The following is a 57,671-nucleotide window of genomic DNA, read 5'->3' on the forward strand; positions in this document are numbered from 1 at the left end:
TCCGGGGATTTTCCCGCCCGCAAATTCTCCGTTATAGATCCTGGAGCTGCCGCAGGAAGGGCTGTTCTCCTTAAGGACAACAAGCGTGGCAGCTAAGCTGCGTGCCTGCTCCAGCGCGGCATACGCGCCTTCTATATACATTGCGGTTACATCATTCCCTGTTCTGTCAACCACCCGGGCCTGCCCCTTCAGCACATCTCTGCCGCTGCCGCCTATAATCTCTGCCGGTTCTCTCGGGGTAGAGAAGCCGCCCAGCAGTTCGGGACATACAGCAACCGCCTGCCGGCTGTCCAGCAACTGCCGGATGCCCTGCTCCAGACAATCGGTTCCATTATATCTGACCTTCATTCCTGCCAGGCAGGAGCTTACGATAATCATGTGCTGCCGTCCCCCTTCGCAATCCTAAGTCTCATCTTATATAATGCTAAGACAAGCTGTTCGGTCTGTAAACCATTAACTATCCAGGGAGGCATAGACAACATGTGCGGAAGATATACGATCACGGTAACACTGGAGGAGCTGATCGCCAAGTATTTCATCCGGGAGCATCCGCTCATCCAATATGCACCGAGATATAACGCGGCTCCGATGCAGCATATTGCGGCGGTCATTCATGACGGCACACAGAATAAGCTCGGAGAACTCCGCTGGGGGCTGCTTCCTTCCTGGTCCAAGGAGGACAAGAACGCTGCCAAACTAATCAATGCCCGCAGTGAGACCCTGCTGGAGAAGGCTTCATTCAAAGGGCTGGTGGCCTCCCGCCGCTGTGTGATTCCCGCAGACGGCTTCTATGAGTGGAAGGCCCTGGAAGGCGGCAAGCAGCCGATGCGGATCACGATGCGGGACGGGAAGCTGTTCTCCATGGCTGCACTGTATGATATCTGGACCAGTCCGGACGGCGGCAGAATCTCTACCTGCACGATCATCACCACCGCCCCGAACACTCTCATGAGAGACATCCATGACCGGATGCCGGTCATTCTGGATGCAGACGGAGAAGCGCAGTGGCTGGAGCGCAGCAACCGGAATATTCCCGACCTGATGAAGCTGCTGCGGCCTTACGATGCGGAGCAGATGCTGGCTTATCCCGTCTCCGCAGCCGTGGGCAATGCCCGGAGTGACTCCCCGGAGCTGATCCGCAGAGCCGGGCCGGGGCCGGTGCAGGGCACCCTATTTTGACTGCTGCCTGGAGAAATATCTGCTGTTTGAAACCTCCGGTCCCAGGGTATTAACTAAAGCTCAACTCTCATAATATCCATCCACAATACGTATCCCAGGAGGAATTCCATATGGCTCCCAGCAGACAAGCAGTGTCCTTAAGCTCATCCGGCTCCTCCATCGAGCTGGAATGTCTCTACCATTCAACGCAGGGGCGATGGGCGTATGCCTACAACAAGGACACCTTCCATTTAAGAATCCGCAGCAAAAAAAACAACGTAGATCGGGTATTTGCCCTGATCGGCGACAAATACGACTGGGAGCAGCATTATCAGGAGCTGGGTATGCGCAAGGTGGCTACCGACAGCTTCTTCGATTACTGGGAAGCAGAGATCTTCCCCGAATTCAAACGCTTCTCCTATGGCTTCCGGCTGGAAACCGATCAGGAAACCGTATGGATGCTAGAATCCGGCTTCTTTACAGACGGGCTGCCCGAGCCTGCCGGAGGCTACTACGAAATGCCTTACCTTCATGAGGCCGACCTGCTTCAGGTTCCCGAATGGGCGAAATCTGCGGTCTTCTATCAGATCATGCCGGACCGGTTCGCTAACGGAGATCCGGCGAATGACCCCGAAGGGACACTCGAATGGGGGGCACCGCCCACCCACGACAGTTATTTTGGCGGAGACCTGCAGGGGATGATTGACCATCTGGATTATATTACCGAGCTTGGCGTAACAGCGCTGTATCTGACCCCGGTCTTCCAGGCTCCCAGTAATCATAAATATGACACCGTTGACTACGGAACGGTCGATGCAAACTTCGGGGATCTCAATAAGCTTAAGCAGCTGGTGGACCTGGCTCATTCCAAAGGACTTAAGGTGGTCCTCGATGCCGTCTTCAATCATACCAGCTCCGAGTTCGCACCGTTCAAGGATGTGCTGGAGCATGGAGCGGATTCCAAATACGCAGGCTGGTTCCATATCCATGACTATCCCGTTCAGGTAGTGGACGGCAAGGCCAACTATGATACCTTCGGCTTCTTCAGCGGGATGCCCAAGCTGAACACTGCCCATCCGGAAGCCAGAGATTATCTGCTGGATATCACCAAATTCTGGCTCAAGGAGGTACACATCGACGGCTGGCGGCTTGATGTAGCCAATGAGGTGGACCATGTGTTCTGGCGGGATTTCCGCAAGGCGGTCAAGGAGATTAACCCGGAAGCGTTCATCATCGGCGAGGTGTGGAGCGACTCCCTCAGCTGGCTGCAGGGCGACCAGTTCGATTCGGTAATGAACTATCCCTTCTCTGACCGGCTGCTGAAGTTCTTCGGCGCGGACAACGACATCGACGCGGATACCTTCGCCGCGCAGATCTACGGGCTGCTTATGCGGTACCCCCGGCAGGCGAATGAGGTGCTGTTCAATCTCCTGGCGAGCCATGATACCCCGCGGGTGCTGAACCGTCTTGGCGGGGACAAGCAGCGGCTGAAGCTGGCGCTCACCTTCCTGTTCACCTTCACCGGTACGCCATGCATCTTCTATGGGGATGAAATCGGGCTTGACGGAGAGGACGACCCGGATTGCCGCAAATGCATGATCTGGGAAGAGGACCGGCAGGACCGGGAGCTGCTGCGCTTTTATCAGAGCCTCATTGCCCTGCGCAAGGAGCACGAGGTGCTGCGCACCGGCCAGTTCCGCTTCCTGCAGAGTGATCCGGGCAGCCGGGGCATTGTGTATGAACGCTGGAATGAGCGCGCCCGCTTCACGGTCTGGATGAATAACTCTACTGAACCGCTGACGCTTACGCAATCACTGAGCGGCGGAGCCTGGCAGGATGCCTTGAGCGGCGAGCCTGTAGAGGGCGAGGGTGACCAGATCCGCCTGACGCTGGAGCCGCTGGCATACCGGATTTTGTATAGCGGACAAGCTGGTGGCGAAGCGTGAGCACTTTATAGTATAGACAAAGACAAGCCCCCGGAAGGGGCTTGTTTGCTTATAGCTGTTTGTTACACCGGACCAGGCAACCAGAGGTGGTATACTTTTGTAAGGACAACCGTTCTTCACACACTATACAATGACAGGAGAATCGCCCTATGAACATCAGAACCGCAACCGAAACGGATTATGCATACCTCGCAAGCCGTGACCATCACGTCCTGAATTCACTACTTCTCTCCAAAATAAACCAGCAGGAAATCTATATTCTGAACGAGGGCGGATCGGCGATCGGCTGGCTGCGGTTCGGGTATTTCTGGGACCAGATCCCCTTCATGAATCTGCTGTGGCTCGATGAGCCTTACCGCAGAGCGGGCTTCGGCAGACAGGCGGTGCAGCACTGGGAGCAAGCGATGCAAGCCCTGAGCCACAAGCAGGTTATGACCTCCTCGATGGCGAGTGAAGAGGCCCAGCATTTCTACCGGAAACTGGGCTACCGGGACTCCGGCTGCCTGCTGCCGGACAATGAGCCGCTGGAGATTTTCTTCACCAAAGCGCTGTAGCTGATACTAACTGCTCAAATGCTGGTTTTTCAGACCGGCTCCAAGCTCCGCTGTGTACCTGGTCAGCCGCAGGCTGATCTCCGTGCGCATAACATCCCGGGTGAGTCCGAAGCGTTCCTGATAGCCCCGGCAAAAGATTTTGTAATACACCAGGAACTCCTCCTGCTCATCCGCCAGCACCCGGATATTATGCTGCTTCAGCTCCTTCTGGAGCTGGTAGGTATCCTGCATAATACGCTGCTGAATCGCCTGGCCGGCGAGCATGAAAGCCCGCTTCAGAATGCTATTGGACAGCTCAAGCTCCTTCAGGCTTTTGCTGACCATCGTATCGAGGTAAGGAAGCAGAATAAGGTCACGCACCATCGTCCGCTCCTCTACCGTAATCATTTTCCTGCCCTCTGTCCCCTGCTTCTGTTCATACTGCTGGACATGCTCTGTCATTAACATTTTGGATTTCCACCGCTCATTTCCGTCTAGCTTGCTCATTTATAGTGCCCTCCAATCTGCTGCGCCCGTTCCAGGGCGACCCCAGATTCCAGCAATGAAGACGCGCGGATCAGCGCCCCGCTTCCGTACCGGTTCTTGATCTGATCGATAGCCCGTTCTCTGTTACTGCTGCGCATCCGGTCGTCGAACAAGGTCAGCTGCATCACGCTGTCATCCGTGAGCTGGGATATAGAGATAGTCAACCGGCTTATCGGCAGACCGCTCCAATGATCCACGAATAGTCGGTAGGCTGCCGCTGCCACCTCATGGGTTAACGACGAAGGCTCCGGCAGTGTCGTCCGCCGGCTGTAGCCATTCGAGGTGTTGCCGTCTGTCTCTACTACCGCAACAGACACCACCGATCCCATGTACTGGTACTTCCGAGCCCGCTGGCAGACCTCAATCACCAGCTCCAGCAGCACCACCTCAATCTCCGGCAGCCGGGTATAGAGATTCCAGCGCAGCGCCTTCCCGTGGCCGACAGACTTCATCTCATGGCGTATTCCGGTAACGACCGGGCTGGGATCGATACCGCGGGCGGTCTGCCAATAATATTCCGCCTGGATATCGCTCTGCTTGCCCATGGTCCTGCGCATCCGCTGCTTGAACTCCCCCAGCTCCATCCGGGCAATATCTCCAATTGTTGTAATCCCCATACGGTAAAAGTTCCGGGTCATCCGCCCGGCCACCATAAACATCTCGTGTACCGGACGCGGCCACAGCTCTGTGTCCAGATTATCGTAATCCAGCTGGAACGTGCCGCCCGGCTGCTTTTTGGCGAAGTTGTTAGCCATTTTGGCGAGGATTTTGGACGGGCCGATGCCCACCCGGGTCCACACCCCCGTGGATAACAGGACATGCTGCTGGATGGAGTGAATCAGCTCCGGCAGATCCCCTCCGAACGCGCGCAAGGAGCCAGTCACATCCAGGAACTGCTCATCGATACTGAAGGCCTCCACCAGATCGGTATATACTTGGTAGATCTCGGAAATGAGGAGGGAGACCGTAATGTAGGTCCCCATCCGCGGCCGGATGACTACGAGCTCCGGGCATTTCGTCAGGGCTTCCCCCACGCGCGAGGCAGTGGTCACCCCGCGGGATTTGGCAAGAGGGCAAGCGGCCAGCACAATCCCGTTCATCCGCGTGGGATCGCCGACCGCCACAGGCTGATCCGCGTATTCGGGATGGGCCGCCTTCTCGACGCTGGCATAGAAGGACTGGCAGTCGGAGAGCAGAATAATCCGCTCTCTAGGCATACCGTTGCCCCCGTAACGGGCGCCAGGACAGAATATTGGCGGCCAGGAACACACGGGGCTGGCCGGTGCTCAGACAGGTGGCCCGAATCCGGCCGTCCCGAATCCCCCTCACCTCAATTTTCCGCTGCGTAATCCGGCCCGCCTTGTCGAGATATATCATTTCTATAGTTTGGCCGATGCTCATCTTCATGATTGATCGCCTCCGCGTAAAGTGAGAACATCTGTTTGTATTATATCCAAACAGATGTTCCCTAATCAATCATGAGTATATTCCTTGAATCCCATAATTATGTATCTGTGCTGCTGAAGGTGATATAATCAACGATTGTACAAGAAAGGGGCTGGGGCAAAGTGAGAAAAATCGTCGTTGGCGGACATACCTACTGGTGGAGTTATCAAACTGTGAGAGACGTGTATTACCGTTCAACGCTGACGCTGATCACAGAGGACAGAAAGAACAAATGGATTGTTAAGTTCACCACTATAGATACCATTACTGCCGGAAGTCCTCTAAATGAAGGATTACGGGTCATCAAAGAGGGGCAAAACTACGCAATCAACCTAAACCAGCCCAAGTATGTCGCCGAAGTGTTGCAGTATGTACTGGATATGGGGCTGGATACATCCGCCAAGAACGTGCATGAGTTAAACGGCAATGATCTGCTGGCCGGCATGGGGTACCGGGACACTACGGGGATGTTGATACCCGCAGCAGTTATTCGGATGCTGTAGGCGCTGGGACGATAGTAACTGCATTTTGTACAATGGAATACTGTAAAAAGGCTTCGAAATAGAATCTGTTGTATTCGGTACAATTGAATATTGAAAAAAGGTCCTTTTTCACCCAAAACACAGCATCCCATTGTATGAAATACAATAGAATCTTATTTTACGGTCAGCTATGCGTTTTCTATTGCAGGAAATACAATCAGCTACTTGAATGTCTGGTACTGATACTAAAAAAGGATATACATTTCATGTCAAAGCTCTGGAAGAGTGCACTGTAAAGTTCAGTATCTGCACAAGAAAGAGCCCCGCTTAATTTCAGCAGGGCTCGGTAAGAAATACTATTAGTTTGTTTTAAACCAGACTCCGCCTGTTCCATCATAATTTCGGGAGAATGCAATCAGCGGGGAGACATCACTTGTCTTCACCTTATAGCCAACCCAACCCTCATGAGAAGATCCGGCATAGACTTTTGTACTTATAGATGGATCTGGCGCTAGAATAATCTGGGCACCATATTCAGTGCCTGATGTTGATATGAGCTTATAATCAAACTGGTTTAAGTCCGCAGTAGCTCCAACCTTATCTACTTTGGATATACTTACTTTAATTTTAGCAAATAAGTATTCGTAGCCCGCTTCCGGTTCGCTTGCAAAAGCATCATACTGTTCTTTTGCAGCTTCCCAAGCTGCCGCACCTCTAAGAACCTGTGTAACAGCAACTGTTCCGGAATAGCCGCCTGTTTTATAATTGAAATTAACGGATTTCCCAATCTCGGTAGGTGTAGTACGACTAGAAGCTGTGACACTGTTAGTGGCTAGAGCAGCGGGGCTGCCTAACGTAACTTTTTTATTCTTTATGGTCACGGTGGTTCCAGTTGCCTTTGCTAATTCCTGTACCGGCGCATATATGGAGCCATTAATGACAGCACCCTCAGCAATTTTGACTCCACTCTTTTCAATAGTTACCACGCTCTGAACCTTCTGTCCCAGTAGTCCTGATGCTGCAAGTACAGTTACGCTACTAAATAGCATGGCCCCTGAAACAAACCCTATTACAAATTTCTTCATCTTATCCTCCAATGGTAGTTTTATCCTATCCTACCATTGAACTATATGGTCAGTAAATAATCTAAATCACTCGCCATAATGGAAATGCTGTTTATTCATATATTGGTCATGTGATGAACGCTTTATCCGCGCAACCACGGTTAAACTAATGTCTTAATCCTTCAAAGGAGAAGGTCCATGCTGCTAAAAACCAGTACTATCTCTAAAAAGGCACTTATTTTTATTTTCTTGTTATTAGTCACTGCCTGCAGTAAGGATGACACCCTTTTTAAGGGAACTGTACACACAGTAGATGCAGACAATAACAGGATTCTAGTCATTGCTCAATTAAAGGAAGAAGACTTGGATAAGAATTACAAGGAAGTTCTGGGAACTAATACGTACTCTCAAGCCATTTGGGTAAATGAAGTTTCGCCTTCTAAATATAAAAAGGGTGAAGAGATTGAAGTGTTCTATACAACAAGTGATGATTCATTTCCGGCACAAGTTACAGCCAACAAAATTGTAAAATCAAAAATTGAGCAATGAAACCTGCAAGCAAGGGTCCAAAACTGCTATATTCGAGCCTTTGGCCATGCCGACAGAAGGTCTGAATCTACTCCAGCATAAAGAGCTATCCCAAGCAGCCGTTTCATGGCTTCTGGGACAGCTCCGTTCTGTTTTTTGCTTTTTTACCCAGTCGAAACGCCGGAGAAGGTCACGGGTCCGGTAACACTGGCAGTATTGAGCAGAACATTGGTGCTGTTATTGGCCACACCCAAAGAATAGGCATGATAACCTGCCGGAACATTTAAATCCAGATAAGAAATGGTAATTGGCTGTATTGCGAGTATAGAAAGCCCGCTTGCTCCTACATTAAAAATCGGCTGGTTATCCCGGTATATAGTGAACACTACATTCGGAATGCCAAGCGTAGTCTGAAACCCAATGGTTGCACCAAGCAGAACATCACCGTTTGCTACAGTAGCTAATCCAAACTCAGCCAATATTAAATTTTGCGCCGGCGTAAGAATTGGAATGGACAGGGTCTGCGTGCCGGTAGAGGCTGTGCTCCGTCCTACATCGATTATTTGTGCCACGATCAGGCCACCTCCCTTCCTGTAATCTATGAATATAGTATGTTAGGAGGACCCTTCCAGATTGGATGGATTCCAAGTACGATTAACACATTAATGTGTGTGGATAGAGGAAGCTCGGTTACTGAGGGGCTGGACTGCAACTGTCCGCCTTGCTTGGGCTAACGAAGATAGCTTATACTTCCTTTGTCCTCTGCAAGGGACATAAACTAGCGGTAAAGAGAGGTTAACCATCATGCTTCAAGGCAAAACGAGGACGGCCGTTTGGACCGGTTTGGTTCTGTACACGGGTCTCACTCTGTTTTTCTTATTTGTCGGCTTCAACCGCTCATCGGCTCTACCGGAGACGGGTTTGCGGTATCACCTGTCTTTTGACGGGATTCCGTTGATATTTCCGGGCTATGGTTATTCGGAGCTTTGGGTCTTCAGCCTGGGTAACTATCTGGCCTTCGTACCGTTCGGACTATTCATTCCGCTACTGGTCCGCTCCCGGTTCCTGCCGTTCCTCTTGGTCTTCATAGCAGCCATCACCGGGGTAGAGCTGATTCAGATGGTGACCCATTTGGGTGCGTTCGACATTAACGACATCGTCGTTAATACGCTCGGTGCAGCTGTCGGCTACGGCGCCCAGCGGCTGATCCGCCGCGACCGGTGGGCGCCAATAGGTATGCTCAAGCTCCTGTCCTCAGGCGCGGTCTTGACACTACTCGTCTACTCCGCCGTGAGCGGTATCAATTATTATCTGGAGCATGGCCGCGGGGAGATCAGGGCGCTGGATCAGCTCCCTGTTGAACGTGGTAAAATACAGTGGGAACAAAGGCTCAACAGCTTCACTATGGCCCAAGAACAGATCGAACCAGCTATCAATCTGTACAGCCCTGATCATCCGGGACTCCACGAGTTCTCACTGCGCCTGGATGGACAGTATAAGGAGTTAACCGGGAATTTCGGCGTCCCTGACGATGCTGTCCCTGCTAAGGGCAGCGGCACCGGCAGCGTCATCATCAGCGCCGACGGAGAAGAGATTTATTCCCTGGATGTGAATATCGCACCGGGAGAGAATCAGCCGCTGTCTTTTCAGGTTAGAGTTGAAGGCAGACAAGAGCTGATCATCACAATCAATACCGAGGCTGCCGACCCCCGAACCCATGCGGTGTTGTGGGACCTTACGCTTACAGAAGCCAATGCCGGGCAAAAGCTGGCAGCGAGGCTTCACCGGTTGCTCGGCGGGGGATAAAATAAACTGCCCCTGGCAGAAGCCCGGCGCTTTTGCAGATCAAATCATTGCACTCCAAATAGCTCCTGCAGATACTGATCCAGAATACGAAGAGGCTCTTGCAAGGCCTGATTGGGAAACTTATGCGTGACCTTATAGCATATTCTTGGGGGCACGGATTCCGATAGCTTCTGAAGCACAAACTCCCCCATCCCCGCCATATGTGCGCCAATCGAAGCGGGAACGATCGTCCATTGTCTGGAATCCGTCAAAAAAGTCGTAATCAGTCCCGCTGTGTCCAAATGAACACGGGACGGGCAAAGGGGGTCCCACCACTGGTCATGCCGGAATTGAAACTCCCTGTTCCAATTGATGAAGACCTCATGCTGCGCCTCCAATTCTTCCATGTCCACCGGATCTCCAGCCTGCCGCCCCGGGGCGGCCACACGCAGCACCACCATTTCTTCCGCAAAAAACGGGGTAACCGTGACACTCGGCGACACGATCTCCCGCACCACAAACGCCACATCCAGCTCGCGCCGCTCAATACTGTCAAAAGCCTCCTGCGTATGCTGCGTACGAATCTGCAGCCGGATGGGCGGGGTATGCTGACTAAGCTTGCGGTAGACGGGAGGCAGCACAAAGTGACTGATACTCTCAGCCGCGCTGATGGCCAGACTTAACTGCGAGCCGCTGGCCTGTAAGATTTGGGTCTCCCTCCACAGAGCATCCCATCGTTCCGCAATACTAAAAAAGTCCTCCCCTTTCGGGGTTAGACTGATTTTGGGCGCCCCCTTTCTCCGCTCCACCAAAAGGCCGCCCATTTCCTTCTCCAGGGTCTTTAAACGGTAGCTTACCGTAGCCTGTGACAGGTGCAATAATTCAGCTGCTTTACTTATGCTTCCGGTCTGTACGATCGCCAGGAACGCTTCAATCCCGGGGAAATACATACAATCCCTCCTCGAAATATAGAAAAAGTTAATATAGTTCACAAAATATTTGCGTTTTACATCATTATTCTTCATGTTTAAAATATCATTAACAATGACAAAGGGCCAGCCTATCCGGTTTGCTTCAAAGTGAAAGGTGGTACAGCCATGAAGATTCTTATCGTCGGTCATTTCAGTGAGAGCGCGCAATCCAAGATTACAGGGCATTTTCCGCAAGATTGGAACGTTGTTATTGTCCCGCCCGGCGAGGAAATGCTGCAGCATATTGCAGATTGCCAGGTCCTCATCCCTGAACATATTCAAGTGGATCACAGCCTGCTGGCTAAAGCCAAGCAATTAAAGCTGGTCCAGACGGGTGCAGGCTATGATAATGTCGATATCTCTGCCTGTACACAGCTTGGGATCTGGGTAGCCAACGCCTCAGGGGTCAATGCACAGGCGGTGGCCGAGCACGTAATGGCCCTGATCTTGTCTTACTATAAGAACATCCCGTTTCTGGATCGCTTCATGAAGAACAGACTGGATGAGAATCAATTGGAGTATACAGGAAGTGAATTAGAGGACAAAACCATTGGGATTATCGGTCTGGGCGCTATCGGAAAAAAGGTGGCTGCGTTCTGCAGTGCTCTGGGGATGAATGTGCAGGCTTATGCGAGGAATACCGCTGTGTCCTCTGACGGTGTCGTGAAAATAACGGATTTCGATACGCTGATCAGCACATCGGATATCATCAGTGTGCATGTTTCCTTGAATGAGCAGACCAAACAGCTGATCAACAAGGCGGTTTTGGCGAAAATGAAGAATAGCGCTCTGTTCATCAACACGGCCCGCGGCGGGATTGTGAACCAGACTGACTTGATTGAGGCGTTACAAAACGGGGAACTCTCCGGCGCCTGCCTGGATGTATACGAATCCGAGCCGCTTCCCCTTGACAGTGAGCTGCGCAATTTGGGTAACGTGATCCTCACTCCCCATACCGCAGGCATGCCGGACGGCCGGAAATTCCACAAGAAAAGATATGATTTTTTCATCGCTAATATAAAACGTGTAGCAAACGGTGAAGTGCCTGAGAGCAAGCTTAATCAGCTGCTATAATTCCAGACAAAGACCCCTTCTAAGCCGCAGATGGCCCAAGGGGTCTTTGTCATATAGTGTAAGGGATTATTTAAGAGCTTCGTTAAAGGCATTTTCGATTTGCTCAGCATCCTTGGAGACCGTGAACAAAATATAGCGGCCTTTGATCTTTAATATATGCTTTTCGACGAGGTAAAATTGCTCGGGGCGGTAGTCTTTCAGCTTGACTTTTTGAGCCTCAATTCTTTCCATGATTTTTTGCTTAACGCTGTCCGCTTGAGACTCTTGCTTCACTCTGATCACGGCCAGTTCATTCGCTTCCACGTTCGATTCTGCCGTATACAGCACAAAATCCTCAACTTCATCTGCATTAAGCTGATAGAGCTTCTTAAGCCTGTTCTTATCCCCCTTTTCCATACCTTCCATAGAAGCCGCTTGCTTGATGCGCTCCTCAATGGTATGGACAGGAACGTCTTTGGCGTCTTCCTTCTTACTGGAGCATCCGAGCAGAATGCCGCATACGATCATGACGGCAGACAGGACAACCAGGTACTTTATTTTCTTTCCAGTCAGCATCGTTACTGGCCTCCTCTTTGCATTATTCCACAGAATCCGCTAATACTTTAATGGATGGATCTTCAGAAAATGTAGCAATATTATACAAAATCAACATGTCACCGATTTGCCGTTCTTCCATAAGTTTCAGTACATCCCCCTCATAATATCTGAGATCTATCACATCAATTTCGCTAAAATGCAGGGTTAAAAAGGGGATCAGGCTGTTAGCATACGAATCTTTAACAATAAGCAGTCTTCGCCCTTCCGCACTGCCGGTTGTTATGCGGAGCAAGCCGTGATTCCCGTTGAAAAAAACAGTGTATTTATCCTTCTTGGTGAGGTTGCCCATAACGTACATCGAATCCGCACTTTGCTGTTCGTCGACATAATCCACGGAAATGTTCCCCGGTGTTTTTGGATAATAAAGCTCAATAGAATCCGGCTGTAAGTGCCTAAACCCGCTTTTCGAATACAAAGATCCATAGAACTGGCTGGTGACTTGGCGGATGTTGAAATCAGCTTCGTTCATGGGTGTAAAACCCATGGGTACGCCCAGCTCCCGGTAGGCTAGAAAAGCGCCTTGGGTCGTCCAGTGATGATCTGTTTTGTAATAGAGCGGTTGCTCCTTATCCGCCTCTAGCGCGGGGAAAACATCGATATATCGAATGCTCCCGAGATCAGAATCCTTGATCTTGTCCCAATAGCCCTTCTCATCCCCACCGGAAGCATAAGGCGGCAGTTTATCCTCAAGTATGGAAGCTGCCGTCGGCACGAGCATCATATATTTGCGCAGACCAGGCGTCGCCTTATCAAATACCTGAATGGCTTTCAGCTTGTCTGCCAGATCTTCTTGTCCGGGAGGAGTGAATTTTTGAATTAAGTACCCATCCTTGCCGAGGTAGACCCCGTTGCTCTCTTTCCTCCCCAATCCCTGGTCCGCATCGGATTTCAGTCCAATCCAAAAGTCTCTCTCCATAAACTGATCCGATATATATGATTCAAATTCGGAAGTAAACTTGCCTGATCCTAAGGTTTGAAGCGAGAATGCCGGGAGCTGCTGCAGCATCCGGTTCTCTGATTCGGAAAATACTTTCCCCGGGGTCAGACAATTGACAACCAATACCGCCCCGGTAAACATCAGCAGTACAATGGCGAGTCCGCGATAATAGACCTGGTCGTACTTCTTCAAAGATAATCACCTCTATTAAAAACGAAAGTATAAGAATGGATTGTACGTTGCATTGACCAGATAGGCTGTTGAGGCCACGATAAAGATGAAATAGATGGCGGAAGCGGCAAGCGTGCCGAAACGGGCAAACCTGGTTCTGATGTATGTCAGTGCTCTACGGGGAAACGGCGTGGCACAAACCGCCAAGATAAGCAGCAGCAGGGCATTCGTCGACACATCGTAAAGCGCCCGGTTGTCCGCGAATCCACTGGCCCCGGCGCCAAACATCGTTCCGATGAAGGTCATGGCCGCAGGCAAATATTCAAATTCGAAAAATACCCAGCCGATGATCACCACAATCAGGGTGTAGACATGGCTTATAAAGACCGGCAAGCGCTGAAGCTGCTTCAGGAGCATTAGCTTTTCAAGCGTGACAAAGAGACCGAAATATAAGCCCCAAATGATGAAATTCCAGCTCGCTCCATGCCATAATCCGGTTATAAACCATACCACCGCCAAGTTTCTGAGCTGTTTCAGCTTACCTGCCCGGTTCCCGCCAAGCGGAATGTAGATATACTCACGGAACCAGGCACCGAGCGAAATATGCCACCTCCGCCAGAATTCCGTAATACTCTTGGAGATATAAGGATAGTTGAAGTTCTCCATAAATTCGAACCCGATCATTTTACCTAAACCGCGCGCCATATCCGAATATCCGCTAAAATCGAAATAGATTTGAAACGTAAAGGCGATAATGCCAAGCCATGCGGAGAGAACCGACAGCTCCGCCGCAGGCACCGTTTTGACACTTGTCCACAGCAAACCGATATTGTTGGCAAGCAATACTTTTTTAGCAAGTCCCCTAATAAATAGTTCCGCCCCTTCGCCAAAACGCTCCAACGTCACCGTGCGGTTAGCAAGCTGCCCCGCAATATCTCCGTATTTAACGATCGGTCCCGCTACAAGCTGCGGAAACATCGTCACGTAGGCGCCGAAGGAGATCAGGTTCCTCTGAACAGGCACCTTCCTGCGGTAAACATCAATGATGTAAGACATCGTCTGGAACGTGTAGAAGGATATGCCCACCGGAAGCGGAAGATCTGCTGCCTGCAGGTGCAGGTTGAACAACGAATTGATATTATCGAAGACGAAACCCGCGTATTTAAAGAAGCTAAGAATCCCCAGGCTCCCCATCATGGACAGGATCAATACTCCCTGTGCAATCACCTTACGATGCCGGTATCTATCGATCAGAATCCCGTTCACATAGTCGAATACCGTCGAGAAGATCATGAGGAAGATGTATACGGGCTCGCCCCACGCATAGAAGATCAGGCTTGCGGCGAGCAGAATAGTATTCCTAATCCTCATGGGCGAGATATAGTAGATCAGCAGGGTGACCGGCAGAAAGAGGAATAGAAAGATAAGGCTGCTAAAGACCAATCCCCGCCACCTCCAGCTCTTCACCTGGCTGCATGTTATTTCACCTGAGCTTTCAGCAAATCGAGCATACGTGTATAGAATTCCGGTTTAAAATGAATGCCGTCCGAACTATAGAAATGGGTGCTGTCCGCGAAAATGGAGGATAAATCGGCAAACCCGATCTGCTTCTTGCCTGCCAGCTCTTGTAATCCCTGGTTGTAATCATCGATATTTTTGTAGCGTGGTTCCACTTTCTCCGCTTCTGCCGTAACCGGCGTAACCGGTAACACCGTTATGGATGCCTTCGGAAGCTTCTCCTTGATGCTGTCGATCAATTGGGCGTAGAACTTCAGTGAATACTGCTTGGGGTTATCGGTAATTTGCGGCGGCAATAGAATATCGTCGGACCCCAGCATGATAAATACATGTTGCGGATTCCGCTCTGCCAGCTTATCGACATCTCCGCTTATCAGAGACAACTCGGTAGTCTTTCCGGCACCTGCCACTACATTGACATCGTCCAGAATGTCATGATAAGACAGTGCCTCAGTAATCGAATCTCCCAGAAATACGCTGTTCTTAAATATCGTTTTATAGGAAGTAGAATTGGGTTGCTCCGGGGGAGCTGTTTCATTGACCTGTTGCTGAGATGTCACGTTTTGCGGATTTTGCCCGCCCCCGCATGCTGCCAGGGTGAGTGCGGTGCTGCCTATAACTAGCGTTAAGATGATTTTTTTAAACATGAATAATGTCCTCTTTTCATTTAAAATTAGGTTTGCCGTATAAAAAGATTAACAGGGAGAGATGCAGAACAAGTGCAGAGCAAATCAATGCTGTATCAAAAAAGAACAAAAAAAAGCGCAGAACCAAGGTCTGCACTTTCTTCCGTATTCCTACGCTTTTTTATTCAATTGAAAATAAAACATTACTCCATCGGAGGTATTGTTCACACCGTAAGGCACTCCGTGCATCTCCAATATTTTCTTGGATATGGCAAGACCCAGCCCCGTCCCACCGGTCGACCGGTGGCGGGAGGTGTCACCGCGGTAGAAACGGTCCCATATTTTCTCCAGCTGCTCATCGGGGATATGGGCACCTTTATTTTCGATGCAAATGCGAATGGTGTCCTTCTCTTCCGAAGTAGTTATGAAGATAGATTCATGCTCCGGCGTATAGAAAAGCGCGTTGGTAAGGAAATTGACGATGACCTGCTCTATACGGCGCTCATTCCCCTCGACTTCGGCAGGGATCAGCGAAGTGTGGAGAAGCAGCTGCCTGGCTGCAAAATCCGGCGTTAATTTAGCGCATACCCGGTTGATGACAACATCGATATAGAACGAACCGGAGTCCATTTTATACGTACCGGATTCATATTTTGCCAATTCCAGCATATCCGTGATCAGCAGATTCATCCGGCCGACCTCGTCTTCCATAGCCGCAAAATAATGCTCCCGCTTATGGCTGGCCACCCCGTCCTGCAAAATGGCCAGGCAGCTCTGAATAACGCTGAGTGGAGTCTTCAGCTCATGGGATACGCCGGATATAAATTCTTTTCGCGTATGCTCCAGCTGCTTTTCCTTCTCAATGTCCTGCTCAAGCTGAAGGATATGGGAATGCAGGCGCTCGGATAGCTCATTAATGCTGCCCGACAAGTCTCCGATTTCATCCTTCGTTGTGACGGGAATGGTCTCCGAAAAATCGAGGTCGGCCATTTGCCGGGTAGTGCGGTTGATACGCAGCAACGGCCGGGCAATCTGACGGGAGTAGTAGAACGATGCCAGCAGTGCGAGCAGCAAGGTCACAATAATGATGTACACGTAGTAGTTTTTGATGATGCCTACGGCTTCATTCACAGGCTGCAGCGATGTCATTGCGAACAGGTATGCCGGATTTCCGTCGCGGTCCTGGGTGCGGTCCACGAAAATTTTGTAGTTTACGTGATTTTCTTCAACATCTATGATTTGTTTTGCGTTCGCAGCATTCTTAAAGTCTCCGTACAGCAGATCGGCTTGGAAGGCCTTGATGCGGTCCAGGAACAGGTGATTGGTGTAACGCGAGACTCCGGCCCCTTCCGGCACCCGGACTTTCGTAATGGTTCCTTTGACCAGAAAGGTGGAATATTGCTCACGATATTGGACCGCGTTCGTTTGTTCGAGGACCTCGTACTCTTTGCTCACCATCTGATGATTCTCCAGCCGGCTCTCGTCTCTCAGATTGGAACTGTTCCTTCCCATCCGCTGGAATACTGGCTGGTTGTTCATGATCAAGCCTTCTATTGCGATCGTCCCCTCTTCTTCAATCCAGGGGGTGACGAACGTTTTATTGCTGCTGAAGTCTTCCACGTTGATAAAGCTGTATAGAGGTACGATTATCGTTTTACCGGAAAGCGCCGGTTCTTCCGAAGGCTCCAGCTTAATTTCCATGAAGAAATCGCCGGCATACTTTATATTTCCGCGGGTGTCCAAAGCCGTGATCCAGGTGTTATGCTTTTGAAAAAAGTCCTGCTCCAGCCTGGCCATCTCCTGCGTGTTCGAGGCACCATTCAGGTAGCCCTGTTCATACGCCTGAACCGCCTCGTTAACGTCCTTCATTTTTTGATGAACATAAAACTGTTTGAAAAATACGGTTTGCAGGATAAAAATAACGGCAATCAGGAACAGGCACAACCCCGCTGTCAACAGGAACAGTTTTAGAACAATCCCCTTCTTCATAGCTCGTCCTCGAATTTATATCCTGAACGCACCACCGTAACAATCTGCTTCGCATGTGTCCCCAGCTTGGAACGCAGATTGCGGATATGGCTGTTGACCGTACGATCATCGCCCGCGAAATCATATCCCCAAATTTTCGTAATCAGTTGCCCTCTGCTGATAATGATCCCTTTATTTTGCAACAGATAGGCTAATATTTCGAATTCCGTATGCGTTAGATCAGAGCTGGTGCCGTCAATCGAAACGGTCCGGGAGGGAAAATGAACCGAAATGCCTCCGCCGGACAACGTGTCGCTTTCATGCCCGCCGGTATGTCTGCTCTCGAGCAGCCGCTTAACTCGTGCCAACAAAATGAGAGGGCGGTAAGGCTTGGTCACGTAGTCGTCGGCGCCAAGCTCGAACCCAAGCAACGTATCGTCCTCATCCGAACGGGCCGTCAATATGATGATCGGCACATTCGATGTCTTGCGGATTCGCCTGCACACAGACCATCCATCCAGTTCAGGCAACATGATGTCCAGCAAAATCAGGTCCACCTCATGCTCCTGAAATAACGAGACCGCCTGTTTCCCGTCAATGGCTTCAATCACGCTATACCCCTCTTCCAGCAGATAATCCTTCATGATTTCACGTAAAATATCTTCATCTTCCACAATCAATATTGTTTTGGACATGTCATAACCTCACCTTTGTTGTAAAACCAGGAACGCAAAACTCATACAACTACCAAAGTACACCATATAGGTTACCCCATACAGATAAAGATCATATGCAGATGAACTGCAGATCAAATAAAAAACGGTGAGAGAAAAAAAGGTCCTCCCCAAGTTTCTTGAGAAGGACGAGTTAAAGGCATTTTTATATATAAAACATATAATTATCCGCCTGGCTCTCTTCCTTGAAGTTAATCAGGTCGGATAAGGTGGTGGAGTCGAGCACATCGGCGATGCTGTCGCGGATGCGCAGCCAGAGGTCGCGCTTGGCCGGGTCGTCTTCTTCAGTGAAGTCTACCGGGGAGATCGGGCCTTCCAGGACGCGGATGATATCTCCCGCGGTAATGGTGTTGGTCTCGCGGGACAGAATATAACCGCCGTAGGCTCCGCGGATGCTCTTCACCAGGCCTGCATTGCGCAGCGGAGCGATGAGCTGCTCAAGGTAATGCTCGGAGAGTCCGTTTTTCTCGGCGATGCTCTTAAGTGATGTAGGGCCCTCGCCGAATTTCAGGGCAAGCTCCATCATAATGGTTAATCCGTAACGTCCTTTGGTTGAGATTTTCAAAGGGGCACCTCTTTCGGTTTAGTTGCATATCAATGTATTCCGATGTCTGCTCTCAGCTTATGTTATCATATCTATGGACACATTTGAAACAGCAAACGGCAATAATTCACGATTTTGTTCTCCACTGGTGGACAAATTGTCAATTTCGGACCGTTTTTCGCTATATTTCATAGCAGCAGTGTCCTCGTTTGGGGTAGACAGGTATGGTATAATACACAATGAGCCGGGTGTTCAGTGAGAACGCCGGTATTTTGTGTACAGAAAATGGTGATCACGATGACAAAAGCTAATCAGGATATCCGGGTCGTCGTCGGGATGTCAGGCGGAGTGGATTCCTCTGTTACAGCGCTGCTGCTGAAGCAGCAGGGGTACGACGTCATAGGCATCTTCATGAAGAATTGGGATGATACCGACGAGTTCGGCGTATGTACGGCCGAGACCGATGCCGAGGATGTGCGCCGCGTCTGCGAGCAGATCGATATTCCTTACTATACCGTTAATTTCGAGAAGGAATACTTTGATAAAGTCTTTTCCTATTTCCTTGAAGAATATAAGGCTGGCCGGACCCCGAATCCGGATGTGATGTGCAACCGCGAGATCAAGTTCGGCGAATTCCTGAACAAGGCGCTGCAGCTTGGCGCGGATTATGTCGCTACAGGGCATTACGCCCGGGTCGTGGAAGAAGACGGCCTGTTCAAGCTGCTGCGCGGCGTGGACAACAACAAGGACCAGACGTATTTCCTCAATGCGCTGAACCAGTACCAGCTCTCGAAGGCCATGTTCCCGATCGGACATCTGCCGAAGCCGGAGGTGCGGAGAATTGCCGAGGAAGCCGGACTCTATACCGCGAAGAAAAAAGACAGCACCGGCGTCTGCTTCATCGGAGAACGCAATTTCCGTGAATTCCTCAGCCAATACCTGCCTGCACAGTCAGGCAATATGATCGATATCGCTACGGGCGAAGTGAAGGGCCGCCATGACGGCCTCATGTACTACACGCTGGGCCAGCGTCAGGGGCTTGGTATCGGGGGCTCCGGCACAGGCGAGCCGTGGTTCGTGGCCGAGAAGGATCTGACCAGCAATACCCTGTATGTGGTGCAAGGTGAGAAGCACATCAGCCTGTACTCGACTAGTCTTATAGCTTCAGGGGTGAACTGGATTGATCCGGACACGCTGGGCGATACGCCGCTGAAGTGCACCGCCAAGTTCCGCTACCGCCAGCCGGATCAGGGCGTTACCCTGACGAAGCAGGCAGACGGAACGGTACATGTGGCCTTTGATGTTCAGCAGAAGGCGATTACGCCCGGACAAGCCGTCGTGTTCTATCTGGGCGACACCTGCCTTGGCGGCGGAACGATTGAGACGGCCGACAAGGTCGTGCCGCTGGCGCAGGTCTGACTGCACCCCAGCCAAGGGGCTACCCTTATAAAGAAAACACCCTGAACAGTGTTGGTGCCTACCCCATTGTGTTCGGTTTTTCGCATACAGTTTCTTATTTCGCTTAAAAAAGAACCTTCAACACCACAGTGTGTGGAGTTGAAGGTTCTTTGTTTTTGATTAATCAGAATACAGAGTCACACCGGGACTGGCTTACCGGACGGCAGCCTTATTGCGGCTGAACGCCCCAGACCAGCACACCGTTCAGATACAGCGGCACACGGTTCCAGTCCGTGAAAGACGTTTTGGTTGCATCATAGGAGTAATCGTCCGCCTCATTGTAATTGCTCCAGTCGGTCTTGTTAATGCGCAGTTGAATCTCGCCGGTATTCGCACCCGGAGCAAGACTGCCCGCGCCCGCACTAAAGGAAATCTCCACATAGTAGTCCGCTCCTGTAACTGCAGGCTCAAGCTTCACGAAGCTGCCCAGCACATTGCTGCCGCCGAGAGCCGCATAATCGACATTGAACTGCTGTGCCCGCTCGCCGTCAATCGTGTAGTAATACCGGACCTTAACCTTGCTGAGGTCTACCGCTGTGGTCCCGTTATTGACAATCCGCAGCTGCGGACGGAACTGCGGGTCTGTGGCGTTCGTATCCGTTGTACGGTATTGAACGACCAGATTCCCTACGGCAGGCGTAGCGGTTGGTGCAACTGTCGGTGTAGCCGTTGGCACTGTTGTCGGCGTAGCGGTTGGCACTGTTGTCGGTGTAGCTGTCGGTGCGACTGTCGGTGTGGCTGTTGGCACTGTTGTCGGTGTAGCTGTTGGCGCAACTGTCGGTGTGGCTGTTGGTGTTGCCGACGGTGTTGCCGTCGGTGTAGTCGTCGGCGTTGGCGTTGGGCCGCTGCCGTTATTGATCAAGCGGTCATATTCGGCATAGGCTGTAGCCATGTCCACTTGTGACCAGAAGCGGTGGTAGGTGAACTCAGGTGCACCGTTGTCCCAGGTCTTGGTTGTTTTGTTGTACGAGCTATTGTACTTACCTTCCAGATAACTCCACTTGGGATCATTTTTGATATCTGGATACACATCGGTGTAGCTCGCATACACTCCATTACCGCCCTTGGCCGGATCGGAAGGTACGGTGGCGTTGCCCGGTATGGTATTTCCTTGGCCGAAGGTACCGCTCCAGCCTGCTGGGAAGTATACCTCTTTGGTGAAGAACCGGAAATAATCCGCACGCTTCTCAAGTGTCGTAATGCCCACTCCGTCATTGTAGCCCCACGCTGTATCCAGCAAGGATTTGGCCAATTGTGAAGCGGTTCCGCCGAGCGCAGTATTGCTGCCATGCTCCGCTTTATTCCCTGCGGCAAAGAAGGTGAGCGCTTTAATGTAACTGCCCAGCACGCCGCTATCCTGTCCCGGATCTTTGGTCACTGCGTTCAGGCCGCTATTGCCGTTAAAAGAGCTGAACCCGCTCCAGGTATCCGGCTGTCCGTGCCACTCCACATTGCCCGGAATCCAGAACTCGCCGGGTGCAGATACGGTGGCAACCTGCGGGTTAGCTCCGCCCAGAATCCGGTTTCCTTGCTGATCCAGATAATAGCCGGCGGCATCCGTTACCGGACGGCTGCCGGCAAAGGCATAATCTGTAGACCAGTCAATCCAGTTCTCAATGGCCCGTTTGGCCATTTTGAAATTAGCCGAGGTGGTGTCCCCGCTGGAAGCCAGGATATAATACAGCTCTGCTACCCGTTCCATGCTCCAGGACTGCATCCCGAACCAGTTGTTGGATGGCGGGTCATGATAGACAGGAGCCTCGTCGTAGGCCATGCCGTAGAAGGTGCTTGTTCCTGCCGGATAAGCGCTGTAGGAGCCGTTATAGCTATTGGTCGCACCGCCCGCAATAGCCCCTTCAGCCGATTGCAGCCAGTTGTAGAATTCCAGCTGGCGGGTCAGCGATTTGCCCCAGTCCGTTCCGGCTGTTGCCGAAGACGGAATCAGCCCTCCGGCTGCGGTCGACAGCGCATATGCTGCAACCACATTCTGATACCCCTGGTGCGCATGGCTGGCGCCGATTCTCCAGGCCCAGTCTCCGCCGGTTCCCAGGCCGCCGCCCCAGGCCGTATACCAGGCCAGCAGATACTGGCTGGAATCCTTGCCCGTTCCCGCTTCAGGCGTACCGTCAGCGGCACTGCCGACCTTCTGGAAATACTTATCGTACATGCCATAGCGCAGGAAGTCACCCATTTTCTTGGCTTTGTTCAGATAGACCGTATTCGTATAGCCAAGGTCCTTGGCCCAGTACATGGCCTGCACAGCCCGCGCATCCGCATCCGTAGCATTCGTATACCGCCACTGTGCGGAAGGTGCGCTATTTTCCTTGGTGAACAGGGTCATGAAGCCTTCATTGGCTTTGCCGAACGTCTTGTTATCCTGTGAAGGGTGGCCTACGGCCTCCCAGACCGATTCCTGCACTCCGCGCTGGAAGGTGTTCACATAGCTGGCGGTGTGCGTAGGGTTCAGCAGATTGCCGAAGCCATACCAGTTGTCCACATCCACCAGCCAGTGCATCAGATAGGTCTGGTTATTGCCATAGGTGGCCTTCAGCTCGGCATCCAGCGGGTCCTTACCCGGGGTATACTTGCCGTTCAGTGCACTTGGATACTGATCCGGCTGGGCCAGCTCCGAGGCGTAGGTGGCCGGACTGTTCGGGTTGTAGCTGCTCATGGTCGGCTGCTCCTGCACCCCGTCGCCTTCATTGACCGGAATGATGTATTTCTCCATGTTGTCCCAGGCCGCTTCCAGCTTGCTCCAGTCTCCGGTGTTATGGCCGTACAGCACCTCAAGCCACATCCAGTAGCTATAGGCCTCGGAGGTAGTCATATGCCCGTAGTTGGGCGCCTCGCTGAGCAGGGTCTCCACTGAGTGATACGGGATGCCTTCAGCCGAGAAATAGCCGCTGGCCGGGTTTTTCAACTGGTCATACAATTGCAGAAATCTGGTCTTCTCCACCGATGCCGCCTTGGCGGTTCCCGGATGGAAATTGATGATCCCGCTGGTGAGAGACAAGGTGAGCACAGCACTCAGCGCGATAGAAAGCGGTTTCTTGAATGAACTTAGCTTCATCATTTCGGCATACTTCCTCTCTGATATGGTTTAGGGTTCGAGGCCCCAGACAAGCGTTCCTGCACGGTACAGCGTGACTTTGTTCCAATCCGCGAAGGTCGCTTGAGTACCCCCATAGGAATAGTCGTTGCTCTCATTGTAGGCTGTCCAATCGGACTTGTTGAAGCGTACTTGAATCTCCCCGCTGTCTGCCCCCGGAGCCAGGCTGCCTGCTCCTGCCGCAAAAGAAATCTCCAGATAAGAGTCGGCCAGGGTAACAGGTGTACTAAGCTTCCCGAAGGTTCCGCTCACGTTGCCGCTGCCGACCTGGGCATAATCACAGTGGAATTCCTGCGGCTTGTCCCCGTCCACGGTGTAATAATAGCGCAGCTTCAGACCGCTGAGCGGAATGGCCTCGGTTCCCGTATTGACAATCCGGAACTGGCTGCGGATCTGGGAATCCCCGGGGCTCGTGTCATTGGTGCGGTACTGCACATGCAGAGCGCCGGCAGGCACAGTAATCTCGCGCGGCTTGGCAGTCACCTGGGCAGACGCTGTACTCTCGCCTACACTGTTCGTTGCAGTCACCACATAATAATAGTCCACACCATTGGTCAGCCCGCTGTCATTGTAGACCGCTGCGGTTGCCGTACCCACTGTAGTGTACGGTCCGCCGCTTACCAGAGAGCGCTTGACTGTATACTTGGTTGCACCGCTGACTGCGTTCCAGCTCAAGGCTACGCTGGCATTACCGGCTACAGCCTGAAGGCCGGACGGACGGGCCGGAACCTGCGGTTCACCTGGGGTCCCGCCGCCGGAAGGCAGCTCTCCGTACACTTTGACACCTGCATCGTATACCGGGATATAAGGGTTCTTCGTTGCCGCTGAAGCATTCGCGGCCACTCCCTTGAAGGAGAAGTCATTGCTGTTGTCCCAGAAGGTAGTATTCAGCGGTCCGGCAATCCGGAACTGTACTTCCTTGCGGTAAGCAGACTGTCCGCCCGGATAGATCGGGGTGCCGGAGAAATCTACTTTGGTATAGTAGATATGGTTCGCTGCATCGTAAGGCAGCAGCTGCGAGACGGTGGCTCCCTGGTTATAGCCGCCTGCCTTGACGGTGATATCGCCGGGGCCATATCCTGCGGCAACAGCCTCACTGATGTCCAGATAGTAGTTGAAGGACAGCTGGCTGCTGGAGCGGGCAGGCCATGCCGAACGGTTATTGAGAACCGCGCGGATCTCCACAAAATTGCTGCCGCTGGCATTCACAGAAGTCTCCGTGAACATCTCATCCTCACGCGTTTCGGCCGGCGGGAAGTTCGCAAGCGGGCTCTGCCCCTGCCCGTGGAGCATCATCATCCGGGCCAGAGAGCCGGTAAAGGCTGAATTGTAATCGGTTGCAACTTCATTTGAGACATAATCGCTGATCGCATCGGTGTAAGCATCGGTCTTGGAAGGTCCGCCAACGAGTGCGCCGTAGAGCACATGCCGGTGGTTGGCCGGAGTGGTCTGGCTGTCGCTCCAGGAGCCGTGTGAGGTACGGTGGTGAGGATGCTCAGGTGCATTCGCGCCGAAGCCTATGACATAGCTGCTATTACGCGGATTATCGCCCAGCATATAGTTAATCTGGCGCTCTGCGAAGGCCTGGGCGGTATTTTTTTTCACCGGATCAGTAACCCAGTCTGCATAGACAAAAGCCAGAAAAGCATGGTTGGCTGCATACCGCAGCGCCCCCCATTGATCCAGATGGGCCAGCCCGCCTGGAGTATACGCTACCCGGTCAGAGGTGCCGTTCACCCCGGTCGTCCAGAACTGCATATTGCGTTCCGTGGACTGGATGAACTTGGGGTCCTCGGTGATGCGGGACAGCAGGAGCTGCGCACCATAATGCTTGTCATCCCAGGATTGGGTCCATTGGTAGCCCCAGTCACCGGCCTGGTTGGTGCCCCACAGATCACTGGCGGCAACCGCCTTATCGAGATAGGTCTGCTCACCGGTCGCCAGGTATAGCCAGACACCGCCCCAGCTTAATTCATCGGCATAGCTGCTCCATGAATTGTAATACTGCTTGGCGTCAGTGATAGTATCGGAGTAAGCTCCCCGGTACGTATCGGCAAAATTGTATAATTGCTTGGCATGCAGCAGGAGCTTGTCCGCATAAGCGGGATCTGAATCCCTGAAAATAATGGAAGCCGAGGCAAGGGCGGCGGCAGTCTCACCAGCCAGATCCGAGCCGGGATGTGCAGCATCAATCTTGTAGGCCGGGCGCGCCATAGGCATGACCTCCGCCGGTCCCCACCAGTTATGGTCCGCCGTACCGTTACCCACCTGGCCCCACAGCTCATTCGGTGCAGTATGCGCTTTCACAAAATAGTCTGTGGCCCAGCGGATATTGTCCAGAATCTCATCCAGCTGCCCGGACTGCACATAACCATCCTTGTATTCATAGACCGACCATGCCAGCATAGTCGCGGTGTACGCCATCGGAAATCCGAATTTGACATGATCCCCTGCGTCATACCAGCCACCCGTCAGGTCATGGCCGACATCGGCACCATCCTGCAACCCCGAGTCGCCTCTCCATTCCACGCGGTTGTCCGCCGGCAGCTCACCCGAACGCTGGGCCTCGTAGAAATAGATCGATTTCTGCAGTGCCTCTGCATAATTAAATCCGGCGGTTGCCGCTTCGGTGACAGACGGGCGGACAGCCGTCCCTGAACCAATGGTGAAGGCTAACATCAGGCTTAGTGAAGCGATACAGCCGGTCTTCCGTTTACTTTGACTCATCCTTACTCATCTCCCTTCGTTTTCTTGCTTGTTCAGTCCGTCAGGACTCAGGCACGCACAAATACCTCCCCAGTGTCCATAATTAGACATAGTATTTGAGCACGTTCCATTTACCACCTCCATATTACAAATTAAGGTAAAATACCCCCACCTACACATATACCACATACAGTAAATTAATTCTATATATTTACATTATATTTTTCTGAGAATACCGGTTTTTTGTCAAAATATTTCCATTTCCATCATATTTATCGTTCAGCGTCAGCCATTGGTGGTGAGAATGTAGGAGTAAAATACAAAAGCCGAATCGCCCTGAGGAGTGCGCTTGTGCTTCTCGTTGGCCCGTTTGTCCCACGTTTGCTGAATTCAGGGGCATTAGTGCTCCTCATTCGCTCGTTTGGCCCGCGTTTGCTGAATTCAGGGGCATTAGTGCTCTTCATTCGCTCGTTTGGCCCGCGTTTGCTGAATTCAGGGGCACTAGTGCTCCTCATTCGCTCGTTTGGCCCGTGTTTGCTGAATTCAGGGGCATTAGTGCTCCTCATTCGCTCGTTTGGCCCGCTTTTGCTGAATTCTCAGGGGCATTAGTGCTCCTCATAACTCAGTTTGCCACCTTCGGCTGGACCAGAGGGATTTTTCCCTTTCATTTGCTCATACGGCCTACTTTCAGCCGTATCAGAGGGATTTATCCCTCTCATTTCCTACCTACAGCCCACTTTCCACCGTATCAGAAGGATTTATCCCTTTCATTTGCTCATACATCCCGCTTCCAGCCGATTCAGAGGGATTTTTCCCTTTCATTTTTGACCTCCACCTTCCAGCCGACATTCGGCTAGGTAAATCATCCAGCGAAGCCTGAACATTCAGCACACACTGCCAAACGAGCACACCCCGCCCTTTACCCAGAAGCCTACAGCGTCAAAAATAGCAGCCTCCTCCAGTTATGGAGAATGGCTGCTCTCTGTTTGTAAAATGTACAGTTTGTTGGTTGGTTGGTTGGAGCAGACGGAGCGAACTATCATCGAAGCCCTATTGCCCGCGCCGCAGCTGCTGGTTATGGCGGATCTTCGCCTCGTTGCCCTGCTCGGTGGCCTGATAGAAGACCTTGCGGGAGATTGCCTTCGGCAGATAGTCCTGCTTCACATAATGGCCGGGGAAATGATGCGGGTACTGGTAGCCCTCATGGCCCAGCTGGGCCGCACCTTTATAGTGTGTATCCCGCAAATGCAGCGGCACCTCGGCCGACTTCAGATCCTCCAGACTGTTCATGACGTTGGCGATAGCGGTCACTACCCCGTCTGATTTTGGGCTCTCTACAGCGAACAGAATCGCCTGCGCGATATTCAGCTTCGCCTCCGGCCAGCCGTTATTGCGGTAGGCATCCAGCGCGCTAACCGCCTGGACCATCGCCTGCGGGTTGGCCAGGCCAATATCCTCACTGCTGGCCGCGATCAATCGGCGGATGAAGGTCATCGGGTCCATCCCCAGCTTCTCCACCGCGTAGAGGAACCAGAACAGGGCGGCGTCGCTGGAGCCGCGGATGCTTTTGTGAAAAGCGGACAGCACATCGTACTGCGTCGACTCGTCCGCTTTGACAATCGGGCGGCGGATCGACTCCTCCGCCACCGCAAGCGTAATGTGCACGCTGCCGTCACGCTCCGGCGCCGTAGTCATCGCCGCCAGCTCCAGAGCATTCAAGGCCCGGCGGATATCGCCGTTCGCCATCGCGGCGATATGCAGCAGCGCGTCTTCGTCTGCCTTCAGGTCCATAAAGCCGAGGCCCCGCTGATCGTCAGCAAGCGCCCGCTTCATCGCGATCAGGCTATGCCCGCTGGTCAGGGACTCCAGCTGGAACAAGGTCGAGCGGCTCATCAAGGCCCCGTTCACATAATGGAACGGATTCTCTGTTGTCGCACCGATGAAGGTGATCGTCCCCTTCTCCACGGCCGGCAGCAGCGCATCCTGGCGGGAGCTGTTGAAGCGGTGTACCTCATCCAGGAACAGAATCGTCTTCGAGCCGTACAGCGCCTTATTGCTCTGTGCGCGTTCAATGACCTCCCGCACATCCTTCACCGAAGCCTCCACCGCATTCAGCCGCACGAATTCACCTTGGGTGTGATGCGATATGATATGGGCCAGAGTGGTTTTGCCGCAGCCCGGAGGCCCGTACAGCAGGATGGAAGAGACCTGGTCCGCTTCAATCGCTCTGCGCAGCAGCTTGCCCTTGCCTACAATATGCTCCTGTCCGATATATTCATCCAGATTGCCGGGCCGCATCCGGTCTGCCAGCAGCCGTCCGCTCCCGTTGTCTTCACCCTGCGAGAATAAATCCATCCTTACACTTCCTTGCTATCATCTAAGATTTCGATAGAATACATACACTTCTCCTATCATACCATACCTGCACATCACGCAAGTAGAAACGGCTTTGCCGTCCTTTTACAGGACGGTACCGTTTCAGCGAGAAATAGAAGGATAAGTTATAGCGTGAAACATAAAAATTCTTATATTTGAACAAAGAGCATGACCCCGCCGCCAACGGCGGGAGCCATGCTCTTTGTTCTAGAATTAGAACTCATATACGTTCCAGACTAGCGGTTCATCGCCAGCCGCGTTTGCCGCATTTTTGAAATGATCTTGCGGATGCTTTCTTCGGATAAGTGATATCTCTTCTGCAGCTCGTTCACCGAGCAGCCGCTGCTGTGACTACAGAAGATCTCTTCGTTGCGGGCAGCAATCTCTTGCCGGGAGCCGCTGTTCTCGCCCCATTTTACCCGTTCTTCCGCTTTCTTCGGGATGTATAACAGCTCACCCTGTATGTAACCTTGCAGCTCTTCGAGCAGCCCCGGGGGGAGCACATCCTTTCCATTGACGTAACTCACGTTCAATTTCCTCCTTCAACAGGTGTATTCTGTTCAGTCCGATCACAGTACTGTTCTGAATAATCATTCCACCTGCCTCCTTTCTTCTCCTCAAATTTGGTAAATCATCTAAATTCATTATATTAAACCCTGCGGTTATCGTCTACATTCATTATGGATCAGCAGTCTGTCAGTAATTGGTCAGTGTCATTCTATATATTGTAGTAACCGGAATTATATATCCGCTCGTGTTCGCTCGTTATACATAAGGAGGCCTCGCGGCCTCCCCCTAAACAGGTCTCCGTCTTAGACGGAAACCACCTCGTATTCTGTAAACATAATTCAGCCTCCTTCCAGAAGTAATCTTGCCCGGCCGGACACTTATTATTAAGCCACAGGCCGCCCCGGGTTACAAGTTCAAGAATAGTTATAATCGTTCTCCACCTGAAGACTGGCACGCGAACTCCTTCGGAAAGAGGGAGAATTCCAGAAGAATTAGAGTTAAATTTTTTGACGAAAAACTAATTATTTAGTCGATCCCTGTCGAAATATATATTAAAATATCTAGTTACTTCGAGATATGGAAATAAATTTTAACGTCCATCCATTCAGAAATTCAGGAGGAACTTCCATGCCAACACCCAAAAAACCCCTAAAGCGCCTATTCCGTATCACGAAGCTCAGAACTGAACTGATGCTGCTTATCATTACAGCCATTGTACTGCCCTCGCTGGCTCTGGTGGCCATATCGACACAAACCTCAGAATCGGCTCTGCGCTCCAAAATGGAAGACACGACACGCTCCAGCATCCACCTCCTGGATAAAACACTGTCGCAGCTGATTCTGCTGGAGAGCGCCGGGGTGAATGAGCTGGCGTACCAGATGAGCAGTGCTGCACTTACGAATAATCCTGCACAGCTGCGCAAGCTGATCGACAACTTCAAGCTGGAGCATCCTGAGGTAGATATCGTGGCGATAGGCAACGAGGACGGGAAATACATGTTCGCACCGGATTCCAAGCCGGAGAATTATGATCCCCGCATACGCGACTGGTACATAGATGCACTTAAGACCCCGGAGACAACATCGGTGATCGATCCCATTTTCTCAAAAGTAACGAACAGCTACATTCTGCCGGTCTCCAAGGCTTTTCCGGACGGCAAGGGGGCTGTTACGATCAGCATCAGCATGAAGGAGCTTATGGAGCTGGCGAAGAATGTCAGTCTGGGCGATAGCGGATATGTCTTCATCCTGGACGGCAATAACAAGGTGATCTACCACCCTGCCATGGAGGTTGCTTCGGAAGCCACTGGCGCAATGACAGCAGGAACCCAGCAAGGCCCGGCGGGTAAAATCTCCTACAAGGACGCTGCAGCCGATACGCAAATGGACGGATACTACATTACCAATGAGCTGACCGGCTTCACCTTGGCCGGAGTGCTTCCAGAGAGTGAATATACGAAGGCGGTCTACCCGATTCTGTACAAATCGGCTATCGTTCTCGTGGTTGCGCTGCTGCTTGCTGCAGTAATTACCTTCCTGATTATCCGCCGGATAACCGGGCCGGTAGAACGCCTGAACCGTTCGGCCAAGCGGGTAAGCGAAGGGTATCTGGATGAATTCGTCCAGACCAGCCGCAGGGACGAGATCGGTCAGCTTGCCGGCAATTATAATGAAATGGTCTCTTCACTGCGCACCATGGTGCAGGAGGTTGCCGAGACCTCCGGCCAGCTCGCCGCTGCCAGTGAACAGCTCACAGCCAGCACGGCCGAGAACAGCAAGGCAGTCGAGTATGTTACGGAGCTGGTGGAGGAATCCACCCGGGGCGTGGAGACCCAGGCTTATGCTTCCGCCGAAGTCGCTATAACGATGGAGGAGATGTCCACCGGCATCCAGAAAATCGCTTCCGCTTCAGAGGCAATTGTGAGCGCCGCTATCCTTACGGAAACGGATGTCGCAACCGGCAGCTCCAGAATGCAGGAGGTGGGGGAACAGATGAAAACGATCCGCGAATCAGTGCAGCAGTCCGGCACCCTGATCGCTGAGCTTAACGGCTTAAGCGCCAGAGTGGCTGAGACCAGCACGGCGATCTCCGCCATTGCCAAGCAGACCAATCTCCTGTCGCTGAATGCCGGCATCGAGGCGGCCCGTGCCGGAGAACACGGCCGGGGCTTCGCCGTAGTGGCGGGTGAAGTGCGCAAGCTCTCGGAGGCCACGAATAGCAGTGCCGGGCAGATTCAGGAGACCATCTCCGAGATGGTGGGCCTGATCGCCAGCGCGTATGATGTGATGAAGCACAAGGTGGCAGAGGATGTGGAGCAGGGCATGGCGCTTACCCTGGAGGCAAGCGAAGCCTTCCAGCAGATCGAACAGTCCACCCGGCAGGTCGGCGAGCAGATCCATGAGGTGTCGGCCATTACGGAGCAAATGTCGGCCAGCAGCTCCGAAGTAGCCGCCTCCGTCCAGGAGATGGCCACCATAGCCCGGGCGGCGCTCGACTCCTTCCAGAGCGTAACCGCAGCTACCGAGGAGCAGCTTGCTTCGATGGAGGAGATCACCTCCTCCGCTGCGGCACTCTCCGGCATGGCTGCGGATATGCAGGGACAGGTGGAGCGCTTCCAGTTCGATGCGAAGAATAAGGCTTAAGGATTCCGGTTACCTATAGTAAAAGCCATCCAGCCTCCACCATCACATTCGCATGCCGCCTGCTTCTGGCGGCATGCGGTGTAATGAGGTGCACCAATGCTCCTCATTTCCTCATTTGGCCCGCATCCGATTAATTCAGGTGCACTATTGCTCCTCATTTCCTCATTTGGCCCGCATCCAATGAATTCAGGTGCACTAATGCTCCTCATTTCCTCATTTGGCCCGCGTCCAGTGAATTCAGGTGCACTATTGCTCCTCATTTCCTCATTTGGCCCGTGTCCAGTGAATTCAGGCGCACTATTGCTCCTCATTTCCTCATTTGGCCCGTATCCAGTGAATTCAGGCGCACTTTTCCCTTTAATCTCATCAGCTAGCCTGATCTCAGTAGAATCAGAGGGATTTTTCCCTTTAATCTCACCAGCTAGCATGATCTCGGCTAAATCAGAGGGATTTTTCCCCCTTAATCTCACCAGCTAGCCTGCTCTCAGCTGAATCAGAGGGATTTTTCCCTTTAATCTCACCAACTAGCCTGATCTCAGCAGAATCAGAGGGATTTTCCCCTTTAATCTCACCAGCTAGCCTGATCTAACCTGCAGTCAACTTCCGGTGTACAAAAGAAACCTCTCCTTTGAAATGGCGGATTCCATTTCTTGAAAGAGAGGTTTCTTGCGTTTTTTAAAATTGCACTATGCCTTACTTCCCTTCTAGCTCCGGCCAGCCGGAGACGCTCTCCTCTGCGTTCAGTTGAACGTAAGGCGGCAATTCGCCGCCCCGCAGCAGCCATAGCTCATGCAGGGCACGTGTGCAGCCCACATACAGCAGCTTCGCATCCCAGGCCGCCGCTCCATAATGGGCGCTGTCGGCGTCTGCCAGAATGACGGCATCGAACTCCAGTCCCTTGGACAAGTAGACGGGCAGAATCGACAAGCCGCCGCGATATTCCGTGATGCTGCCGTCAATCAGATGAAGATCCTCGAACTGCCCGTCCAGCTCAGCGTACAGCACAGAGGCTTCACGCAGGCTGCGGGTCAATACCGCCACTGTGCGGTATTCACGCCCGGAGAGCTGCGCCAGCGCGCTCTTGACCGCGCTGAGCCGCTGGTCCGCCGGTGCAGACGCAGCCATTCCCGGCAGCACATCCTCCTCATAGGAGATCAGCCGCACCGGATTCCCGCTGCGGAAGACCGGAACGGCCAGCAGCTCGCTTCCGACGCCCGTGGACAGAATGCCGTTAGCGAACTCAATAATCTCCATCGTTGAGCGGTAGCTTCGGGTAAGTGCATGGTATGCAGTGTGTTCTTCGGCGAACAGCGTCTGCATCTCTCTCCACGCATGCACCCCCTTGTAGGCGTGAATGCCCTGCGACAGGTCACCCAGAATGGTGAAGGAATGCCCCTTCACATACAGATCCAGAACGGCAATCTGGAACGGGGAGAAATCCTGCGCTTCATCGATCACGATATGGTCAAAGCGCTCAGTACCTTCGTTACCGTTCAGAAGATAATGGATATACAGCAGCGGAGGAAGATCCTCTTCACGCAGAATTCCCTTCTTCAGCTCCTTGACGGTCTCCTTCAGCACGGATGGCGGAATCTCCTCCGGTGCTGCCGCCGGCCAGTCTTCCGGCGCTTTCGCCGCCCGGAAGATCTGCTTGTAGACGGCGAGCGGCTCGTATTTCGGCCACTTGGCGCTGTAGGCCTTCTCGCGGGCCGCGCCCTTCTTCTTGCGCTCCTTCAGCGCAGCCGCTGAAGGGCTCTTCTTCAGCTCCATCTCGATCCAGCGGTGAAGCCTTGCCATCACCCGCTCCTTGCGCTTCGCCGGAGGATACGGTGCGTATTCCTCATTGTGCCAGCGCAGAATCACCTGGCGGCTCAGCACCGCCCCGTCCCAAGGGCTGAAATCGCCCTCCGGCACAGCGCTGGTCTCCAGCAGCTTGACGCTGGATTCAATGACGCTCATCAGCACCGTTGAGCCTTTGAAGCGCCCGGGGGTCTCCTCCGAGATGACCGGCATCGCTCCCGCCGTCTCGAACCAGCGGCTCATGACCTCCGAAGCATCCTGCTCCGGCAAATCCACACCCAGCACCTCTGCCGCCCAGTCCGGGAACGTGCTCTGGGCAATATTGCCGACGCCCAGCTCCGGCAGCACATCCGAAATATAGTCCAGGAACATGCGGTTCGGGGCGAAAATAATCATTTTCTCCGCCGAGACCTGCTCCTTGTATTGATACAATAAGAACGCCAGCCGGTGCAGCGCAACGGTGGTCTTGCCGCTTCCCGCCACCCCCTGGATGATCAGCGCCGTGTTCTTGGCCGCCCGGATAATCTTGTCCTGCTCCTCCTGAATCGTGGACACGATGTCCCGCAGCCGGTTATCCTTGTTCTCCCCCAGCCGGTAGACCAGGAATTCATCCGATACCGCCGGTGCGTCGCTGTCACGGTTATACGTATCCGCCACCCGCTCCAGAATTTGCTTCCGGATCACCACGTTGCGCTTGAGATAGACCAGCCCTTCGATCAGCCCCTCCGGCGCTTCATACGAGGCGGCTTCCGTTCCTCCGGTAAAAGAATAAAACAGGCTTGCCACCGGGGCCCGCCAGTCAATAACAAGCGGACGGTCGCTTACCTGCTCGCGGTCTACGCCGATTTTGCCGATATACAGTGCCTTGCGGTCTTGCTCGTCATTGCCCTGAAAATCAAGCCGTCCGAAATAAGGCTCCTGCCTAAGCTTGGCAAGATCTTTGCGCTTCTGTTCCCTGGAGTCCTCCAGCACCTGCTCGGTATAATCGTGTCCTGTGTACACCGGTGTTGAGCGCAGGCGCTCAAGGGTGGAGTCAATCTCTGTCAGCACGTGGTTCAGCCTGTCTTCTTCCTCTTGATAGGCACTTTGAAAGTTGTCTTCCAATTTCAGTTACCTCCTAAAAGTTTTGCGAGCACTACTTCACCCGACTTTTCTCCGCGCAAAACTGCTTCGAAAGCATATGCTTAGTTTTGCGGGCATTAGCTTCCTGAATCTCTCCGAGCAAAACTCGCTCCGGAAGCATGCACCTTAAGTGATGTGAGCAGTCCATCTTATCACAACAGGACAGGGAAAGCCATGTATTTCTAGATGGTGTCTAAGCTGCGGATAAGCGGAAGGGGGAAGCGCTGCTTCCCCCTTCCCCCTTTACTGTTAGCCCATCAGCGCATGCAGCACGAAGTTCGCGATGAACAGCCCGGCAATACCGTACAAGGCAGGAGGAACCTCCTTGCCTTTGCCGGTAGCCAGCTTCACCAGCGGATAGGTAATGAAGCCGAACGCCATGCCGTCCACGATGCTGTAGGTGAAGGGAATCATCACCATGACCAGGAACGCCGGAAACAGCTCCGTCATGTCGCCGAGATCCATCTCTCGCACACTCTGCACCATCAGCCCGCCGATCACGATCAGAATCGGCGCAATCGCGCTGTCCGGCACATAAGCCAGCAGCGGGATGAACAGGAAGGTCGCGCCGAATAGCAGGCCGGTGACGAGTGAAGTTAAGCCGGAGCGGCCCCCTGCCGCAATCCCGGCGGTGGACTCGGCAGCGGCGACTACCGGGCTGCTGCCGAACAGACCTGCCGCGATGTTGGCGAGCGAGAGCGCCCGCAGACTGCTTTTGAAGCGCTCGGGGCGTCCTGCCATCAGTGTCTGGGAAGAGATCAGGCCGATATTCTCAAACACCACAATCAGCAGCAGCAGGAAGACGGCAATCCAGAAGACGAGGCTGACGAATCCGCTCCAGTCCATACTGGCGAACACGCTGCCGTAACCGGTGAACACATGTCCCGGCCCGGTATTCTTCGGCGCATGAGCGGCCCCCAGCAGATAGGCGAGACCTGTGCCGACGAGCATACTGATCAGCAGACCGCCGCGTGTGCCGCGGATGAACAGCACCAGCGCCAGCAGCAGCGTCACCACCGAGGTAATGACCGCAGGATCACTGAAATGCCCGATGGCGACGAAGGTGGTGGCGTGGGCAATGACAATCCCGCTTTTTTGCAGGCCGATGAACGTCAGGAACAGCCCGATGCCGACGGTGATCGCATGCTGCAGATTATGGGGAATCGCGTCGCTAAGAATGCGGTAGAGCGAGGTGAAGGCCACAATGGCAAACAGCACCCCGGTCACCACTACCACGGCCAGCGCCTCACGCCAGTCCAGCTTCATGGAATGCACAAGGGTATAGGTGAAAAAAGCATTGATCCCCATACCCGGGACCACGATAATCGGCGTTTTGCCGCCAAACGCCATGAGCAGGCAGCCTGTGACCGCTGTCAGCAGCGTGGCAACCATCCCGGCCCGCAGCGGCATGCCTGCATCGGCCAGGATCGCCGCGTTAACCATTACAATATATACCGAAGCGAAATACGACAGGATGCCGGCCGCCCATTCCTGCTTCCAGTTGTCGCCCGGCTCCATTCCCACGCTATTCCGCCAAATATTCGATTTCATGTAACAACCTCCACTTAAGTTCTTCTCATAGGATGTCAAGTATATCCCCATAAAACATACCGTAATAAAAGGGCATATAGCCGGAAGCCGGCTATACACCCTTTTACCTGATAAAATTCATTCAAATGTAATGCCGCCCGTTTCGAGCAAATCCCGTACCGTTACACTGACCATAATCAGGCCGACTACAGGGGGGACAAAAGAAGTACTGGCCGGAGGCTGCTTCGCCTTGCGCCGGTCCGGCGCATTCGCAGGCACAATCTGCTCCGTCACATCTTCGCGCGGCTTCACAGGCTTCTCGGTGGAGAAGACCACCTTCACGCCCTTCTTGATGCCTTCCTTACGCAGTCTGGTGCGGATCACCCGGGCAATCGGGTCCATGGTAGTCTTGGAGATGTCGGCGACCTGGAAGCGGGTGGGGTCCATCTTGTTGGCCGCTCCCATGCTGGAGATCAGCGGGATCTTCCGGGCCAGACATTCCTTGATCAGGTGAATCTTATAGATAATCGTATCCGAAGCGTCAATCACATAGTCCAGCTTGTATTTGAACAGCTCCTCATACGTCTCTTCGGTGTAGAACATATTCAGCGCAATCGCTTCGCAGTCCGGATTAATCAGCTTGATGCGGTCCACCATCAGGTCGGTTTTGTTCTGGCCGATGGTCGTGGTCAGCGCATGGAGCTGGCGGTTGATGTTGGTAATATCCACCGAATCCTTATCAATCAGGATAATGCGGCCGATTCCGGTCCGGGCCAGCGCTTCCGCTGCCATAGCGCCTACTCCGCCGATCCCCAGCACAGCTACTGTGCTGTTCTTCATGATCGCCAGGCCTTCCGGCCCGATCGCCAGCTCCGTACGCGAGAACTGATTCAGCATGATGTCAGCCTCCTATGATTTATTTCTTTTCTTTCTCCGGTTTCGGTGCCAGCTTGATGTGCAGCTGCTCCAGTTGTCCGGCATCCACCGGGGATGGGGCATCCATCAGCAGGTCCGTTGCACTTGCCGTCTTAGGGAAGGCAATGGTCTCACGCAGGTTCGTGCGGCCCGCCAGCAGCATAATCAGACGGTCGAAGCCAAACGCGATGCCGCCATGCGGAGGCGTGCCGTATTCAAAGGCATCCATCAGATAGCCGAATTTCTCATAGGCCAGCTCCTGCGAGAAGCCGAGTGCATTGAACATTTTCTCCTGAACGTCACGCTTGTAGATACGCTGGGAACCGCCGCCCACCTCGTAGCCGTTCAGCACCAGGTCATACGCCTGTGCACGGATGGCGCCAGGATCGGTATCGAAGAGATGCAGGTCTTCGTCCATCGGACGTGTGAACGGGTGATGCTCAGCCACATAACGCTTCTGGTCCTCATCGTAGCCAAGAAGCGGGAATTCCGTTACCCAGGCGAATTTGAACACACTGTCGTCGATCAGACCAAGCTGGCGGCCGATCTTCAGACGCAAGGCGCCAAGCACATCGGCTACCACCTTCTTGGTATCAGCGGAGAAGAGCAGCAGGTCGCCATCCTCGGCACCTGTGCGCTCCTTCACGGCAGCGATTTCTTCCTCGGAGAAGAACTTCACAATCGGTCCCTTGAACTCGCCGTCTTTGACCTGAATCCAGGCCAGACCCTTGGCGCCGTAGCGTGCAGCGTATGGTCCAAGATCGTCAATCTCCTTACGTGTCCAGGTGCCGCAGCCCTTGGCGTTCAGACATTTCACTTCTCCGCCCTTCTCGATCACGGAAGCGAATACCTTCACGCCGCTCTCAGCAACGATATCATTCATCTCTACCAGCTCCAGGCCAAACCGCAGGTCCGGCTTGTCCGAGCCGTATTTGCCGATCGCTTCGGCATAGGTCAGCCGCTGGAACGGTGCGGATACCTCAACCCCAATCGTCTCCTTCAGCAGACGCTGCATCAGCTTCTCCATCATCGACAGCAGCTCATCCTGCGGCATGAACGAGGTCTCAATATCGAACTGCGTGAATTCCGGCTGGCGGTCAGCGCGCAGGTCCTCATCACGGAAGCAGCGGGCCATCTGGTAATAACGCTCGATGCCGCCGACCATCAGCAGCTGCTTGTAGATCTGCGGTGACTGCGGAAGCGCGAAGAATTCCCCTTCATGCACACGGCTTGGCACGAGATAGTCACGTGCGCCTTCCGGCGAGCTTTTGGTCAGGATCGGTGTTTCTACATCAATGAAGCCTTCACTGTCCAGGAAATCGCGGAAGATCTTAGCCGACTTGGAACGAAGCAGCAGCGTCTTGTGCATCTCCGGACGGCGCAGATCCAGGTAACGGTATTTCATGCGCAGGGATTCGTCTACTTCCACTCCGTCTTCGATGAAGAATGGAGGCGTCTTGGCCGCATTCAGCACTTCGATGTCTGTAATCTGCACTTCAATCTCACCGGTCGGCAGGTTGCGGTTAATAGTCTCTTCATCACGCTTAACTACCTTACCTGTCACGGACAATACGTATTCACTGCGGACCTTATCGGCAATCTGCAGCGCTTCTCCGGAATAGTCAGGATTGAATACAATCTGTACAATCCCTGTCCGGTCGCGCAGATCAATGAACAGCACGCCTCCAAGGTCACGGCGGGTCTGCACCCAACCGTTCAATGTTACTGTCTCACCGATGCTCGCTGTCGTTAATTGTCCACAGTTATGGCTTCTGGTCATCTTTTATCCTACCCCTTCATGATTAAAATTACATATGCTTGCCTTTCCGTCTAATTCTGAATCAGCGCCTCTGCCAGTTCGTCCAGCTTCACAGTCCGCTGCTCGCCGGTCTCCATCGACTTCAGTGCGATGACGCCGCTATTCAGCTCGTCTTCACCGAGAATCGCCGTATACCGGGCTGACATGCGGTCCGCCGACTTCATCTGCGCCTTCATCTTGCGTCCCAGGTAATCGCGCTCCGCCGAGAATCCAAGGCTGCGCAGACGGAACAGCTGCTTCGTGATCTCCAGATCTGCTGCTTCACCTAATGCGACGAAATACACATCCAGCGGCTTTGCCGCTTCCAGCGACACACCCTGATTCTCCAGAATCAGCAGAATCCGCTCCAGGCCAATCCCGAAACCGATGCCCGGCTGATCCGGTCCGCCGATCTCCTCGACCAGACCATTGTACCGGCCGCCGCCGCCCACCGTGTCGATAGAGCCAATGCCTGCCGCTTTATACTCAAACGCTGTATGCGTGTAATAATCAAGGCCGCGCACCAGGCGAGGGTTGATGCTGTACTCCACACCCATCACATCCAGATGCCCCTTCACCTTCGCAAAATGCTCTGTACACTCTTCATCCAGACTGTCCAGAATAGAAGGCGCACCGCCGAACTTGTCCTGATCAACCTTGCAGTCCAGCACACGCAGCGGGTTGCGTTCCATCCGCCGCTGGCAGTCGCTGCACAGGCTCTCTCTCATCGGTCTCAGGAAATCCAGCAGCTTCTCGCGGTAAGCCGCACGGCTCGGCGCATTGCCAACCGAGTTCAGCTCTACCCGCACATCCTTCAGCCCCAGATCAATGTAGAACTGGTATCCAAGCGAGATGACTTCAGCATCAATTGCCGGGTCCACCGCGCCGAACGCTTCGATGCCGAACTGATGGAACTGGCGGTATCTGCCGGCCTGCGGACGTTCATAACGGAACATCGGTCCGATATAATACAGCTTGCTGACATCCGGCTCTCCGTACAGCTTGTTCTGGACATACGCGCGTACCACGCCTGCTGTCCCTTCGGGACGCAGCGCCAGATCGCGGTCGCCCTTATCCTTGAAGGTATACATCTCACCTTCTACAATATCCGTTGTTTCGCCGACTCCGCGCTCGAACAGCCCGGTGTGCTCGAACAGCGGGGTACGAATCTCCCGGTAATTGAAGCGGCGGCACAGTTCTCTGGCCTTAGCCTCCACCACCTGCCATTTCTCTACTGCACCCGGCAGCACATCCTGTGTACCTGTCGGTTTTTCGAATCTTTCTTTAGCCACAGTCTATCCCTCCTGAAAATAACCCCTTAAAACAGCAAAAAACCCCTCATCCCTGTTCAATTACAAACAGGGACGAGGGATTATCATAACCAATAATTCACCCGTGGTACCACCCACATTCCGGGCTTAGCAACTTGCTCTGCGTAAGCTCCGCTCTAAGCGGTTAACGCCCGCCTACGCGCAATTCGGCTACTGACTGTAGGCAATCCTGCTGCCTGCGTTCGCCGTGCGTTCTCGGGGAGGTCATTCGTCCGTTCATCAACAGAATCCTTACAGCCTTGCCGATCAGCATGTGTCCTCCTTACCTGGACGACAGCCATGATCTGCGGGATTCCTCTCTGGGGTTGTGGGTTACGGATTACTTGGTCCCGTCATCAAAACAATATAACTTACCGTATACTGTTAGATTCTACTGAACCACTGCGCTAAAGTCAAGGATTGAATAAAATAAGCTGCCTCCAGCGTTCCTTCCGCCAAATGGACTGAGATTCCGTTATTAAGGCAAAAACTCATAATTCTCAGCCTAACCGGACTCAGATTCCGCTATGCACCTACATATACCTCATTATTCGCTCAAATCAACCTAATAACGGAATGTCAGTCCGCGTCCGCTTCAAAATAACGTTTTTTGGACAAATAGGCGCTTCTCAGTCCGCTTCACTCTGCTGGGACTCACTCATGCGCCAACCCTAAAACAAAAAAGTGACCTGCAGCCGATTGCTGCAGGTCCATCATCATATATTATAAAAAAGGGGGTCATGCTTCTATTATAAACACGCTATATTAAGGAATCATGAATGGAGTGTTACAGTTGCATTACAGAAAAGAAAGCGTTTCACCAAGCCGTCCAAATCCCCGCTGCATGCTAATCCATAGGTTACACCATCCCCCTGTTCCTGTCTACATATATCCTGCCGTTTTCTCTTTTTGCTGCAGAACAAAATTATTCAAACGGATGGATGAATAAGATTACCTTCGCGCGAACACAATGTATGCTGTTTTTCACATACATTCAGGTCGTGTGCCTGCTTGCGAGCACCGTTTTGGGGCAGTAATGTTGCACTTTTGGCAGGATTTCTCATGGATGTATTCAAGGAATACTCATCTCCAAATCTAAAAAACAGCTCCAGCCTCTCCATAACGGAGGGCTGGAGCTGAAATGTATACCGGCGGGAACCGCGGTCCCTTTTAATCAAAAATCTCCACATAGGCCTGCTTGCCGCGCAGAACCTCTACAACCTCGTTGTAATGATTCTCGGCTACCTTGAGATCCATGACATAATGCAAGTGCTCCAGGTCACTGCTTGTCAGCTCTTCCCCTCTATGCACTTCGCCCTCCGTGCGTACTTCATCGGCGCGTACTTCATCCGTACGTTTCAGATCATCCTCTGCCGCAACTGCCGGAACAATGGCCGCCCCGGACCCCATACCTGTTGCACCTCCGGCAGCGTAAACGCCTCCGGCACCTGTTGAAGCGGTATTGGTGGAGCCCAGCGGGATCAGAATGTTGCGCCGGTTATTTACTCCATTATCCAAAGGGTCCGTTAACGCCGATACCTCAATCCCCTCTACACCGTAAGGAATCAAAGAAGTTTTAGCACCTTCCGCTGCATCTTCTGTACTGAAATAGGCTTGGATTCTTCTAGTCATTGTAAATCCCTCCCATAAAGTTGTATTATGCCAAACGGGTTATGCAGGTATTTCTTGTATTACAACACCTTAAGCAGCTCACGCACAAAAGCGGGCTCATCCTTGGGTGTGCGTGAAGTAATGTAATTGCCGTCTACGACGACCTCTTCATCCTTGAACTCCGCACCGGCATTGATCAGATCATCCTTCAGCGGTGGATAGGAGGTAAGCGTGCGTCCTTGCAGCAGTTCAGCGCTGATCAGAATCTGCGGCCCGTGGCAGATAGCGGCAATCGTCTTGCCTGCACGGTCAGCATCCTTCACGAATTGCAGAATATCCGGGTCAAGACGGAGATTCTCCGGCGAAGATCCGCCTGGAATGACTATCGCATCATACTCTGCGGCTGTGACCTCGCTGACCGCTTTATCGGCGGCATAGGATACGCTTCCTTTTTTGCCGAGCAGGGTCTCATTCTTCTTCAGACCGATGATTTCTGCCTGATGTCCTGCCTGTAGAACTTCTTCGTAAGGAACCTTCATTTCAGAATCTTCAAAGTCATTGGCGAGCAGAAAAGCTACTTTACTCATGAGATCCATATCTCCTCTCTACGCTGCTTTCGTTCATGTCAATCTATTACCCTCATTCCCCCGCTTTATAACGAGCCCTGGCAGGTTCGATGCAAATTCTTATTTCACAACTACAATCTCTATGCGTCGAAAAAAGCAGTCCGCTGCCCTTCGCTTCTTCTAGGTCCGGGGCAGAAGACCGCGGCGCATTCCACGCATTCCCTGCATCTCCTGCATCTCCTGCGTCTCCCGCAGCCCGCCGGCTTCCTTCGCTTCCGCTGAAGCTTCAGCCGCAGACCCCGCCTTATGACCTTGTATCGTGTTCCACATCCATGCTTTCGGTGCTTGTCTCATCACTTCGGACTCCCCGCAACTTGTGAATAGTCATTCATCCCTAGTCTATCCACCTGCGAGGATGGCTATCCGGCAGGGATTAAATAGAACCCATTGACCTTCGTAGCATCAGCACAGTGTGTCTGCTTTTCCGCTTACATCCCGCGCGATCGCCTCTGCTCCAGCACACAGTATGCGCCTTCCCACTTAGATTATGCCCGATTACCTCCACAGCAAAAAAGACCCCACCTTGTGGAGTCCCGTGATGTATCTTATCAAGTGGAAACGGCTTTGCCGTCCTTTTAAAGGACGGTACCGTGTCGGCGAGAAATAGAAGGATAAATTATCGTGTGAAACATATAAATTCTTATATTTACAGTTAAAGCGGCGTCTGCCCGGCTCTAATCCTGACCCTTGCTGTCCAGCAGCAGCGTAACCGGTCCCCAGTTGGTCAGGGCGACATCCATCATCGCTCCGAACACGCCGGTCTCAACCTGTAGCCCTCCGGCACGCAGCACCTGGTTGAAGTAGTCGTAAAGCCGCTCTGCCTCAGCCGGAGCCGCTGCCGCCATGAAGTTGGGGCGTCTGCCCTTGCGGCAGTCCCCGTACAGTGTGAATTGGGAGACGGACAGAATGGCCCCGCCGGCCTCTGTCACACTATGGTTCATTTTACCGGCATCATCCTCGAAAATCCGCAGTCCGGCAACCTTGTCAGCCAAATACTTGGCATCCTTCTCTGTATCCTCATGGGTTACGCCGACCAGCAGCAGCAGGCCCTCTCCAATGGCTCCGGTCACTGCACCGTCCACCGTCACACTGGAGTTCTTGCAGCGCTGCACAACGACTCTCATCTCATCCTTCAGCTCCTTGCCTTAGCACCTATTGCATAATACGGTTAACGGTATACACATCCTTGACCCGCTTCACTTTGTCGACCACAGACTGCAGGTGATCGGTATTGCGGATCAGAATCGTCATATGGATCATCGCCATCTTGTTCTTGTCGGAGCGCCCGGTGACCGCTGAAATATTGGTCTTGCTCTCCGATACCGCCTGCAGCACTTCATTCAGCAGTCCGTTGCGGTCGTGGCCGGTAATCTCAATATCGACGCTGTAATTAGCCTCCATACTGCCTTCCCACTCCACTTCAATCACGCGCGCTGCTTCCTCCCCGTCCATCTCGTTCGGAAGGTTCGGACAATCCTCACGGTGCACCGATACGCCCCGTCCACGGGTCACATATCCGATGATATCGTCGCCCGGCACAGGATTACAACATCGTGCGAAGCGTACCAGCAGATTGTCGATCCCCTTGACACGGACCCCGTTGGTCGGCTGGTTGCGCTTCTCTCCGCTGGATTTGATCGCCTTCATCTCGGAGGTAAGCTCCAGATGGCCTGCGGCCTCCTCCTGGTCCTTACGCAGCTTCTCAGTCAGCTTGGAGGCGATCTGCGCTGCGGTAATCCCGCCGAAGCCGACCGCCGACAGCATATCCTCCACATCATTGAAGGCGAACTTCTTCGCAGCCTCGGACAATTTGTCCTCCGTCAGCCAGTCAGAGACCTCCACGTTCAGGCGCTTCAGCTCGCGTTCGATGGCCTCCCGGCCCTTCTCCACGTTCTCCTCGCGCTTCTCCTTCTTGAACCACTGCTTGATCTTGCTCCGCGCATGTGAGGACTGGGCAATCTTCAGCCAATCGCGGCTTGGACCGTAAGAATTCTTCGAGGTCAGAATCTCCACGATATCCCCGGTCTTCAGCTTATGGTCAAGCGGAACAATACGCCCGTTCACCTTGGAGCCGATTGTCCGGTTCCCGACCTCGGTATGAATGCGGAACGCGAAATCCAGCGGCACCGAACCGGCAGGCAGCTCCACTACCTCACCCTTAGGCGTGAATACGAAGACCAGATCAGAGAAAAAGTCCATCTTCAGCGATTCTACAAATTCTTCGGCATCCTTGGCTTCGTGCTGAAGCTCCAGAATCTCGCGGAAGAACGGCATCCGGTTCTCGGGATTAACGTTGTTGCTGCTGCCTTCTTTATACGCCCAGTGGGCGGCGATCCCGAATTCGGCCGTGCGGTGCATCTCCCAGGTGCGGATCTGAACCTCCGTCGGCTCTCCTCCCGGACCTACTACGGTTGTATGCAAAGACTGATACATATTCGCCTTGGGCATAGCAATATAGTCCTTGAAACGGCCAGGCATCGGCTTCCAAAGCGTATGAATAATGCCCAAAGTGGCATAACAATCCTTAATATTGTCGACGATAATGCGGATAGCCAGCAGATCATAGATCTCGTTGAACTGCTTGTTCTTCGTGTTCATCTTGTTATAGACACTGTAGATATGCTTCGGACGTCCCGAAAGATCGCCTTCGATGCCCATTTCATCGAGCTTGGCGCGGATGCGGCCGATGACACTGTCAATGAACTGCTCGCGTTCTGCCCGCTTCTTGTGTACAAGATTCGCAATCCGGTAGTACTGCTGCGGGTTCAGGTAACGGAGTGCAATATCCTCCATCTCCCACTTGATCGCCGAGATCCCCAGCCGGTCCGCAATGGGACAAAAGATCTCCAGCGTCTCATAAGAAATCCGGCGCTGACTCTCCTCGGACTGGTATTTGAGCGTACGCATATTATGCAGACGGTCCGCCAGCTTAATCACGATCACCCGGATATCCTGGGCCATAGCGATGAACATCTTGCGGTAGTTCTCGTTCTGCTGCTCTTCCTTGGAGCGGAAGCGGATGCGTTCCAGCTTGGTCAGGCCGTCCACCAGCATGGCGCAGGTATCGCCAAATTTCGTGCGGATCTGCTCCAGGGACACCGTCGTATCTTCCACAACATCATGCAGCAGCGCAGCAATAATGGATATGACATCCATTTGCATATTGACGACAATATCTGCGACCGCCAGCGGATGCAGAATGTATGGCTCCCCCGACTTCCGTACCTGCCCGTGATGAGCCTGATCGGCGAATTCATAAGCTTCACGGATGCGGAGAAGATCTTTTTCTTTTATATAGGCGCCAGCCTTTTCGGTTAGTTGCTCTATGCCCATTCTCGTCGTATCCGTTTCCCTTCTATAATAAAATGAACCTGCAAGCATGCAGAATTTGCAGGTTCCATACGTTCCCGGCTGCATTGCGCTCAGGTTAAAGTTGTCTATAATTATGACGCTTACGAGGGATTCCGTCAACACTTGCCATAGCGTGGTATTCCTGTAAGGGAAAGGGTCAAGAAAAGACAATTTTGTGGCACGGATAAAAATGTTGTTGTAAAAAACCGCTGTTCTATTTAATCTAGTAAAGGCGGTTTTTTAAAAGATAAGAATTGTCAAATCAAATTAGATCAGAAAGAGAAGTGAACTCCATTGCAACGCGAAATTCAAGTTAACGAAAGACTCCCTTGGGGCCCGGGCTTCCTCCTGAGTCTTCAGCATCTGTTCGCCATGTTCGGCAGCACCGTGCTTGTTCCCAACCTGTTCGGGGTAGATCCCGGCATGATCCTGCTGATGAACGGTATCGGCACCTTGCTCTACATTCTGATCTGCCGCGGCAAAATCCCTGCCTATTTGGGTTCAAGCTTCGCCTTCATCTCTCCGGTGCTGCTTGTGCTGAAAGAGCATGCCGGCGACCATGAGCGCGGATATTCGCTTGCATTGGGCGCTTTTATCGTGACTGGTGTTATATTCATTCTTGTGGCTTTAATTGTACGTTATGCCGGTACCGGCTGGATTGATATTGTATTCCCTCCGGCAGTTATGGGAGCGATTGTGGCCACGATTGGACTGGAGCTTGTACCTGTAGCCGCACGGATGGCCGGACTGATTGCACCTGAGGGTGTGGCCACTGCCGACTGGACGCCTGACGGCAAAGCCATTACCCTGTCGCTCGTCACGCTTGGTGTTACCGTGCTCGGCTCCGTGCTGTTCCGCGGCTTCCCCAAAATCATTCATATCCTCATCGGTATTGTTACCGGTTATGTACTCGCTTATATCTTGGGTGAAGTGAATACTGGTGCCATCTCTCAAGCAAGCTTCCTCTCGCATCCCACAATCATTACCCCATCCTTCAACTGGCAGGTCATTCTGACTATTATTCCTGTATCGCTTGTGGTCATTGTGGAGCATATCGGCCATTTGCTGGTCACCAGCAATATCGTCGGCAAGGATCTGACCAAGGACCCGGGACTGGACCGCTCACTGATGGGTAACGGGATTTCAACAGTACTCTCCGGATTCCTGGGGTCTACGCCTAATACAACCTATGGTGAGAATATCGGCGTTATGGCTCTGACTAAGGTGTACTCGGTATATGTTATCGCGGGGGCTGCCGTGATTGCCATCGTGCTGTCGTTCTCCGGAACGTTCTCCTCGGTCATTGCCAACATTCCGCTGCCGGTTATGGGCGGTGTATCCCTGCTGCTGTTCGGTGTCATTGCGGCGTCGGGCCTGCGTATCTTTGTTGAACAAAAAGTCGATTTCTCCAAAGCCACCAACATGATTCTGGCTACGCTCGTCCTGGTTGTCGGCATCAGCGGCATTTCGCTGAAGCTTGGCGGTGTAGAGCTGAAAGGCATGGCACTGGCGACTATCGTCGGTATGGTCCTCGCCCTGCTCTTCAAGCTGATCGAGGTTCTGGGCCTGTCCAATGAACAGGAAGCTGACAAATCGGCACATTAAATAACTCACATCTGTTATTATCCACCCAGCGCATCAACAAAAAGCGGACTGCTGTCTTCATTCGACAGCAGTCCGCTTTATATTTCCCGGGAAAAGTTGCCGGGCACGACGATTAATCCTCGTAAGTCAACAAAGTAACCACTTCAATATCCGACAGCTTGTCCCGTCCGGCCAGAGCCGTCAGCTCGATCAGGAATGCAGCGCCGACCACCTGACCTCCAAGCTGCTCCACCAGGTTGACAGAAGTAGCAATCGTCCCTCCGGTAGCCAGCAGATCATCAGCAATCAGCACCTTCTGGCCTGGCTTGATCGCATCGGTATGCACAGCGAGGGTATCCTTGCCGTATTCCAGATCATAGCCCACTTCGATTGTCTCATAAGGAAGCTTGCCGCTTTTGCGGATCGGCACGAAGCCTACACCCAGCGCGTAAGCCAGCGGTGCGCCCACTACAAAGCCGCGCGCCTCCGGTCCGGCAATGACATCGATCTCCAGGTGGGCCACGAGAGCTTTAAGCTCATCGATGGCTGCACGGTACGCAGCGCCGTCCTTCAGCAGTGTAGTAATATCTTTGAAGCTGATTCCAGCCTGGGGGAAATCCGGAATTACGCGAATATTGTTTTTGAAATCCAACATCATCATCTCCTAAAAGTAAGCGGGGATCATCCCCGCTGAAGTTACTCGAACCAAATGACCGTGACAGCATATCTAGCTGTTATGAGGCCCCTAAACGCCGTGACAGCATGAATTCCTGCAATTCACTGCGGCTGCCTTCCATGAAATACTGCTCCATCTCCGCCGTCTTGCCCAGTCTGACGAAATGCTCTGATGTGCTCAGACTCTTGGCGGCAGGCTGCGGGACAAAGGTGATTGTGCCGCCGCTGCGCTCAATGAAGTCAAGCTCAGCGAACACATCCAGCATTCTGCTCACCATACGCATACCAAGCGCCGACTGGCGGCTGAGCCGCAGCAGCACTTCATGCTCAGGAGTTGGAGCTGCAGCGATTGCAGCAATCCATTGATATAACGATTTGAAATGATCACGGGTAGGAACCTGCAGCCGGTCACGCCCGTCACGGATGGAATGCAGCAAGGCAATGTTCTCCGCCCCCGGAAAAGCAGTAAACAGTGCTTCCAGCTGCTCCGGGGACTCCGGCATATCCAGCACACAGAGCAGTGACAGTCCCTCTTCGTCACGCGTGCCCTCCGGCTGATGTACAGCAGTGATCCCGGCTGCCTCATCGTATACCCAGAGGGACATGCCCTTCAGATCACGCAGCGGCGTTGTCCGGCTGTTCTGGAAGACCGCTGCACTCCGGTCCGGACTGCTTCCGCTATAGGTGCGGAGCAGCTCCTGAAGATGCGCCGCCTGCTTGACGGCATCGGCCGCGCCGCGCAGATCGAACAGCTGCGCCTTCGGTACCGCAAGATCCTGCAGCATCAGCTGAGGCTTGCGCGAGCCGTTCCATTCATTGACGGACAGCTCTGCCAGAACATCCACGGCTGTACCGTCCGGAAGCAGCTCAGCCAGCGGCCCCTTGCCGAACGCTACAGCTTCAATTGTCAGCTTGTCCTGCTGGAGCACAAGCTTAAGGTGCTTGCCCTCCTGGCCCATCTTCCGCGTCTCCTTCACAACTGCTCCGCGTAGAATGAATCTCGGCAGCGGATTGGCCATGCCGAACGGCGCAAGCCGCTCCAGCTCAAGCGCAGCCTGGAGGGTCAGATCCGCAATGGATACTTCACCATCCGCAGCTGTAACAGCTACGAAGTCCTCCGGTGTCAGAACAGACGCAGCATAGCTATTCAGCGCCGCATCGAAGGCTTCCAGCTTGTCCTGCGGCACACTCATCCCTGCAGCGGCCGGATGTCCTCCGAAGTGGTCCATCAGCCCGGCACATGAGGATAAGGCAGCATAGATATCGAGGCCCGGGATGGAGCGGGCAGAGCCCTTGCACATCCCGGTCTCCGGATGAATGTCCAGAATAATGACCGGACGGTAATACCGCTCCAGCAGCTTGGAGGCCACAATGCCGACTACACCGACATTCCAGCCCTGGTCCGCCAGCACAATAATATCCGGCAGTCCGCTCCGGCTGATTCTCTCCTCCAGCTTGACTGTGGCTTCGGTGACAATTCGCTCGACAACCAGTTGGCGCTCCTTGTTCAGCAGATCCAGCTCTCCGGCAAAATGCTCAGCTTCTGCCGCATCTTCCGTGGTCAGCAGTGTAACCGCCCGGCCAGCATGATCCAGTCTTCCGCTGGCATTAATACGCGGCGCCATACCGAAGGCGATATTGACCGCACTGACGGTGTTCATCGCAATACCGCCTACCGCGAGCAGCGCACGGATGCCCGGGAACGACGAATTCCGCATGCTGCTGAGACCTCTGCGCACCAGACTGCGGTTCTCGCCCAGCAGCGGCATCAGGTCAGCTACGGTACCGATAGCGGCAATCTCACACCATTCCTCCGGCACTTCGCTGCCAAGGAGCGCCTCAGCCAGCTTGTAAGCCACACCCACTCCGGCCAGACCCTTGAACGGATACGGGCAGTCCGGCAGCTTCGGGTTAATCAGGGCATACGCCTCGGGCAGCAGCTCCGGCGGCTCATGATGATCCGTGACAATAACATCAATGCCCAGCTCCGAGGCATAGGCAATCTGATGATAGGCACTGATACCAGTATCAACCGTAATGACGAGAGATACACCCTGCTGGACCGCCCAGTCCAGCGCATGATTATGCAGTCCATAGCCTTCATTGGAGCGATGGGGAATATAAATGTCAAAAGAGGCCCCAAGATGACGCAGAAGGTAGATCATCAGCGCAGTGCTGGAAACCCCGTCTGCATCATAATCACCATACACCAGAATATGCTCTTCCTCTTGCAGTGCCTTCTGTATCCGCGGCACCGCTTCAGCCATTCCTTTGAGCAGGAATGGATCATGTCTATCTTCCGCTCCTGAATCCATGAATACCCGTGCCTTGTCGGCGGTATCCAACCCTCTTTGCACTAGCAGTGAAGAAAGGAGCGGAGAAATAGAAAGGCTCCGGGCCAGTTCCGAAATACGCTCGGAATCGGCTGCCGGAGATTGCCAGCTTGTTTTTGAATGAAGCAATACAGTTCACCTTTCTCTCACCTTGCAGACTACTGAAGCAGCGTGGGAATATCGTTGTCCGCGAGCTCGTGATTGCTTTTATAAGGATAACCCGGATCATACGGCACAACATCCATATGAACCTCGCCTACATGAACGAACCGGTGCTGCAGCAGCTTGCGGGCACATTCTGAAATATCCTGGGCCTCCATCACGCTGATCCGCGGATTCACACTAATCTTCACATGCAGATTCACATAACTGCCTTCCTCCAGCGCCCGGAGCTGCTCCACCCGGATGACTCCATGCACCCGCTGAACCGTCTCAATGAAGCTGGCTGCTTCCTCGGAAGGAAGCTCCTGAATCTTTTTGCTGTACACTGAGGAAGTAATTAATGAATAGCCTTTGCGCAGAATCAGACAGCCGGTCAGCAGGGCTGCGATGGGGTCCATATACAGCAGAGGATGCCAATCCAGGTATCCTCCAGTCATGGCCAGGGCAATCCCGATAAATACAGTTATAGAGGTGTACAGGCTGAACCTGTGGCTATCAGCATAAGCCGCGTGACTGCCGTCGCCCTTTTTTTTGAAATAACGGTACTGGTATTGAAACACCGCCTCTTTGAACACAATGCACAGCAGGACAGCGGCAAGCGCTGACTGCCCCGGTGCAGACAGATGTCCCCGGGTCAAATCACGTATCGCCGAGAAGGCAACCTGCAGCCCGCCCATAATAATCAGCACAGAGAACAGAATAGCCGCCATCGGCTCCTTGCTTCCTTGCGCAGCCCGGCCGCGTTCCGCTGAGCCTTCTGCCTTGTGACTCTGCTTCAGGTTCCACGGAATCACCCCCGCCAGTCTGGCAGCGGCATCTGCTCCGGAATAGATTGCATCCCCCAACAATGCCTTGCTGCCTGACAGATAACCGATACTTCCCTTCGCTAGAGCGAGTAGAACATCACTAAGGATTCCGGTCCAGGCAACGGTTTGTTTCCGGGGTAATGGTTTGTCATTCATAACGAGGCCCTCCTTACCACTAGCAGGTAAACTCATGATGATGAAATCAAGCAAGACGCCCTGACCCGGAGATTCCGAAAAGCCGCGTCGCTACAGACGCGGCTTACAGAACAACCGGGTGCTAGGCTTTGGCCGGGGTCTTCGCCGCAGGCTTCTGGTTCTTTTTCAGGAGCAGCCAGAGCGGACTTGCGATGAAGATCGATGAATACGCTCCGAAGAGCAGACCGATAACCATAGCAAGCGAGAACATACGGATCGACTCCCCGCCCATAATCAGCAGGAAGAATGCGGCAATAAATACAGTGAAGGCTGTATAAAGAGAACGCATGAGTGTCTGCATTACACTTTTGTTAACCAGGTGCTTCAGATCCTCATACGACTTCTGCTTGCCGAAGCGCAGATTCTCGCGGATCCGGTCAAAGATAACGATGGTATCGTTAATTGAGTAACCGATAATGGTCAGCACCGCGACAATGAAGGTGATGTCTACCTCCAGACGGAAGATCGAGAAGACCGCCACTACCATGAATGCGTCATGAAGCAGCGCCACAATGGAAGCCAGCGCAAAACGCCATTCAAAACGGATACTTACATAGATGATAATCCCGATACTGGATAGCAGCACGGAATAGATCGCATTGCGGGCCAGTTCCTTGGCCATCTCAGTATCTACGGTATTGATTTCAAAAGACGCCTTGTCATCAATCTTGTTGATTGACTGCTTGAGGGTCTCACTTTGTGCATCACTCAGCTCTTGATCATAGCGGATGTTGACCCGCTTGTCGCCGATGGTAACGGTTGGTTCATGCTCGATGCCCGCACCCTTTAGAGCCGGCTGCAGCTCAGCCAGCGTGACACTCTTGGAGAGCGCTACGTCCACATTGGACCCGGCCTTGAAGTCAACGCTGTAGTTCAGGCCGAAGGTTGCCAGAAAGACGAGCCCCGCCACAGTAAGGGCAATCGAGAAGATATAGAAGAATTTACTTAAATGTACGAAATCAAGCTCTTTCTTAAAGCGCACTGATGTCACTCTCCTTTACCCCAAATTGCTTCGGCTTCTTGAGTGCGCCGGCTTTAACCAGCACTGTCAGCAGCCAGTGGGCAAAATAAAGGTTTGTTACGATACTTAGTACAATTTCCACGATCAGAATCAGTGCGAAGCCTTTAACCGCACCCGTACCGAAGGCGAACATGACAGCCGCTACGATAATAGTGGTTACATTCGCATCCATAACTGTACGGAAGGAGGTCTTGTTCCCTGCTTTGACGGAAGACATAATGCCCTTCCCGCTGCGCATTTCTTCCCTGATCCGTTCATTGGTAATGATATTGGCATCGACGGCCATCCCTATACCGAGGATGAACGCGGCGATCCCGGGAAGGGTCAGTGTAAAGTCTGCCAGGACAAATACCAGAATCAGCAGCCAGGTGTGCAGGATCAGCGCAAAGCTGGCCAGTACGCCCGGAAGACGGTACATAAGCAGCATGAAGATCAAAATAATCACAGAACCGACAATCCCGGCTCTGACGGTCTCATCCAAGGATTGCTTACCCAGTGTAGCCCCTACGCTCTGGGAATATTTCTCTGTCAGCTTCAGCGGCAAAGCACCGAGGTTGATGGTATCGGCAATCTCACGGGCTTCATCCAGTGTATATCCCCCGGAAATCGAAGCCTTACCATCGGTCAGGACAGCTCGTACCGTGGGAGGCGAAGATAACAGATTCTCATCCAGATAGATGGCGAGTTCCTTACCCAGCAGGCGCTCGGTAATCTCTGCGAATTTCTTCTTGTCTTTGATGGAGATGCTGATTTCGGGCCGGTTCAGTTGATCGCGCTGAACCTCTGCCGCACCTTCAACAAAGTCACTGCCTACAAGCTCAATCTTGCTGTATACCCCGGGAGCATCCCCTTCATTGGCACTGCGGAAGGTCAGAACTGCGGGTTCTTTCATTTTTTTGCGGACCTCTGCTTCGTCCGTCACACCTGCGATCTTCAGACGGATGCGGTCCGTACCTTCGGTGGTCACCTCAGGCTCGCTGGTTCCGAGTGCATTCGCCCGCTTCTCGAGGCTCTCTGCAGTCTTCTGCAGTGAAGCGCGGGTCAGAGTTCCTCCCGTATCCATTGGCTCGGCGTGGTACAGAATTTCGAATCCGCCCTTGAGGTCAAGACCCAGACGGACTCTGTCCAGCAGCCCGGGAGTAGTAAATACCATGACGCCGGTTAGAACGACCACGGTAATGATAAAGCTCATCATTCTCTTCATGCTCTAGCTAGTTCCCCTTTCATTACATCAATATTCCTATTATAGCTACGTGCGAAATGACCGTCAATTCAGAAGGAATGACGGTGTCTTGATTCACACAAAGAAACGGCAGGTTCTGCTGCAAAGCGAAGATACCTCCGTTTGATAGGACAAGTCTGAACACTCTTTACTTACTTTACTGCTTCCCGTACCCGTTTGCAAAAGAAAATCGTTCCTTTTGACAAATCCCCCCGTTAATTCAATCCCCGGTAGGCCGCCAAGGTCAGATAAGTCATATAACTGCCTGACTTGAGTGAATAAATGTCATTGACCAGCCTGTGCAGGGGAGGTCTTCCCTCCTTGGCATAATTGCGGCTGATGCAATCCCAAATATCCTTACCGGTCACATATTCATAGCCGAGGAGCCGGAATTCCTCCGCTTTGCTGATGCACATGGCTTCGATATCTTCACTAAGCTCGTCATATCTCCATTGTTCCGATTCCACGTGCAGGCACCTCCAAAGATTCCTCAATTACGTATGCTCAGTGGTACGTATTCGACCCTGCGCTCACACTTTCCTGCTTAAGACCAAAAAACTTGTCTACAGAATGCTTGTCATGCAGCGCACCTGTACCCGCATATCCTTATACAAGCCTGGCTTGGTTATGGCGGTAATTCACCTGCAGTTTCATCTCATATGTAGGAAGAAGGAGTGCCCTGTGAGGAAACAGACCTTTATACAAGGAACGATCATCCTGCTGCTCGCCGGTATCATTAACCGGATGCTTGGCTTCATTCCCCGGATTGCCCTGCCCCGGATCATCGGCGCTGAGGGAGTGGGTCTGTATCAGCTCGGATACCCGTTTTTCATTGTGCTCATTACGGTAATTACGGGGGGAATCCCGCTGGCGATTGCCAAGCTGGTTGCCGAAGCCGAAGGGGAGAACCGCCCGGAGCAGTCGCGCAAAATCCTGCAAACCGGCCTCGCTCTCAGCCTGTCGCTGGGCATTGTGTTCACCTTCGTCGCCCTGTTCAGCGCCTCCTGGGTATCCAGCGTTCTTCTGACGGACCAGCGTGTCTATTATACCTTCGTCAGCATGACCCCCATGATTGCCATCGTCGCCGTTTCATCCATCTACCGGGGATACTTTCAAGGCAGGCAGAACATGATTCCCTCGGCCTTCTCCTCCGTGCTGGAATCGGTCATCCGGATCTTCTTCATGCTGTGGTTCTCCTGGATGCTGCTGCCGAAGGGCATCGCCTTTGCAGCTGCGGGTGCGATGCTTGGCGTGACTGTGGGGGAGATCGCCGGAATGCTGGCCCTGCTGGGGCAATATTATTTTAACGACAAAAAAGACAGGTCTGAACTCCCGCCTATCGTAGATACTATGGTTCAGGATACGCAGGGCAGTGCCGGACGCGAACCCGCGCAGACGACTACACCTGTCTTTAAGCGTCTCATCGGCATTTCAATACCGGTAACTGCCGGACGGCTGATCGGCTCATTCTCTTACCTTCTGGAATCGATTATTACCGTGCGCAGCCTCGCGCTTGCCGGAATCGCAGCCGCCGCCGCAACCGCACAATATGGTTCCTTGCAGGGAATGGTGATTCCGCTGCTGCTGCTGCCGGGTGTGCTCAGCTCCTCGCTGGCCGTCTCCCTTGTCCCTTCCTTATCCGAGGCCGCAGCCCGCAACGATTTGCCCACGATTCACAAAAGAATGCACCAGGCCCTGCGGCTCGCCATGGTGACCGGTGCCCCGTTTGCTGCTGTTATGTATATTCTTGCCGTACCGCTCTGTACGCTAATGTACGGCAATGCAGCGGATACGGCCCCTATGCTTAGGATGATGGCCCCGTTCGCTGTGTTTCTCTATGTCCAGGCCCCGCTGCAGGCTGCCCTTCAGGCCATGGACCGGCCGGGTAAGGCACTGATCAATACGCTGATAGGAGCCGTTGTCAAAATCCTGCTGATTCTCCTGCTGGCCTCCCGGCCCGAGTACGGCATTCTGGGCGCCATCATCGCCATTATGGTCAACAGCTTACTTGTCACGCTTCTGCACGGCTACAGTGTAGTCAAGCTCACCGCCATGTCCTTGCGCTGGTCGGACCCGCTCAAAATCCTGGCCGCTACGGTCATCATGGCCGCCGGGATGTCGTATGTGTATACGTCCGTTCCGATCTCCCCGTCGCAGTGGATACAATTCTTAGCCGCTGCCTTCTGCGGCATGGCCATCTATCTGAGCATCTGCCTGTTATCCGGGCTGATCTCCAGGCGTGACCTGGAGCGTGTGCCCTTTTTCAGACGCTGGCGCAGTTAGGTTTGCTTCCCCTTATCCGGGCTAATCGGGGCAATGTAGAGCTCTCCCTTATGATCCACGGAGCACAGGAAAACATCCCGGAAATCAGAGACACCCTTCTGCCGGATCTGGGTTCTAAGCCAGAACCGGTTCTTGCCGATCATCTCAAGATTGCCATCCTGCACCTTCCCGTCCATAATCAGCGGAATCGGCAGTCCTTCATAACGGATCTTATGCTTCGGCAGCTTCACAGAAGCAGAGTCACCGCCGGATGATTCAGCATTGCCGGAGTCCTTCTGGCTATCGCTGTTCTTCTCCTTCCGCTCTGCGCCGGAGCTGCTGTTGCCCGACTGATTGGATGAAGTGACATTCTGGTTCTTCTCGATCACCGTTAACTGCCCGCTTGTCTCCAGGATAGCGAACTCCACATCTGCCGGACTGACAATATTCTGCCCGCGGAGCTGCAGCAGCAGATCATCAATATTATACCGCTGCCGGCGCATTTCGCCCCGGTGAATCTTCCCGTCCGAGATCAGAATGCTGGGTCTGCCATCCACCATTAAGCGCAGCTTCCGGCTCTTCAGGCTGAGCTGTGCGACGATAACCTGAATCAGCACCAGAGTCGCCATAGGAACGACACCATCATAGATGGGGCGCTCGATATCCTCAATTACAAAGACACCAATCTCGGCAATCATGATGGAAATGGTCAGGTCAAATACAGACAGCTTACCGATTTCACGTTTGCCCATGATGCGCATGCTCAGGAAAATGAAGATATACATCAGCACGGTCAGAAAGATATGGATCGTAATATGCTGGAACATATTCTCTTCGCTCCCCTTCCGCTACTCCCCCATACTGGCGGATTAATGTACCCCTATTCTGACCTGACCGTAAAGGGAACATTCGGAAAGCTGCTGCTTAATTACTGGTAAAAGTCATACCGCCTATTCTTGTACTATTGGGGCAAGCCTCCCCATACAATAATTAGTATCCGGTTAACAAACTTTTAGGGGGTTTTACCATGTCTGTAATCAGGCGTCTATTCTCATGGAAAATATCTAGTCCGGTATTATCGGGTTTAATCCGCTCGTTCCTGTGGATGATGCTGGGTGCGTTCATCCTCTCCCTCCTGCTCTGGGGCAGTGGACTGCAGGAACAGGATCTCACCATGTACACCTACATTGTGCACGGCGTCGCTGCCGCATTCGGAGGCTTGACCGCAGGCAGCAGGGCCCTCCGCAAAGGCTGGTACCAGGGCGCACTCACCGGCTTGCTATACGGACTGGCTGTGCTGCTGATTGGATTTCTGGCTCTTGACAGTTCGCCGGGGGGAATAGACTTCCTGTGGGTTCTGGCGGCTGCAGGCATTAGCGCACTTGGAGGAATGTTTGGAGTTAATTTACAGAAATCCTAATTAATATAATTTTCGAAAATTGAAACCTTCCCTTGAAAATATGGTACACTACCTATGTCTGACTTCATATGAGCGATTATCAAGGAGGCTTCGAATGCTTTGCTGTACCAATCCATGAATCTTGTAGTAGTATATACCGTTGCCATTGTTGTGATCTTAATCTGGATCGGCGCACGGCGCAATCCGCTGATGGCCTTAGTTGAAATCGGGAGAGAGCTGCTGAGATCCTATAAATTCACACTCATAATTATAGGAATGTTCAGCATTCTTGCCCTGAATAAATATGAGCTGCAGATCGAAGAAAAGATGCGGCTGACCGCAGATTACACAGGTTTTATCTTCGGCCTGGAGGGGCATTTCGTCCGGATGGTTCAAGAGCTGTTCTACGCTCCCTGGCTGACACCGGTGATTGTCTTCTTCTATATCTTCATGCTGCAAGCCGTGCTGGCAGCCTCACTGGGGATCTATCTGCTGGACAAAAACCGTGTGATCCTCTAT

General features: G+C 52.9%; 50 protein-coding genes (2 of these 50 cut by a window edge). 13 read left to right on the top strand and 37 right to left on the bottom strand.

Annotated features, from left to right (window positions below; all coding sequences use genetic code 11):
• A protein-coding gene (locus MKX51_RS23340) for a DUF523 domain-containing protein (protein ID WP_340994038.1) crosses the window boundary here: on the bottom strand, positions 1 to 378 show its 5' portion. It extends 93 nt beyond the left edge of the window; the window shows 378 of its 471 coding nt (coding positions 1-378); it begins with the start codon at positions 376 to 378; its stop codon lies beyond the left edge, outside the window.
• A gap of 102 nt (positions 379 to 480) precedes the next feature.
• Between MKX51_RS23340 and MKX51_RS23345 the strand changes: the two genes are divergently transcribed.
• From MKX51_RS23345 to MKX51_RS23355, 3 genes are all read left to right on the top strand, one after another.
• Positions 481 to 1,179, top strand: coding sequence for an SOS response-associated peptidase (locus MKX51_RS23345; protein ID WP_340994039.1), 699 nt, complete (start codon positions 481 to 483; stop codon positions 1,177 to 1,179).
• A 110-nt stretch (positions 1,180 to 1,289) separates the two neighbouring features.
• Positions 1,290 to 3,104, top strand: a complete 1,815-nt coding sequence (locus MKX51_RS23350) for an alpha-glycosidase (RefSeq protein ID WP_340994040.1) — start codon at positions 1,290 to 1,292, stop codon at positions 3,102 to 3,104.
• A gap of 149 nt (positions 3,105 to 3,253) precedes the next feature.
• Positions 3,254 to 3,658 (top strand): GNAT family N-acetyltransferase, encoded by a 405-nt coding sequence (locus MKX51_RS23355; RefSeq protein ID WP_340994041.1) that lies wholly within the window; start codon positions 3,254 to 3,256, stop codon positions 3,656 to 3,658.
• Between the two features lie 6 nt (positions 3,659 to 3,664).
• On the opposite strand, the gene MKX51_RS23360 is transcribed toward MKX51_RS23355, so the two are convergent.
• From MKX51_RS23360 to MKX51_RS23370, 3 genes are read right to left on the bottom strand one after another with little or no spacing between them, the layout of a single operon-like run.
• Positions 3,665 to 4,144, bottom strand: a complete 480-nt coding sequence (locus MKX51_RS23360) for a hypothetical protein (RefSeq protein WP_036732304.1) — start codon at positions 4,142 to 4,144, stop codon at positions 3,665 to 3,667.
• On the bottom strand, positions 4,141 to 5,400 hold the full coding sequence (locus MKX51_RS23365; protein WP_340994042.1) for a DNA polymerase IV: 1,260 nt from the start codon (positions 5,398 to 5,400) through the stop codon (positions 4,141 to 4,143). Before MKX51_RS23365 ends, MKX51_RS23360 begins: the two co-directional genes overlap by 4 nt.
• Entirely contained in the window at positions 5,393 to 5,590 is a 198-nt protein-coding gene (locus tag MKX51_RS23370; RefSeq protein WP_340994043.1) for a hypothetical protein, read from the bottom strand. The genes MKX51_RS23365 and MKX51_RS23370 overlap by 8 nt, the downstream gene beginning before the upstream one ends.
• A 212-nt stretch (positions 5,591 to 5,802) precedes the next feature.
• Here MKX51_RS23370 and MKX51_RS23375 point away from each other — a divergent pair, with 212 nt between their 5' ends.
• A complete protein-coding gene (locus MKX51_RS23375; RefSeq protein WP_340938777.1) occupies positions 5,803 to 6,132 on the top strand; it encodes a hypothetical protein in 330 nt (109 codons plus the stop codon).
• Between the two features lie 338 nt (positions 6,133 to 6,470).
• Here the strand turns inward: MKX51_RS23375 and MKX51_RS23380 are convergent, their stop codons facing one another.
• A complete protein-coding gene (locus tag MKX51_RS23380; RefSeq protein WP_340994044.1) occupies positions 6,471 to 7,196 on the bottom strand; it encodes a hypothetical protein in 726 nt (241 codons plus the stop codon).
• Between the two features lie 177 nt (positions 7,197 to 7,373).
• On the opposite strand from MKX51_RS23380, the gene MKX51_RS23385 reads away from it, so the two are divergent.
• Positions 7,374 to 7,724, top strand: coding sequence for a DUF3221 domain-containing protein (locus MKX51_RS23385; protein ID WP_340994045.1), 351 nt, complete (start codon positions 7,374 to 7,376; stop codon positions 7,722 to 7,724).
• A 143-nt stretch (positions 7,725 to 7,867) separates the two neighbouring features.
• Here the strand turns inward: MKX51_RS23385 and MKX51_RS23390 are convergent, their stop codons facing one another.
• On the bottom strand, positions 7,868 to 8,275 hold the full coding sequence (locus MKX51_RS23390) for a hypothetical protein (RefSeq protein ID WP_340938774.1): 408 nt from the start codon (positions 8,273 to 8,275) through the stop codon (positions 7,868 to 7,870).
• Between the two features lie 232 nt (positions 8,276 to 8,507).
• Here MKX51_RS23390 and MKX51_RS23395 point away from each other — a divergent pair, with 232 nt between their 5' ends.
• Positions 8,508 to 9,509 (top strand): VanZ family protein, encoded by a 1,002-nt coding sequence (locus tag MKX51_RS23395; protein ID WP_340994047.1) that lies wholly within the window; start codon positions 8,508 to 8,510, stop codon positions 9,507 to 9,509.
• Between the two features lie 44 nt (positions 9,510 to 9,553).
• Here MKX51_RS23395 and MKX51_RS23400 read toward each other — a convergent pair whose 3' ends face one another.
• Entirely contained in the window at positions 9,554 to 10,438 is an 885-nt protein-coding gene (locus tag MKX51_RS23400; protein ID WP_340994048.1) for a LysR family transcriptional regulator, read from the bottom strand.
• A gap of 147 nt (positions 10,439 to 10,585) precedes the next feature.
• On the opposite strand from MKX51_RS23400, the gene MKX51_RS23405 reads away from it, so the two are divergent.
• Positions 10,586 to 11,533, top strand: a complete 948-nt coding sequence (locus tag MKX51_RS23405) for an NAD(P)-dependent oxidoreductase (protein WP_340994049.1) — start codon at positions 10,586 to 10,588, stop codon at positions 11,531 to 11,533.
• A gap of 66 nt (positions 11,534 to 11,599) precedes the next feature.
• Here MKX51_RS23405 and MKX51_RS23410 read toward each other — a convergent pair whose 3' ends face one another.
• From MKX51_RS23410 to cymR, 7 genes are all read right to left on the bottom strand, one after another.
• Complete coding sequence (locus MKX51_RS23410) at positions 11,600 to 12,088, bottom strand: DUF4358 domain-containing protein (RefSeq protein ID WP_340994050.1); 489 nt, start codon at positions 12,086 to 12,088, stop codon at positions 11,600 to 11,602.
• Positions 12,089 to 12,110: 22 nt separating this feature from the next.
• Positions 12,111 to 13,259 carry a DHHW family protein gene (locus MKX51_RS23415; RefSeq protein WP_340994052.1) on the bottom strand — a complete coding sequence of 383 codons (1,149 nt, stop codon included), beginning with the start codon at positions 13,257 to 13,259 and terminating at the stop codon, positions 12,111 to 12,113.
• Positions 13,260 to 13,274: 15 nt separating this feature from the next.
• Complete coding sequence (locus MKX51_RS23420) at positions 13,275 to 14,681, bottom strand: MBOAT family O-acyltransferase (protein ID WP_340994053.1); 1,407 nt, start codon at positions 14,679 to 14,681, stop codon at positions 13,275 to 13,277.
• 35 nt (positions 14,682 to 14,716) lie between these two features.
• Positions 14,717 to 15,403 carry a GDSL-type esterase/lipase family protein gene (locus tag MKX51_RS23425; protein ID WP_340994054.1) on the bottom strand — a complete coding sequence of 229 codons (687 nt, stop codon included), beginning with the start codon at positions 15,401 to 15,403 and terminating at the stop codon, positions 14,717 to 14,719.
• Positions 15,404 to 15,553: 150 nt separating this feature from the next.
• Positions 15,554 to 17,371: a sensor histidine kinase gene (locus MKX51_RS23430; protein ID WP_340994055.1), complete on the bottom strand. Its 1,818-nt coding sequence runs from the start codon at positions 17,369 to 17,371 to the stop codon at positions 15,554 to 15,556.
• Complete coding sequence (locus MKX51_RS23435) at positions 17,368 to 18,045, bottom strand: response regulator transcription factor (protein ID WP_340994056.1); 678 nt, start codon at positions 18,043 to 18,045, stop codon at positions 17,368 to 17,370. Before MKX51_RS23435 ends, MKX51_RS23430 begins: the two co-directional genes overlap by 4 nt.
• A 184-nt stretch (positions 18,046 to 18,229) precedes the next feature.
• Positions 18,230 to 18,649, bottom strand: coding sequence for a cysteine metabolism transcriptional regulator CymR (gene cymR, locus MKX51_RS23440; RefSeq protein ID WP_036732323.1), 420 nt, complete (start codon positions 18,647 to 18,649; stop codon positions 18,230 to 18,232).
• A 276-nt stretch (positions 18,650 to 18,925) separates the two neighbouring features.
• Here cymR and mnmA point away from each other — a divergent pair, with 276 nt between their 5' ends.
• Complete coding sequence (mnmA, locus tag MKX51_RS23445) at positions 18,926 to 20,047, top strand: tRNA 2-thiouridine(34) synthase MnmA (protein WP_340994057.1); 1,122 nt, start codon at positions 18,926 to 18,928, stop codon at positions 20,045 to 20,047.
• 208 nt (positions 20,048 to 20,255) lie between these two features.
• On the opposite strand, the gene MKX51_RS23450 is transcribed toward mnmA, so the two are convergent.
• The 4 genes from MKX51_RS23450 to MKX51_RS23465 form a co-directional block, all read right to left on the bottom strand.
• Entirely contained in the window at positions 20,256 to 23,156 is a 2,901-nt protein-coding gene (locus MKX51_RS23450; RefSeq protein WP_340995693.1) for a glycoside hydrolase family 48 protein, read from the bottom strand.
• Between the two features lie 30 nt (positions 23,157 to 23,186).
• The gene (locus MKX51_RS23455) at positions 23,187 to 25,922 is read right to left on the bottom strand and encodes a glycoside hydrolase family 9 protein (protein WP_340994058.1); all 2,736 of its coding nucleotides are present in this window, start codon (positions 25,920 to 25,922) and stop codon (positions 23,187 to 23,189) included.
• A gap of 1,029 nt (positions 25,923 to 26,951) precedes the next feature.
• A complete protein-coding gene (locus MKX51_RS23460) occupies positions 26,952 to 28,256 on the bottom strand; it encodes a replication-associated recombination protein A (protein ID WP_340938758.1) in 1,305 nt (434 codons plus the stop codon).
• A gap of 257 nt (positions 28,257 to 28,513) precedes the next feature.
• Complete coding sequence (locus MKX51_RS23465; RefSeq protein WP_340938757.1) at positions 28,514 to 28,804, bottom strand: CD3324 family protein; 291 nt, start codon at positions 28,802 to 28,804, stop codon at positions 28,514 to 28,516.
• Between the two features lie 610 nt (positions 28,805 to 29,414).
• Between MKX51_RS23465 and MKX51_RS23470 the strand changes: the two genes are divergently transcribed.
• On the top strand, positions 29,415 to 31,430 hold the full coding sequence (locus MKX51_RS23470) for a methyl-accepting chemotaxis protein (protein WP_340994059.1): 2,016 nt from the start codon (positions 29,415 to 29,417) through the stop codon (positions 31,428 to 31,430).
• Here the strand turns inward: MKX51_RS23470 and MKX51_RS23475 are convergent.
• The 12 genes from MKX51_RS23475 to MKX51_RS23530 form a co-directional block, all read right to left on the bottom strand.
• Entirely contained in the window at positions 31,427 to 31,900 is a 474-nt protein-coding gene (locus MKX51_RS23475) for a hypothetical protein (RefSeq protein ID WP_340994060.1), read from the bottom strand. The two genes, MKX51_RS23470 and MKX51_RS23475, sit on opposite strands and share 4 nt — an antisense overlap.
• 223 nt (positions 31,901 to 32,123) lie before the next feature.
• Positions 32,124 to 34,334, bottom strand: coding sequence for a HelD family protein (locus tag MKX51_RS23480; protein WP_340994061.1), 2,211 nt, complete (start codon positions 34,332 to 34,334; stop codon positions 32,124 to 32,126).
• A gap of 267 nt (positions 34,335 to 34,601) precedes the next feature.
• Positions 34,602 to 35,903 carry an NCS2 family permease gene (locus MKX51_RS23485; protein ID WP_340994062.1) on the bottom strand — a complete coding sequence of 434 codons (1,302 nt, stop codon included), beginning with the start codon at positions 35,901 to 35,903 and terminating at the stop codon, positions 34,602 to 34,604.
• A 117-nt stretch (positions 35,904 to 36,020) separates the two neighbouring features.
• Positions 36,021 to 36,779: a tRNA threonylcarbamoyladenosine dehydratase gene (locus MKX51_RS23490; protein ID WP_036732338.1), complete on the bottom strand. Its 759-nt coding sequence runs from the start codon at positions 36,777 to 36,779 to the stop codon at positions 36,021 to 36,023.
• A gap of 19 nt (positions 36,780 to 36,798) precedes the next feature.
• A complete protein-coding gene (gene aspS / locus MKX51_RS23495) occupies positions 36,799 to 38,577 on the bottom strand; it encodes an aspartate--tRNA ligase (RefSeq protein WP_340994063.1) in 1,779 nt (592 codons plus the stop codon).
• Positions 38,578 to 38,627: 50 nt separating this feature from the next.
• Complete coding sequence (gene hisS, locus MKX51_RS23500) at positions 38,628 to 39,887, bottom strand: histidine--tRNA ligase (protein WP_340994064.1); 1,260 nt, start codon at positions 39,885 to 39,887, stop codon at positions 38,628 to 38,630.
• Between the two features lie 163 nt (positions 39,888 to 40,050).
• The gene (locus MKX51_RS23505) at positions 40,051 to 40,179 is read right to left on the bottom strand and encodes a hypothetical protein (protein ID WP_340994065.1); all 129 of its coding nucleotides are present in this window, start codon (positions 40,177 to 40,179) and stop codon (positions 40,051 to 40,053) included.
• A gap of 896 nt (positions 40,180 to 41,075) precedes the next feature.
• Positions 41,076 to 41,537 carry a hypothetical protein gene (locus tag MKX51_RS23510; protein ID WP_036732344.1) on the bottom strand — a complete coding sequence of 154 codons (462 nt, stop codon included), beginning with the start codon at positions 41,535 to 41,537 and terminating at the stop codon, positions 41,076 to 41,078.
• Positions 41,538 to 41,596: 59 nt separating this feature from the next.
• The gene (locus MKX51_RS23515; RefSeq protein WP_340938749.1) at positions 41,597 to 42,103 is read right to left on the bottom strand and encodes a type 1 glutamine amidotransferase domain-containing protein; all 507 of its coding nucleotides are present in this window, start codon (positions 42,101 to 42,103) and stop codon (positions 41,597 to 41,599) included.
• Positions 42,104 to 42,262: 159 nt separating this feature from the next.
• A complete protein-coding gene (locus MKX51_RS23520; protein WP_340994066.1) occupies positions 42,263 to 42,436 on the bottom strand; it encodes a hypothetical protein in 174 nt (57 codons plus the stop codon).
• Between the two features lie 380 nt (positions 42,437 to 42,816).
• The gene (gene dtd, locus MKX51_RS23525) at positions 42,817 to 43,266 is read right to left on the bottom strand and encodes a D-aminoacyl-tRNA deacylase (protein WP_340994067.1); all 450 of its coding nucleotides are present in this window, start codon (positions 43,264 to 43,266) and stop codon (positions 42,817 to 42,819) included.
• 28 nt (positions 43,267 to 43,294) lie between these two features.
• Entirely contained in the window at positions 43,295 to 45,475 is a 2,181-nt protein-coding gene (locus MKX51_RS23530) for a RelA/SpoT family protein (RefSeq protein WP_340938746.1), read from the bottom strand.
• Between the two features lie 312 nt (positions 45,476 to 45,787).
• On the opposite strand from MKX51_RS23530, the gene uraA reads away from it, so the two are divergent.
• On the top strand, positions 45,788 to 47,098 hold the full coding sequence (gene uraA / locus MKX51_RS23535) for a uracil permease (protein ID WP_209872306.1): 1,311 nt from the start codon (positions 45,788 to 45,790) through the stop codon (positions 47,096 to 47,098).
• A gap of 112 nt (positions 47,099 to 47,210) precedes the next feature.
• Here uraA and MKX51_RS23540 read toward each other — a convergent pair whose 3' ends face one another.
• The 6 genes from MKX51_RS23540 to MKX51_RS23565 all read right to left on the bottom strand — a co-directional run bounded on the left by MKX51_RS23540 (position 47,211) and on the right by MKX51_RS23565 (position 53,958).
• Positions 47,211 to 47,729, bottom strand: a complete 519-nt coding sequence (locus MKX51_RS23540; RefSeq protein ID WP_036732465.1) for an adenine phosphoribosyltransferase — start codon at positions 47,727 to 47,729, stop codon at positions 47,211 to 47,213.
• A gap of 82 nt (positions 47,730 to 47,811) precedes the next feature.
• A complete protein-coding gene (recJ, locus tag MKX51_RS23545; protein ID WP_340994068.1) occupies positions 47,812 to 50,214 on the bottom strand; it encodes a single-stranded-DNA-specific exonuclease RecJ in 2,403 nt (800 codons plus the stop codon).
• Positions 50,215 to 50,243: 29 nt separating this feature from the next.
• Positions 50,244 to 51,209, bottom strand: a complete 966-nt coding sequence (locus MKX51_RS23550) for a cation diffusion facilitator family transporter (RefSeq protein ID WP_340938743.1) — start codon at positions 51,207 to 51,209, stop codon at positions 50,244 to 50,246.
• Positions 51,210 to 51,330: 121 nt separating this feature from the next.
• Positions 51,331 to 52,230 carry a protein translocase subunit SecF gene (gene secF, locus MKX51_RS23555; RefSeq protein WP_340938741.1) on the bottom strand — a complete coding sequence of 300 codons (900 nt, stop codon included), beginning with the start codon at positions 52,228 to 52,230 and terminating at the stop codon, positions 51,331 to 51,333.
• Positions 52,220 to 53,473, bottom strand: coding sequence for a protein translocase subunit SecD (gene secD / locus MKX51_RS23560; RefSeq protein WP_340938739.1), 1,254 nt, complete (start codon positions 53,471 to 53,473; stop codon positions 52,220 to 52,222). Before secD ends, secF begins: the two co-directional genes overlap by 11 nt.
• A gap of 233 nt (positions 53,474 to 53,706) precedes the next feature.
• A complete protein-coding gene (locus tag MKX51_RS23565; protein WP_036690543.1) occupies positions 53,707 to 53,958 on the bottom strand; it encodes a post-transcriptional regulator in 252 nt (83 codons plus the stop codon).
• Positions 53,959 to 54,172: 214 nt separating this feature from the next.
• On the opposite strand from MKX51_RS23565, the gene spoVB reads away from it, so the two are divergent.
• Positions 54,173 to 55,774 (top strand): stage V sporulation protein B, encoded by a 1,602-nt coding sequence (gene spoVB / locus MKX51_RS23570; RefSeq protein ID WP_340994069.1) that lies wholly within the window; start codon positions 54,173 to 54,175, stop codon positions 55,772 to 55,774.
• On the opposite strand, the gene MKX51_RS23575 is transcribed toward spoVB, so the two are convergent.
• Positions 55,771 to 56,580 carry a DUF421 domain-containing protein gene (locus tag MKX51_RS23575; protein ID WP_340938737.1) on the bottom strand — a complete coding sequence of 270 codons (810 nt, stop codon included), beginning with the start codon at positions 56,578 to 56,580 and terminating at the stop codon, positions 55,771 to 55,773. The two genes, spoVB and MKX51_RS23575, sit on opposite strands and share 4 nt — an antisense overlap.
• 200 nt (positions 56,581 to 56,780) lie before the next feature.
• Here MKX51_RS23575 and MKX51_RS23580 point away from each other — a divergent pair, with 200 nt between their 5' ends.
• Both MKX51_RS23580 and MKX51_RS23585 read left to right on the top strand, forming a co-directional pair.
• Entirely contained in the window at positions 56,781 to 57,173 is a 393-nt protein-coding gene (locus MKX51_RS23580; protein ID WP_340938736.1) for a TIGR04086 family membrane protein, read from the top strand.
• A 99-nt stretch (positions 57,174 to 57,272) separates the two neighbouring features.
• On the top strand, positions 57,273 to 57,671 hold the 5' portion of the coding sequence (locus MKX51_RS23585) for a phosphatase PAP2 family protein (protein WP_340994070.1). It continues 441 nt past the right edge of the window; only the first 399 of its 840 coding nucleotides appear in the window; its start codon is at positions 57,273 to 57,275; its stop codon lies beyond the right edge, outside the window.

Source organism: Paenibacillus sp. FSL M7-0420, from assembly GCF_038002345.1.
Classification (GTDB): Bacteria; Bacillota; Bacilli; order Paenibacillales; family Paenibacillaceae; genus Paenibacillus_AQ.

Bases quoted from the DNA above. Each gene is read 5' to 3' on its own strand.
- aspS (WP_340994063.1), bottom strand. From the start codon at position 38,577: ATGACCAGAAGCCATAACTGTGGACAATTAACGACAGCGAGCATCGGT.
- MKX51_RS23485 (WP_340994062.1), bottom strand. From the start codon at position 35,903: ATGAAATCGAATATTTGGCGGAATAGCGTGGGAATGGAGCCGGGCGAC.
- MKX51_RS23400 (WP_340994048.1), bottom strand. From the start codon at position 10,438: ATGTATTTCCCCGGGATTGAAGCGTTCCTGGCGATCGTACAGACCGGA.
- MKX51_RS23530 (WP_340938746.1), bottom strand. From the start codon at position 45,475: ATGGGCATAGAGCAACTAACCGAAAAGGCTGGCGCCTATATAAAAGAA.
- MKX51_RS23455 (WP_340994058.1), bottom strand. From the start codon at position 25,922: ATGAGTCAAAGTAAACGGAAGACCGGCTGTATCGCTTCACTAAGCCTG.
- MKX51_RS23435 (WP_340994056.1), bottom strand. From the start codon at position 18,045: ATGTCCAAAACAATATTGATTGTGGAAGATGAAGATATTTTACGTGAA.
- mnmA (WP_340994057.1), top strand. From the start codon at position 18,926: ATGACAAAAGCTAATCAGGATATCCGGGTCGTCGTCGGGATGTCAGGC.
- secD (WP_340938739.1), bottom strand. From the start codon at position 53,473: ATGAAGAGAATGATGAGCTTTATCATTACCGTGGTCGTTCTAACCGGC.
- MKX51_RS23355 (WP_340994041.1), top strand. From the start codon at position 3,254: ATGAACATCAGAACCGCAACCGAAACGGATTATGCATACCTCGCAAGC.
- MKX51_RS23490 (WP_036732338.1), bottom strand. From the start codon at position 36,779: ATGCTGAATCAGTTCTCGCGTACGGAGCTGGCGATCGGGCCGGAAGGC.
- MKX51_RS23430 (WP_340994055.1), bottom strand. From the start codon at position 17,371: ATGAAGAAGGGGATTGTTCTAAAACTGTTCCTGTTGACAGCGGGGTTG.
- MKX51_RS23580 (WP_340938736.1), top strand. From the start codon at position 56,781: ATGTCTGTAATCAGGCGTCTATTCTCATGGAAAATATCTAGTCCGGTA.
- MKX51_RS23350 (WP_340994040.1), top strand. From the start codon at position 1,290: ATGGCTCCCAGCAGACAAGCAGTGTCCTTAAGCTCATCCGGCTCCTCC.
- MKX51_RS23380 (WP_340994044.1), bottom strand. From the start codon at position 7,196: ATGAAGAAATTTGTAATAGGGTTTGTTTCAGGGGCCATGCTATTTAGT.
- MKX51_RS23520 (WP_340994066.1), bottom strand. From the start codon at position 42,436: ATGAGACAAGCACCGAAAGCATGGATGTGGAACACGATACAAGGTCAT.
- MKX51_RS23365 (WP_340994042.1), bottom strand. From the start codon at position 5,400: ATGCCTAGAGAGCGGATTATTCTGCTCTCCGACTGCCAGTCCTTCTAT.
- MKX51_RS23410 (WP_340994050.1), bottom strand. From the start codon at position 12,088: ATGCTGACTGGAAAGAAAATAAAGTACCTGGTTGTCCTGTCTGCCGTC.
- MKX51_RS23575 (WP_340938737.1), bottom strand. From the start codon at position 56,580: ATGTTCCAGCATATTACGATCCATATCTTTCTGACCGTGCTGATGTAT.
- MKX51_RS23450 (WP_340995693.1), bottom strand. From the start codon at position 23,156: ATGAAGCTAAGTTCATTCAAGAAACCGCTTTCTATCGCGCTGAGTGCT.
- MKX51_RS23505 (WP_340994065.1), bottom strand. From the start codon at position 40,179: ATGCTGATCGGCAAGGCTGTAAGGATTCTGTTGATGAACGGACGAATG.
- MKX51_RS23370 (WP_340994043.1), bottom strand. From the start codon at position 5,590: ATGAAGATGAGCATCGGCCAAACTATAGAAATGATATATCTCGACAAG.
- MKX51_RS23470 (WP_340994059.1), top strand. From the start codon at position 29,415: ATGCCAACACCCAAAAAACCCCTAAAGCGCCTATTCCGTATCACGAAG.
- dtd (WP_340994067.1), bottom strand. From the start codon at position 43,266: ATGAGAGTCGTTGTGCAGCGCTGCAAGAACTCCAGTGTGACGGTGGAC.
- MKX51_RS23515 (WP_340938749.1), bottom strand. From the start codon at position 42,103: ATGAGTAAAGTAGCTTTTCTGCTCGCCAATGACTTTGAAGATTCTGAA.
- MKX51_RS23385 (WP_340994045.1), top strand. From the start codon at position 7,374: ATGCTGCTAAAAACCAGTACTATCTCTAAAAAGGCACTTATTTTTATT.
- MKX51_RS23460 (WP_340938758.1), bottom strand. From the start codon at position 28,256: ATGGATTTATTCTCGCAGGGTGAAGACAACGGGAGCGGACGGCTGCTG.
- MKX51_RS23425 (WP_340994054.1), bottom strand. From the start codon at position 15,403: ATGTTTAAAAAAATCATCTTAACGCTAGTTATAGGCAGCACCGCACTC.
- MKX51_RS23550 (WP_340938743.1), bottom strand. From the start codon at position 51,209: ATGAATGACAAACCATTACCCCGGAAACAAACCGTTGCCTGGACCGGA.
- MKX51_RS23395 (WP_340994047.1), top strand. From the start codon at position 8,508: ATGCTTCAAGGCAAAACGAGGACGGCCGTTTGGACCGGTTTGGTTCTG.
- MKX51_RS23360 (WP_036732304.1), bottom strand. From the start codon at position 4,144: ATGAGCAAGCTAGACGGAAATGAGCGGTGGAAATCCAAAATGTTAATG.
- MKX51_RS23405 (WP_340994049.1), top strand. From the start codon at position 10,586: ATGAAGATTCTTATCGTCGGTCATTTCAGTGAGAGCGCGCAATCCAAG.
- MKX51_RS23345 (WP_340994039.1), top strand. From the start codon at position 481: ATGTGCGGAAGATATACGATCACGGTAACACTGGAGGAGCTGATCGCC.
- MKX51_RS23510 (WP_036732344.1), bottom strand. From the start codon at position 41,537: ATGACTAGAAGAATCCAAGCCTATTTCAGTACAGAAGATGCAGCGGAA.